Here is a 54,918-nt window from a genome sequence, read left to right on the forward strand (position 1 = left end):
GAATCACCCCGCAACTCGCCCCGGCCCTCCGGGTTGGGGCAGCAAAGGGCGCAGTCGTTGTTGCAACTGCTCGCGATGCCACCGGCATCGCTGCGCCTTGCGCCTAGACTGAGCCCTTTGCAGCCCCAACGCGGGCCTAACGCCAGGCCTGATGACCTCCCGCCATGAGCAAGTTGAGCGAATTCCGAAAGAGCTACGAACTAGGGGAGTTGGATGAGGTGCAGGCGGCCGACGGACCGCTGGCCCTCTTCAATCGCTGGATGGACGAAGCCATCGCCCATGACGTGTCCGAGCCGACGGCCATGACGGTGGCCACCGTCGGCGCCAACCAGCGGCCGTCGACGCGCGTCGTGCTGCTCAAGGGTTGCGACGCGCGCGGCATGGTCTGGTTCACCAACTACGAAAGCCGCAAAGGTGAGGAGTTAGCAGGCAACCCCTATGCGGCCCTGCAATTCCATTGGGTGGAGATGGAGCGCGTCGTGCGCATCGAAGGCCGTGTCGAGAAGACGTCCAGCCAGGAATCGGACGACTATTTCAAGAGCCGCCCCCTGGATTCGCGGCTGGGCGCCTGGGCCTCGCCACAGAGCCAGGTCATTTCCTCGCGCGCGGTGCTGGTCGCGAATGCCGCCAAGGCGGCCGTCAAGCATGGCTTGAACCCCGACCGGCCGCCGCATTGGGGCGGTTACCGCCTGGTACCGGACCGTTACGAGTTCTGGCAGGGACGGCGCTCGCGCCTGCACGACCGGTTGGTGTTCACGCTCGACGCCGACCGTTGGGTGCGTGAGCGGCTCGCGCCTTAATTGACGGCGTTGCCGTCTTCCACGCGGTAGTAGAGCCCGTAAGGGTCGTCGTTGAGCACCGCCAGCACGCCTTCGACGACGACCGGTTCCAGCGTGTAGCGCACCGGCTTCCTGGTGCGCACCTCGACCAGACCTTCAGGGCCGGCCGGTACGCAGAAGGAGCAGGTCGTCGGCACCGAGGACAGCAGGAAATGCTGCTGCTTGTCACCCGCCTCCAGCGGCATCATGAAGCCCTGTACCTTGACGGTCTTGCGATCCAGCGCCTGCACGGCAGCCGGAAAGGTCGGCACGATCTTCTTTTTCTCGGCCTTGGCGGTGACCTGGGACAGCAGCTGCCAGGACACGATGTCGGCACGCTCTTCCAGCGGCTTGAAGGGGCTGCGCGGGTCGTGATAGCCGGGGCCCTGGCCGATGGAAGGTGCGGTTTGCGCGAACACGGCCGAGGCGGCCAGGCAAAGGGCGAGCAGGAGCTTGGACTTCATAGGGTCAGATTGTCGGCGTTCAGCGCGGAGCTTGCAGCAGGGTTGTGACATCCAGCCGATAGGCCCGCCAGGCCGGCCAGGCGGCCGCCAGCAGCGCCAGGCCGCAAGCCAGCAGCGGCACCAGCCATTCGGCTTCACTCATGCCGAGCTGACCCAGGCGCAGCGACTGGCGCTCGGCCAGCAGACGCTCCAGCACGGCGACCAGGCCATGGCCCGCCGCCAGGCCCAGCGCGGCGGCGAGGCCCGCCAGCAGCAGGGCTTCCATCGCGATCAGCGCGGCGATGCGGCGCGCCGGTGCCCCCAGCATGCGCAGCATGGCCAGGTCGCCCTGGCGGGCACGCACCGCATGCAGCAGCGCCACCCACACGGACAGGCCCGCTGCCACCAGCAACACGATGCCGAAGCCGCGCAGCACTTCGGTGCCGGCGCCGACCAAGCGCATCAAGCGGGCCGTTTCCAGCGCCGGCGCGGCCGATTGCAGGCCGTTCTGGGCATTGACCCAGCGCGGCAGCATGACGGCCGCCAGCGGGCTGCGGTAGCGCACCAGGGCCAGCGTGATCTCCTTGGGCTTGTCCTCGTCATGGGCTGCGTGGTCTTCATGCACCTCCCAGACCGAGGCGAGGTCGGTCAGCACGAGACGGTCCAGCACGCTGCCCGACTCGGCCAGCAGGCCGACCACTTCGAACTGGTGATCGCCATGCGCGCCGCCACCTTCAGCCAGGCCATGGCTGCCGGCAAAGCGGTCACCGACCTTGAGCCCGCTCGTGCGCGCAACCTCGGCGCCGAGGACGGCCTGCATGGGCTTGGCCCACAGGGCGCCCTGCCCCAGCTTGGCGCCATAGAGATCGAGGTAGTCCGGCGTCGTGCCGGCGATGCGGTAGCCGCGGAAAGAGTCGCCCAGAGACAGCGGCACGGCCTGGGCGACCAGCGGCTGCTGCTTCAACAGCTCCAGCGTGGCCAGCGGGATGTTGCCGGTCGGCGCATCGAGGTGGAAGACACCGGCCAGCATGATCTGCATGGGGCTGCCCTTGGCGCCGACGACGAGGTCGATGCTGGCCAGGTCGCGCTTCAGCCCGGCCTCGACCTGGGCACTGGCGCGCAGCACGAAGGTGACGGCGGCAAGGCCCAACGTCAGCAGCAGCAGATTCAGTGCCGTCGTCAACGGGCTGGACCACAGATAGCGCCATGCGAGACGGATCACAACACCACCTCCGACACATCCTCTCGCTCGCTCAGCGCCTCGACGACGCGGGCGTCATGGCTGGCGATGACCAGCGTGCAGTCCTCGCGCTCGGCGGCGTCCAGCAGCAGGGCCAGCATGGTCAGCGTGTGCTCATCGTCGAGGTTGGCACTGGGCTCGTCGGCCAGCAGCAGGCGCGGCCGGCGCATCAATGCGCGGGCCAGCGCCACGCGCTGCGCCTGGCCGACGCTGAGCTGGTGGGGCCGACGCTGGGCCAGCTCGGCGATGTCCAGCGCCTCCAGCAGTTCGGCCGCACGCGCCGGGTCGGCGCCCTGCCCTGCGGCCAGCGCCGGCAGCGCGAGGTTCTCGGCCACCGTCAGGGCCGCGCTCAGATGCAGGCGCTGTGGCACCACGCCCAGGGTCGCACCGCGCCAGGCGTCCAGTTCTCGCGCCCCCATGTCCTGCAGCTCGACGCCCGCGACATTCAGCTCGCCCTGCTGCACGCGCAGCAGTCCGGCCAGCAGTGCCAGCAGCGTCGACTTGCCCGAGCCCGACGCGCCGCGCAGCAGCAGATGCCGGCCCGCGGCCAGCGCGAAATCGCCATAGGCGATCTCGGCGCCGCCGGCGTAGCGATGGCGCAGCCCGCCCCAGGCCAGCATCACTTGACCAGGCGCTTGAAGGTGGACAGGAATTTCTCCACCTTGCCGGCGACGACGAAGGCGCAATAGCCCTGCTCCGGGTTGCGGGCGTAGTAATGCTGGTGATAGGCCTCGGCCGGGTGGTAGTCGGTCTCGGGCAGCAACTCGGTGACGGCGCGGCCGGCGTGGTGGTCGTTGACTTCCTTCAGCACCTCGGCGGCCAGCTGGCGCTGCGCCTCGGTGTGCCAGTAAATGCCCGAGCGGTATTGCGTGCCGACATCGGCGCCCTGGCGGTTCAGCGTCGTCGGGTCGTGGATGGTGAAGAAGACCTCCAGCAGCTCGCGCAGCGAGACCTCGGCGGGGTCGAAGTCGACGCGCACGACCTCGGCATAGCCGGTGTTGCCGCCGCAGACGGCCTCGTAGGTGGGCTTGCCGCCCTGGCCGTTGCTGTAGCCGTTCTCGACATGGTGCACGCCGCGCACGCGCTCGTAGACGGCCTCCAGGCACCAGAAGCAGCCGCCAGCCAGGGTGATGCGTTCGAGATTCGGAGTGGACATGGGATGACCTTCAATGAGCGCCGAGGGACAACTCGACATGGGGGCGCCAGGTCTCATCGCAACCCTGGTCGCAGAGCTTGGGCGCGGCGAGGAAGACGCGGGCATTGGGGGCGCCGCGGGCCAGCAGGGCATCGCGCACGGCGATGGCGCGGGCCACGGCCAGCTGGCGCAAGGCCTCTTCGTCGATGGCATAGCTGCCCAGCAGCAGGCCACGCATCTGCGCGGGCGGCAGGTCCTTGGCCAGGCCGAGCAGGTTCTTGGGCTTGTTGGGCAGCTTGGTGGCTTCGTAGAGCCGCTTCAGGGCGGCGTCCGGCGTGGCGGCGTTCTCGGCCTTCAGCGCACTGGCCAGGCGCTGCTCGCGCAAGGCCTGGCCTTCAGCGGCGATGCCAGACCAACCCGTCAGCGTCAGCTGCACGCCGGGCTTGTCGATCAGCAGCTTGGCCACGCGGTCGAGCTTGGCCACGTCGCCCAGCTCGGTGCCGCCCGGCGCGAAGCTGATCTGGGCTTCCTCCGGCGCATCGCTGCCGCTGAAGAGGGCAAAGGGTGACGTCAGCGCCTTGCCGATGAGGTTGAGGAAGAGCTTCCAGACCAGGCCGCCGACGCTGAACTCGGGGTCGTTCAGCGAGCCGCTGACGGGCAGGTTGATGTCGATGACGCCATTGCCGTCCTTCAAGAGTGCGACGGCAAAGCGCACCGGCAGCGAGGTCGCGTCTGGGCTGTCGACGCGCTCGCCGAAGGTCAGCTGGTTCAGGATGATCTGGTTGCTGGCCACGAGCTGGCCGCCGGGCTCGACCTTGTAGCGCAGCCGGGTCGACAGCTTGCCGCGCTCGATGGCGTAGCCGGCGTATTTGGCCGCGTAGGGCGACAGCGGCGCCAGCTCGATGTCGGTCGCGTTGGCGGCGATGTCCATGGCCAGCGGCGCGCCGGGCTTGAGCTGCCCGTCGATCTCGAGCAGGCCGGTGCCGGCGACCTTGCCCTTCAAGGTCAGCGGCGCCATGGCGGTGCTGGTGGACGAGAAGGCGCCGAGCGAGCCCTGCAGTTCGGTCAGGCGGGCGCTGTAGTTGGGCCGCACGAAGCGGTCGTTGAAGTCGACGATGGCGCGGTTGACGCGGATGCGCTCGGCGGCGAACTCGGGCTGTGGCGCCGATGCCGCTGAAGCGGGTGCGGCGGCCGCTTCGGCCGGGCCGATGTCGCGCAGGTTGAAGCGGCCCTGGTCGTTGACGATGAGGCGGGCGTAGGCGTCTTCCAGCAGCGCGTCCTTGACGGCCAGCCGTGGCGGCGCGCCGGGCGCCAGGGCGAGCTTGAGGCCGTCGAGCTGCAGGGACTGCCAGCTCAGCAGGTCTTCGCCGACGACGCGCTGGCCGTCGACGACGCGCGTCTGCAGCAGCGCCAGCGGGCCGATGCGCACATCGCCGCCCACGCTGGCCGTCCAGGCGCTGTCCGCCTGCTGGGCGGTGACTTCGGCTTTCAGCCCCAGTTCGGCGCGCTGCAGCTGCAGGCCCCAGGCCGGGTCGAGATAGGCGTTGAGCAGATGCAGCGGCAGCGCCTTGGCCTGCAGCGTGCCAATGGCTGACAGCGGCGCCAGGCCGACGCGGCCGCTCCATTGCAGGCTGCCGGCACTGGCGGCAATGGGCTGGTCGTTGCTGCCCAGGGCCGCAAGCTGGGTGGTGATCTGCGCCTGCACGGGCGACGTGGCCGGCCAGCTCAACGCGCCGAGTTGCAGGCGCAGCGGCTCGGCGGTCAGCGCCACGGGCGCGACGCCGGCGGGCACGGCGGCGTCCTGCCAGCGCAGCGCGCCGCGCTCCACAGCCAGCCCGGCGAGTTGCAGTTTCCAGCCTGGGCCGGCCGCCGACGCCGCGCTGTCGGGCGGCAGCAGGCCGGCGATATTCAGAAGACCACCCGCCTCCCGGGCGAGCTGGGCGCGCGGCGCATCCAGCGTCAGCGTGCCGAGGGTGATGGTGCGCGCAGCCGGTTCGATGCTGGCCTTGTCGAGCTGGGCAGAGGCCAGCGTCATCAGCCGCGGGGCGCCGGCCAGGCCAAGGCGAGCGTCGCGGACCTGCAGTTCGGTGAGGGTCAGTTGGACCCGGTCGGTGGCGCCTTCGGCCAGCGGGTTCTTGACGCTGAGGCCGGCCTTGGCGGAGATGCCCGCGGCCAGCTTGGCGCCGCCCGGCAGCGGCAGCCAGGGCGCCAGCCGCTCGACGGCCAGGCCATTCAACTCGGCATCGGCCTGCAGCAGCTCGGGCGAGAGTTTGGCCTGGGCTGTCAGCGTGGCCTGGTCCAGGCGCAGGCTGGCGTCGAGCTGGGCGGGCAACTTCAAGGGCCAGGCCGCCGCGCCGAGCTTGAGCTGGATGGCCTCCAGCGCGAGGTCCTTGTTGACGGTGAAGCGGCCGTCCTTGACTTCCAACCTCGCCAGGCTGAATTGCCAGGGCGTCGCAGCCGCTGCGGAGGCTTCTCCGGAGACCGCCGGCAGTGGCCGCAGCCACGCGCTGGGCGACTCCAGCAGGATGGCGCCAAAGCCCAGCTGGCGGCGCAGCGGCTGTACGTCGGTCAGCGGCAGGCTCAGACGCTTGAAGTCCAGCAGCGCCTGCCCGTCGGGTTGCGTCAGGGCCAGCTCGTGCAGCCGGATCAGGCCGCTGAGCTTGACGCCGGGGACCTGCTTGGCCCGCTCGGCAAAGTCCAGCGCCACGTCGACATCCAGCCTGCCGCCGCCCAGGCGAAAGGGTGCGCTGGCAGGCACATAGGCCGCCAGCGGTGCGAGGTCCAGGCCGGAGAACTTGAACGACAGGCGTGCGCTGACGTCGTCGTCGAAGGGCAGCGCCTCCGCGCGGCTGTCGAAAGCGACGCCGTCGAGCTTGCCACTCAGATGCGGCTGCACCTTGACCTTGACGTCGGCCGGCAGCGTCGACATGAAGGGCAACGCCAGCTGCAAGCCGGCCAGCTCGTGCTTGCGCTGCACCGGGCGATCGTCGAACAAGACGCGGCCGTCAGTCAGTTCGATGTTGTAGACGGCGAACTCGGGGTCGGCCTCCTCGGGCGCGCCCGGCTTGGCGGCAAAGCGCTGGATCAGGTCGTCGATGTCATAGCGGCCCTCGGCCACGCGGGCGACGCGCAGCTCGGGCCGGGTCAGGGACAGCGATTCGATGACGGCACGGCCGCGCAGCAGGGAGCGCAGCGACAGGGCCGCGTCCATTTTCTGCAGCTTGAACAGCGGCGGCTGCTGGGGCGCAGCGCCCCCGATGCTCAGGCCTTCGACGATGAGGGCCAGGCGCCAGGGCTGGAAGCTGGCCTCTTCGATGCTGACGGGCCGGCCCAGGGCCTCGCTCGCCAGCGCCGCGCCGCGGCCGGTGACCCAGCCCGGCAGCGCCAGCGTCACGATCAGCAGCAGCAGGGTGGCCCCGGCCGACAGGGCGGCAACGGTCAGAAGGCCGATTCGGGCGATGCGGGCGGGCGAGCGGGGGGTGGGAAAGGTGGTCGTCACGGCAAAAGCATTATTGATGTCGGCGAAGATGCCTCGGGTGATCTCCCTCGACTATCCGGGTTTCAAGGCGCTGCTGCTGGCCGCCGCGCTGCCGCCTGCACCGATGCTGTTGCTGGCCGTCTGGGGCGGCTGGCGGCTCAGGCGTGGGCGGCGCTTCGGCGGGCTGCTGCTGGGCCTGGCGCTGGCGGGTGTCTGGCTGTCGGCCACCGAGGCGGTCGGCGAACTGCTGAGCCGGGCCGTCGGCCAGCCTGCGGCACTGGCACCGACCCAGGTCAACGCGCTGCGCGGCCACACCGACGGCGCCGTGCTCGTGCTGGGCGGCGGCGTGAGGCATCATGCCCCGGAGTTCGACGCCGGCATACCGACGCGGATCACCGCCGAACGCCTGGCCTATGGCGTCTGGGTCGCCCGGCGCAGCGGCTGGCCGCTGGCCTTCTCCGGCGGCATCGGCTGGACGGCAACGGAGCTGCGCCAGCCCGAGGCCGCGATCGTCGGCCGCGTCGCGGCACAGGACTATGGCCTGGCGCTGCGCTGGACGGAGGCCAGTTCACGTGACACACGAGAGAACGCCGCCCAGACCCTGCCCTTGCTGGCGAAGGCGGGCGTGAAGCAGATCGTGCTGGTCACGCATGACGCCCATATGCGTCGCGCCATGCGCGCCTTCGAGGCCGAGGCCGCGCCACTGGGCATCCAGCTGCTGCCGGCCCCCGTGGGCCTGCGCGACGATGCGCTGAGCAGCTTCGACGACTGGTGCCCGTCGGTAGAAGGCTTCGCCCGAGTGCGCTACGTCGCCTACGAAACGCTGGCCTGGTGGGCAGGACGTTAGAAATAGAAACCCCGCCGGGCTTTAAGGCCGGGCGGGGTGGGTGGCTATGCCACCTTGGGGCTCCACGGCGATTTGCCGAAGGGCTCCTGGCGCGCAAGGGATTGCGCCAGAGGTTGTGCCTGAAAAGGCATTCCAACAGTAGGCGAGCGCTGTCAGGGCTTCAAGAAGAGTTGCCCGAATAGCGCCTCGGCACGCTTTGTGACCTCGGGCGGCAGGCTGATGCCACGGCCCCATTCGCGGCTGGTTTCCCCAGGCCATTTGTTGGTGGCATCCAACCCCATCTTGCCGCCCAGGCCGCTGACGGGTGAGGCGAAGTCAAGGTAGTCGATGGGGGTGTTGTCCACCAGCGTGGTGTCGCGCACCGGGTCCATGCGGGTGGTGATGGCCCAGATCACCTCCTGCCAGTTGCGCGTGTCGATGTCGTCGTCCACGACGACGATGAACTTGGTGTACATGAACTGGCGCAAAAAGCTCCAGATGCCGAACATCAGCCGCTTGGCGTGTCCCGGGTAGGCCTTCTTGATCGAGACCACGGCCATGCGGTAGCTGCAACCCTCGGGCGGCAGGTAGAAGTCGACGATCTCCGGAAACTGCTTCTGCAGTATGGGCACGAAGACCTCGTTGAGGGCCACGCCGAGGATGGCCGGCTCGTCGGGTGGCTTGCCCGTATAGGTCGAGTGGTAGATCGGATTCTTGCGCTGGGTCTGGCGCGTGATCTCGAAGACGGGGAACCAGTCCTGCTCGTTGTAATAGCCGGTGTGGTCGCCGAACGGCCCCTCCAGCGCGTGCAGATAGCCGCCCTTCTCCTTCAGCGGCACGCCGTGCTCGCTGACGCCGGTGTAGCCGGGCGCGGCGATGGGGATGTGGCCTTCCAGCACGATCTCGGCCGAGGCCGGCGCCTGCAGCGGCTGGTTCTTGCCGACGCCGGTGTTGACGAGCTCCGTGCGCGAACCCCGCAGCAGGCCGGCGAACTGGTATTCGGACAGCGAATCCGGCACCGGCGTGACGGCACCGAGGATGGTGGCCGGGTCGGCGCCCAGGGCCACGGCGATCGGGAACGGCTCGCCGGGATGGGCTAGAGAGAAGTCTCTGAAATCCAGCGCACCACCACGGTGCGCCAGCCAGCGCATGATGACCTGGCGGGGCGAAATCAGCTGCTGGCGGTAGATGCCGAGGTTCTGGCGGGTCCGTGTCGGGCCCCGGGTGATGACCAGACCCCACGTGATCAGGGGGGCTGCGTCGTCCGGCCAGCAGGTCTGGATGGGCAGGCGACCGAGGTCGATGTCGCCGCCCTCGAAGATCTCTTCCTGGCAGGGCGCGCGGCGCTGCACGGCCGGCTTCATGTCCCACAGCGCCTTGGCCATCTGGAGCAGCTTGCCGGCGTCCTTCAAGCCCTTGGGCGGATCCGGCTCCTTGAGGCTGGCCAGCACCCGGCCGACATCCCTCAGATCGGCCAGAGACTCAGCGCCCATGCCGAGTGCGACGCGACGCGTTGTCCCGAAAAGATTGGTCAAGGCGGGGGTGGAATGGCCCGTCGGCGCCTCGAACAACAGGGCCGGCCCACCGGCCCGCAGCACGCGGTCGCTGAGGGCCGTCATCTCCAGTACCGGCGAGACTTTTTCGCGCACGCGCTTGAGCTCTCCGAGGCCTTCCAGGCCGGTCATGAAGTCCCTCAGATCGCTGTATTTCATAACCAAAAGTAGTTTTGAATAGTCCAAACAACCTTGACTGGTTATCTTCGACTCGTAAAATTCGCCGCTTCGGGTTTTTACTGAAACCCAACCGGCCGGGTCCTCCGGGCACACAGATGCCACAGACCAAAGCAATAGGCCGGGAAATTATCACCGTCGCCCCACCCAGACCGCCCCGCTAACTGAGGCAGCCTGAGGCGGGCCACGACACAAGGAGTCGCATGACGACACGTCAAGACCTGTTCAGCCTGGCTCGCCACACGCGGGATTCGGCGTCGCTGTTCGTTCAGGACATCGGCAACGGCCTGCTCGTGGTCAGCCACAACACGCTGGCCCTGCTGGGGCTGGCCGTGGTGTCGGTGCTGCTGGTGTTCACGAGCCAGGCAGGCCTGCGCGAGAAGCTGGAATCCGCCACGCTGGGCTGGCTGAACGCCCGCCAGGAAGCTCGCGCAGAAGCCGAGGGCAACACGCTGTTCGCGGCCGCTGAGCCGGATGCCATCGCCCGCGCCACCGCCACCGACCCGCGCGAACTGAGCCGCCAGCAAGCGGCCGTCGCCCATTGGCTGGCACGCCGCTACAGCGTGGCGCCGGAGCCCATCAGCCGCCTCGTGCAGGAAGCCTGGGCCGTGGGCCAGCGCGCCAAGGTCGAGCCGACGCTGATCCTGGCCATCATGGCCATCGAGTCGCGCTTCAACCCTTTTGCCCAGAGCGCCGTCGGCGCCCAAGGGCTCATGCAGGTCATGACCCGGGTGCATGACGACAAATACGAAGCCTTCGGTGGCACGCACGCCGCTTTCGACCCGGTGACGAATCTGCGCGTCGGCGTGCAGGTGCTGAAGGAATGCATCCAGCGGGCCGGCAGCCTGGAGGACGGCCTGCGCTTCTACGTCGGCGGCGCCAATCTCGCAGAAGACACGGGCTACACGGCCCGCGTGCTGGCGGAGCACGACCTGCTGAAGGCCGTCGCCGCCGGCCGTACCGTGCCGACCATGACGACGGTGCGCCCGCTGCGCGAAGCTGCATCGGCCCCTACGGGTGGCGATTCTGCTCAAGTAGCCCTGCTGCGCTAGAAACGCGGCCCCATGCTCGCTTTGCGAGCTGCCCCCCGAGCGGGTGCGTCAGCGGCTCCGGACGGCCGCGCGCCGCTGACATACACTGGGTGTTCACGCGACTGGCGATCAGGGTCACGAGCTGACCTGAGGTGGGCCACCACCGGGGAGCGTGAGGCGGTTTTCAACCGCTATCAGCCGTTCGCCTGGGCAGCCTTGGACATCACGCCTGCCGTGATCGCCTGGGATTGACCGCCTGACCTTCGGAACACCAGCCATGTTTGACCGCAACACCTCCACCCTCGCCCTGGTTGACCCCGAGATCTGGACCGCCGTCCAGAACGAGAACCGCCGCCAGGAAGACCATATCGAGCTGATCGCCAGCGAGAACTACACCTCGCCGGCCGTCATGCAGGCCCAGGGCAGCCAGCTCACGAACAAGTACGCCGAGGGCTACCCCGGCAAGCGCTACTACGGTGGCTGCGAGTACGTCGACGTCGTCGAGCAGCTCGCCATCGACCGCCTCAAAGCCTTGTTCGGCGCCGAATACGCCAACGTGCAGGCCAACTCGGGCTCGCAGGCCAACCAGGGCGCCTTCTTCGCGCTGCTGCAGCCCGGCGATACCATCATGGGCATGAGCCTGGCCGAAGGCGGCCACCTGACCCACGGCATGGCGCTGAACATGAGCGGCAAGTGGTTCAACGTCATCAGCTACGGCCTGGACGCCAATGAGGCGATCGACTACGACGCCATGGAAGCCCTGGCGCGCGAGAAGAAGCCCAAGCTCATCATCGCCGGTGCGTCCGCCTACTCCCTGCGCATCGACTTCGAGCGCTTCGGCAAGATCGCCAAGGAGATCGGCGCCTACTTCATGGTCGACATGGCCCACTACGCCGGCCTGATCGCCGCGGGCGTCTACCCGAACCCGCTGCCGCACGCCGACGTCGTCACGTCCACCACGCACAAGAGCCTGCGCGGTCCGCGCGGCGGCATCATCCTGACGAACGACGAGGCGATCGCCAAGAAGATCAACTCGGCCATCTTCCCCGGCATCCAGGGCGGCCCGCTGATGCACGTCATCGCCGGCAAGGCCGTGGCCTTCAAGGAAGCGCTGACGCCCGAGTTCAAGGCCTACCAGGAGCAGGTCGTCAAGAACGCCAAGGTGCTGGCCGACACGCTGATCGAGCGCGGCCTGCGCATCGTCTCCGGCGGCACCGAAAGCCACGTCATGCTGGTGGACCTGCGCCCCAAGAACCTGACCGGCAAGGAAGCCGAGGCCATCCTGGGCGCCGCCCACATGACCTGCAACAAGAACGGCATCCCCAACGACCCGCAAAAGCCCATGGTCACCAGCGGCATCCGCCTGGGCACGCCGGCCATGACGACGCGCGGCTTCAAGGAAGAACAGGTGCGCGCCACGGCCCACCTGATCGCCGACGTGCTGGACAAGCCCCACGACGAGGCCAACCTCGCCGCCGTGCGCGAGAAGGTCGCCAAGCTGACGGCCGCCTTCCCGGTGTATCGCGGTTAAGCAGGCCTGCCATGCGCTGCCCGTTCTGCTCTCACACCGAAACCCAGGTCGCCGAGACCCGGGAGTCGGATGAGGGCGACGTCGTCCGGCGCCGGCGCCGCTGCCTGTCCTGCGACAAGCGTTTCACGACCTATGAGCGGGCCGACATCGCCATGCCCTCGGTCGTCAAGAAGGATGGGCGGCGCGCCGATTTCGATGCGGCCAAGCTGCGCGCCTCCATGCAGCTGGCCCTGCGCAAGCGGCCGGTCAGCGTCGAGCAGATCGATGCGGCCATCACTCGCATCGAGGAAAAGCTGCTCGCCAGCGGCGCGCGCGAGATTGCATCCACGCGCCTGGGCGAGTTGCTGATGCGCGAGCTCAAGCGCATCGACAAGGTCGCCTATGTGCGCTTCGCTTCGGTCTACCGCAGCTTCGAGGACGTGGACGAGTTCCGCCAACTGATCCGCGAGATCTGACCCAGGGTTGACCCTATCCCCCTTTGGAGGGGCGCTGGGGGGATGGCACCGCCGCCCTCCCCCGTCGCTCCGCCCAAAGGAGGAAAGACGTCACGGTCCGCGCTTTCTAGAGTTCGTTCATTCGCAACGAACCCAGGGAGCCGACATGAACCGCACCGCCAACACCCGCCGTCAAAGCCGTGGTTTCACCCTCGTCGAGCTGTGCGCCAGCGTCGGCATCTGCGCCGCCCTGGTCGGCCAGGCGGTGCCCGCGATGGGCACGCTGCGCCAGCAGCAGCAACTGCGCGTCAGCGCCGACACCCTGGCCAGCGACCTGCGCCTGGCCCGCAGCGAATCTGCCCGCCTGAGCGAATCGGTCTTCTTCCGTATCAGCGGCAAGGGGGCCAATGCCTGCTACGTGGTCTACATCGGCGCCAAGGACGACTGCGATTGCACCGGCGGCAAGGCCGTCTGCAGGAAGACCAGCAGCGCCGTCATCAAGACCGAGTGGCTGCCGGCGAGCCAGCCGGTGCGCCTCTCCAGCAATGCCGAGACGCTGCAGTTCCAGCACCAGCAGGGTCTGGTCACCCAGACCGGCAGCATCGACCTCAGCCTGAACGGCGGCCAGGTCATCCGTCAGGTCGTGGCCATCACCGGCCGCGTGCGCAGCTGCTACGTGGGCGCTGAAAAAGTCAGCGGCATGCCCAGCTGCGCTTGAGCCCCCTTGTTCGTGGTGGCTGCCGACCAGCGGCACAACTCGGCAGACGAGCGGCAGAAATGTTACTGATCGTCGTGACGTACTGCCGAAAATCGGGCCATGCGCACCTGCCCCCGTTCGCGAAGCCAAGGCTTCACCCTGATCGAGCTGATGGTCGCGCTCGCCATCGCCGGCATCGTCGCGGCGATCGCCTACCCCGCCTACACCTCCCAGATGCAGCGTGGCCGCCGCGCCGACGCCATCTCGGCCCTCACGGCCGTCATGCAGGCGCAGGAGCGCTTCCGCGGCAATTCCGCCACCTATGCATCCACACTGGCCGCGCTGGGGGTGACTGTCTCGGACATCACGCCCCTGTACACCATCAGCTTGGCAGGCGTCGGCGCAGGTGGAACCTATGACACCGGCTATGCCGCAACGGCGACCCCCGTCGTCGGCAGCAAGCAGGCCAAGGACGTGACCTGCAAGACGCTGACGGTGACGCTGGTGGGCGCCACGCCCGTCTATTCGGCGACGGGCGATCCCAGCAACAGTGGCTCGGATCGCGTCACCACCAACGAATGCTGGCCTCGATAGCCATGAAGAAACACCTTCATGCCCTCAAGGCCCGCATCCTCGGCCTGACGCTGATCGAAATCATGGTCAGCCTCGGCATCCTGGGCGTCGTGCTGGCCATGGCCGTGCCGTCCATGGCCGACCTGCTGGAAAAGCGCCGCGTCACGGCCGCTGCCGAGGAAGTGGCGGGCATCCTGACGTACGCGAAGGCCGAAACGAACGCGACCAATTCGCTGCTCATCGTGCGATTCGACCCGGGTGCGAACGCGGGCATGAGCTGCGCCGCGGTCGTGACCACCGCGGGCCTGAACATCTGCGACTGCACCGCTGCGCCAGCCAATGTCTGCGACGGCACTTCCTCGAGGGTGTTGCGCCTGTTCCAGCTGCCCAGGAAGCATGTGCAGTTCGACGCCATTGCCACCTGGCCGCTGGGCGCGAGCAACTACATCAGATTCACACGCGACCAGAACACCGTGGGCATGAGCGATTTTCATGTCGACGTGGCGGGCCTGAAGAAGGGTTACACGCTGCGCGTCGAGGTCAACCCCGCGGGGCGCGTCAAGGTCTGCGCGCCGGCCGTGGCGGCGTCCGGCGCTGCGGCGTTCACCAAGATGAGTGGGTACGGCACATGCAGCTGATGACGACACATGCCAGGTCCGGCAAGGCTCAGCGAGGCGTGGGCCTGGTTGAGCTGATGGTCGGCATCACCGTCGGCCTGATCGTCACGGCCGGCGCGGCCGTGGTGGCCACGCGGCAGATCAACGAACACCGGCGCCTGATGCTTGAAGTGCAGATGCAGCAGGATCTGCGCATCGCCGGCGACTTGCTGCAGCAGGACCTGCGCCGCGCCGGTTACCGCGGCCTGCCCTCCAATGGCGTCTGGCAACCCGAACGCAATGCCGGCGCGACGCCTGCCAAGGAAGCGGCGTCCAGCCCGTACACCCAGTTGACGCAGAGCGCCGGCGGCCACGACCTCTACTACCGCTATGCCAGGACCAGCGGTGGCGTGCGCAACACGACCAACGTCGTGAAGGCCAACGAGCAGTTCGGCATCCGCTGGAACCAGGGCACCGAGTCGCTCTCCATCCAGCTCGGTTTCCTCGCCAATGGCCAGGCCAACTGGCAGCCCATCACCGATCCGGACGTCGTCCTGATCAAGGATTTCGTGCCGACCATCGTCACGCAGCAGATCCCGCTCGACGATCTCTGCGACCCCTCTTGCAAGGCCGCCGGCACCTGCCCGACCCAGACCGTCAGGCGCGTCGACTTCACGATCAAGGCGGTTGCCAAGTCCGACAGCAGCGTCGTGCGCACCTTGGTCGTCAGCGAGAAGCTGCGCGCCGACGACATCAGCGGGGCATGCCCGGCATGAAACATCAACATCCCATGCCGCAGGCCCGGCCCCAGCGCGGCGCCGCCACGCTGGTCGTGGTCATGGTGCTCTTCCTCGTCATGGCCCTGCTGGCTGCCTATGCCAACCGCAGCCTGATGTTCGAACAGCGCATCGCCGGCAGCTATTACCGCGCCAGCATGGCCCAGGAAATGGCTGAAGCGGGGGTGGAGTGGACGGTGGCCATGTTGAATGGCACGGCCATCGACGACAGCTGCACCGCCGTCGCCACGGGTGGCACCCGCTTCGTCGACAAATATTTCAATGTCTCGGCCGCGGACCGCACCACGACCCCCAAGATCACGACGGTTCCGACGCCTCTCGCCGTCGATTGCTCGTCCAACGGCAGCGGCCTGGTCTGCCGTTGCCCGGCTCCCAATACCCGCACGCCGCAGCCCACCACGGCGCTGAGCGGTGCGCTGATCCCGAGCTTCGGCGTGGCGCTGGGCACCGACCCCCCGCCCAGCCTGCGCTACGGCAATTTCCTGCTGGACGGCAATGGCTGTTCGGACAGCAGTGTCGACAACTGCACCGGCACCAACTCGGAAGCGCGCAGCCAGACGGCCGCGGCGCTGGCCCTGCAGCAGGTCTCCGTCGCCTTCGTCGCTGCGGTGCCTTCGTCACCGGCGGCGCCGTTGACCGTCAAGGGCAACCTGACCACTTCCGGCGCTGGCGGCCTCGGCCTGCACAACACCGATGCGCGCACGGCCGGCCTGCTCGTCGTGTCCAGCGGCGTGGCGCCGACCTTGAACGACGACCGCATGGACAGCGTGCCTGGCACGCCGCCGGACCAGGCGCGTGTCTTCATGGACAGCTATCTGCAGAGCCTGCCGAACACCACGGAAGGCAACATCAAGTTCTTCCGCAACTTCATGGGCATGGCGCCGGCCCGCTATCCCAACCACCCCGCTGCGCGCGCCGTCAGCTGCACGGCCGGCAATTGCGGCACGGATCTGGTGAACGCCGTCAATGCTGGCAAGCGCATCCTGACGGTCAATGGGCCGATGGCCATCAGCGGCAATGTGGCCATCGGCACGGCGGCCGCCCCGGTGGTGATCGTCGTGAACGGGCAGGTGGACATCACCGGTCCGATGGAGTTGAACGGCATGCTGGTGGTGCTGGGCAACCTGAACTGGACCAACAACAGCCCGGCGGCCTCGCAGGTCACGGGCATGGTGGTGGTGCAGGGCAATATGGACGCCATCGGACGCATGGACATCATCTACCAGCAGGCCATCGCGAACGAGCTGCGCAACCGCCTGGGCAGCTATGCGCGCGTCTCGGGTGGCTGGATCGACAGCGACACCAAGTGACCCAGTCCGCCATGCCTAAGCTCCTGCACCCCCACGCCCTGCGCCGCGCCTCGCGCCGCCAGCGCGGCGTCACGCTGATCGAGGCCCTGGTGGCCTTGCTGGTGATGTCCTTCGGCATGCTCGCCCTCGTCGGCCTGATGAGCAATCTGCGCCGCGGCGGCGACCTGGCCAAGCAACGCAGCGAGGCCATGCGCATTGCCCGCGCCGAGATCGCCGGCCTGAAGGATTTTTCGGAACTGACCCGCACCGCGGCGACACCGGCAACTGCCCGGACCTACAGCGACATCGCCACCCCGGCGGCGGCTGCGTCAGCGGTCACCCCCGTCGACTCGAACACCGCCTACAACGTCACGCGCCAGGTTACGACGCTGGCCGACGCCCAGGCCAAGCTGGTCCGCGTCGGCGTGACCTGGACCGATCGCGCCGGCGACAACCAGTTCCTCAATCTGGACACCGTCATCGCGGCCGTCGACCCGCTGTTCAGCGCGGCCGTGGGCTTCACGCCGCCCGCCGGGCCGGTGACGCAGGGGGGGGGGCGCAACCCGGCCATCCCGCCCGGGGCCAAGCAACTGGACGGCAAGATCAGTGCTTTCTATCCGGACCGGTCGAGCAACCGGGTCTGGGTCTTCAACAACATCACCGGCGTCATCACCGGCAGATGCACGGATGCGGGCGTCGTGCAGTCGGCGCTGACGGCCGCCAACGTCTACGCCTGCCAGACCCCCATCCTCGGCTATTTGCTCAGCGGCGTGGTCCGCTTCTCCAACAGCAATCCGGCCAACCCGAGCGCGCCCGGTGGCACCGCCATTCCGCTGGGCGTGGCCCTCGTCGGCGGCAGCTATTCGCTGCCTCGGCTCAACGCCCAAGGTGCACCGGTCATGAGCGGCGGCAACGTGGTGCTGGACAATTTTGTCGCCACACCGCCTGCACCGCCCGCGGCGCCGTTCGTGCCGGACTGCTTCCAGGATGCCCCCGCCAGCGCGCCCAGCGCCCAGCTTTTCGTCACCTACAACTGCCTCGTCTACCCGGAAAGCGCCACGAAACTCTGGTCCGGCAGGCTGGAGCTGACGGGCATCAACCTCGGCACGACCGCCGCCGAATACCGGGTCTGCCGCTACAGCGCCGACTACAACGGCAGCGGCGGCATGTTCACCGCCGACTGGAAGAACCTGGAGAACGAAGAGCATCCGGACGTCTATGGCCGGGTCGCGACCTCGTTGACGCGCCAGAACTTCCTGGTCATTCGCGGCGACCTGACCTGCCCCACGGCGCCCGCCGTCAGCCCCGCCACCGGCGTGTTCGCCGACTACTCGACCCTGCAGCTGCAACCTTGACCGCTGGCTAGACTGGCGGCATGAATTCGCCCGCAATCACGGCGGCGCTGCAGCGAGCGCTCTCCCTGGCCGAGCAGGCCATCGGCCTGACCGACCCGAATCCCCGCGTCGGCTGCGTCATCCTGGCGCCCGACGGCCGGGAGCTCGGCGCCGGCCACACCCAGCCGGCCGGCCAGGCGCACGCCGAAGTGATGGCCCTGCGCGATGCCGCTGCGCACGGCCACGACGTGCGCGGTGCCACGGCGGTGGTCACCCTCGAGCCCTGCTCCCATCACGGCCGCACGCCGCCCTGCTGCGACGCGCTGATCGCCGCCGGCATCGCGCGCGTCGTCGCGGCTGTCGAGGACCCGAATCCCCAGGTTGCCGGCCAAGGTCTGGCGCGCCTCAAGGCCGCCGGTCTCCGGGTCGAACTCGCCGACCCCGCCAGCGCCGAAGCGGCCAGCGAGCTCAATATCGGCTTCTTCTCGCGTATGCGGCGCGGCCGACCCTTCGTGCGCCTGAAGTCGGCCATCTCGCTCGATGGCCGCACCGCCCTGCCCGACGGGCGCAGCCAATGGATCACCGGCGAAGCGGCCCGCACCGATGGCCATGCCTGGCGCCGCCGTGCCGGCGCCGTGCTGACCGGCATAGGCACCGTGCTGGCCGACGATCCACGCCTGGACGTGCGGCTCGTGCCGACGGCCTGCCAGCCGCTGCGCATCGTGCTCGACCCCCAGGGCCGCATGCCGCCCGGTGCGCGCATCCTGCAGCCGCCCGGTGAGGTCCGCGTCCTCGGCCCCGGCCGGTCCGATCTCGCGGCGCTGATGGCCGAACTGGGCAGCCAGGGCATCAACGAACTGCATGTCGAAGCCGGCCCGACGCTGTCCGGCGCCTTTCTCGACGCCGGCCTCGTCGATGAGCTGTTGATCTACCAGGCGCCGATGCTGATCGGCGAAGGCCGCCCGCTTGCGGCACTGCGCCCGCTGCCCGGTTTGGCCGACGCCCGTCGCTGGCGCTTCATTGAGGCCACACAAGTCGGCCAGGATCTGCGCTTGCGGCTGCGTCTGACCTAGGGTCGCCACCTACAATCACCGGCTATGCCCATCTCCCCCATTCCCGAGCTGGTGGCCGAGCTGGCCGCCGGCCGCATGGTCATCCTCGTCGACGAGGAAGACCGCGAGAACGAAGGCGATCTCGTGCTGGCGGCCGACCTCGTCACGCCCGAAGCCATCAACTTCATGGCCCGCTACGGCCGCGGCCTGATCTGCCTGACCCTGCCGCGCGAGCATTGCGAGCGCCTGCAACTGCCGCCGATGACGCGCCGCAACGGCACCCAGCATGGCACCGCCTTCACGGTGTCCATCGAGGCCGCGACCGGCGTCACGACCGGCATCTCCGCCGCCGACCGGGCCCGCACCGTGCAGGCGGCCGTGGCACCTGAGGCCAAGGCCAGCGACCTCGTCCAACCCGGCCACATCTTCCCGTTGCAGGCCCAGGATGGCGGCGTGCTGATGCGCGCCGGCCATACCGAGGCCGGCTGCGACCTCTCCCGCATGGCCGGCCTGTCGGCCACCTCCGTGATCTGCGAGATCATGAAGGACGACGGCACCATGGCCCGCCTGCCCGACCTCGAGATCTTCGCGGCCGAGCATGGCCTGAAGATCGGCACCATCGCCGACCTCATCGAGTACCGCAGCCGCCACGAAAGCCTGATCCAGCGCGTGGCCGAGCGGCGCCTGAACACGGCCCAGGGCGAGTTCGATTGCCAGGTCTTCACCGACCGCACCGGCGGCACCCACCTGGCGCTCAGCCACGGCCAGTGGACGCCCGACAGCGAAGTCCTCGTGCGCGTTCACGAGCCGCTGTCGGTCATGGACCTGCTGGAAGCCGGCGCCTGCGGCCATTCCTGGGGCCTGCCCGCCGCGCTGGCCGCGGTCAAGGCCAGCGCCGGCGGTGTGGTCGTGTTGCTGAACTGCGGCGAGGACGCCGCCGGCGTGCTGGCCCGCGTGCAGGCCTGCGAACCTGCACCCGCCAGCAAGGGTGCGATGGACCTGCGCACCTATGGCGTCGGTGCCCAGATCCTGAAGGCCCTGGGCGTGCACCGCATGCGCCTGCTCGGCAGCCCGCGCCGCATGCCGAGCATGGCCGGCTATGGTCTCGAAGTGACCGGCTTCACCGCCCCTCCCAACTGCTGACCCCGAAAGGCCCGAGATGCAAGATTCCGAACCAGGCCTGCCCAGTTTCGAGGGCGCTCTCGATGGCAGCGAACTGACCATCGCCATCGTCCAGGCGCGCTTCAACGACGCCATCACCTCGTCGCTGGCCAGTGCCTGCCTGGCCGAGCTGTCGGTGCTGGGTGTGCCGACCGAGGCCATCCGCCACATCACCGTGCCCGGCGCACTCGAGGTGCCGCTGGCCCTGCAAGCCCTGGCCGAGAGCAATGACTTCGACGCGCTGATCGCGCTGGGCTGCATCATCCGCGGCGAGACCTACCACTTCGAGCTGGTCGCCAACGAGAGCGGCGCGGCCGTGACCCGCGTCGGCCTGGACCATGGCGTTCCGATCGCGAACGCCATCCTGACCGTCGAGAACGAAGCCCAGGCCTGGGCCCGCGCCGAACCCAAGGGCCGCGATGCCGCCCGCGTCGCCGTCGAGATGGCCAACCTGCTGAAAGAGATCGAGTGAACGCACCCCAGAAGACCGCCTCCAAGACGGCCACCAAGCCCGGTGCCAAGCGCGCCCCCGCCAAATCGGCGCGCCGCCGCTCGCGCGAAGCTGCGGTGCAGGGCCTCTACCAATGGCTGCTGACCGGCGAGGACCTCGGTGCCATCACGGCCCTGGGCCGCGAGCAGGACGGCTATGCCAAGCTCGACGTCAAGCACTACGACGCACTGCTGGCCGGTTGCGTCGCCGAGGCCGCCGACCTCGACGCCATCCTGTCGCGCCACGTCGACCGCAAGACCACCGAGCTCTCGCCCATCGAGCACGCCATCCTGATGATCGGCGCCTACGAGCTCAAGCACTGCATCGACATCCCCTACCGGGTGGCCATCAACGAGGCGGTCGAACTGGCCAAGTCCTTTGGCGGCACCGATGGCCACAAATACGTGAACGGCGTGCTGGACCGCGCGGCCGGCGACCTGCGCCCGACCGAGGTCGCTGCCAAGCGCTGATCAAACCGTGAAGTTGGCCGCCCGGCTCGACCGCATCGAGCCCTTCTATGTGAATGACGGACCAGCAAAACATAATAAGCTGGCCGGCTAGGGTCGTACATTCCACCGGTTGAAAGGGAGTTTCAGCCGGTGGACAAGCTACTGTCGAAGCGTGAGGCGGACGATGCGGGCGACTGGGTCGATGACCCGGAGCTTGGCGATTACTTGGAGAAGATCGCTCCGTACATCGGGTACGTGATCATTTTCTTCAACTCGCTGGAGGACTTGCTTGCCATGTTCATCCGCGAGTGCATCCTGCGTGACCCCATCCAAGACGAACGCCTCGACGTATTCTTGGCGGACATGCTGTTCGCCGGCAAGTGCACTGCACTCATGCACCTGTACGGGCAGGTGATTTCAACGACACCGCCTGGCAAGGTCACGATGGACGATCTGAACGCCCTTGAACGGACGCTGGTCGATTGCGCGAAGCGGCGGAACGAGTACGCGCACGCGCATTGGAGCGACCTGCGCAAGGACGCCTATGTGCGCGTGAAGGCGCAGTCCAAGAAGCTCGGCCTGTTTTTCAAATACAAGAAGTTCGACCTAGCTCAGATGGAGGCGGATGTTGAGTTCATCCGCGCGTCCACCTTGGAGCTAGAGGCCTTCCACGAGCAGGCTATGGATCAGATGTACGGTCGACAGTAGGCGCGTCGTCTAACCAGACGAAGTGCGTGCCTATGTCGCCTTGAACTCCACGGTTCGGTGGTGCGCCATATACGGCTGATGCTGCGGCTTCAACACGATCTTCATCGACGGCGTGATGCCGAGCTTTGCCGCATCAGAGAACAGCGGCGAGAGGCGAATTGACCCGTCTGTCTCGAACGTGATGAAGCCTTTGTCAAACGCCTTGTCCAGGTTCGGCGACAGCAGCAGGCCGTTCCATCCATCCAGTCGCTCAACATCAGTCGACTTTTTCCACGGCTTGATGTGCGACGCGACAAGGAGGCTCGCGTCGCTGAAGCCCGTGACGGCACAGCCATTCCAGTGCAGCAGCACCTTCTCTCGGAAGGTGCCCTGCCCGATCCTGGACTTGATCAGCGCGGCTTTCTCGGTCGGGGTCGTGCTGGGGTCATTGATGATTTCGTCGAGGTCATCTTGCACATCATCGCCACCGTTGCTCGCAAGGTAGTCAGCGAACTTCGCCAGCGTTGCGCTGTACATGTGGTGCCCACGCGCGTTTCGCTCTTTGAACACGGCCAGGGCGCGGATGCCTGGCAGCAGCGCGGCAAGGTCCGCTGAGCTGGTAAGCGCGGTCAGCGGCCCTGCAATGAGGCCCCCATCCATCGCCCACTCGGACAATGCACCGCGAAGTGCACCGTCGTAGCTCTTGGCTGAGGATTCTGAAAGCCCTTTGTGCCGCATCCAATCGTAGAAGTTCATACCTAATGCTGCCACGAAGCTGCGCCCAAACAAAAAGGCCACGGCGGATGCCGTGGCCCTCACTAGTCAGCGTTCAGTTAACGCTTCTTCGGCGCGACCTTCTGCGTCAACGCGGACGCGGCAACGGCCTTTACGTCCTTAGGGGTCTTGGGGTTGGACAGCAGCTTGGAAGCGGTGGTGGCGACGCGCGCCGACGTGGTCTCAGATTTCGGTTTGGTGGGCATATAGCCTCCTACGGTAAGGTACTTGAGGAGAACTCCGGGTGAACCCAGAGTCCTCGGCATACACTCGCCGCTCGGTAGAGACGCAATGCTCTGCCGAACGGGTCGGCTAGGTTCTCCTGATGGTCACTTGCATCACCAGTCCCTCCACTCGATCAAGCTCACGAGCTGAGCGGTCCTGCACGGACACCGTTGCACCGAGGGACTGGGCGTTCCACCGTCCAGTCCCTCACCTAAGTTCTTCATTCCTGCGCCAGCGTCTGGATGAACGCGCAGAGCCGTTGAGCCTCCGACTTCGTCATGTCCCGTGGGATGACGATTTGGGCCAGGTAATCCGGCCGCAGCGGGAACGGCATCACCAGATTCGCTTCTGTCGCCAAGTACATCGGCTTCGGCTGTGGCGACGGTGGCGTAGGCGCGGGCACTTCCTCCACGAGCGTAACGTCGGTGATTGCGCCGTTCACCGGAGGGCGAGGCGCCTTGTCGGCCTTCTTTGGAGATGACGCGGTCAGAGGACGGGCTGGAGCCTTGTACTTCGTTGGGTCGGCGACATAGCTCTTGTACTGCTCGATCGCCTGCTTCACCCGCTTCTCGTACTGCAGCAGCGATGCTGGTGCCAGCTCGCCGGGGTGCAAGTTGTTGTACCGGCGGATCGCAGTAGGCACGTCGATCTTGCGCACGTCTTCGCCAGGCTCAACGTCGCCGAGGATCTTGGTCACTGCGGCCTTCCAGCCACCGCCCGTGTTCGCGTTGATCCACCCCTTAGAGGTGATCATCTCGACGAACTGGATCAGGCCCGCCTTGTTCAAGTTTTCCATTTTCGCCTCCGCGTTCTGGATGAACGAATGGCCAGAATGGTACTGCGAAAATGGATGGATGAGAAAACCATGATCGCGCCATGGTTTAGCGACTAGCTACGGACGCCGACCAGAGCAACATGCCGATATGCTGTATATCCATACAGTCTTTGCTATGTTGGTCGACGTCGTTGAGCTGAACTACGAGGGCAAGCGCCTGCCGCGCGAGGTGTGGAAGAACGCGCCGCCGATACGCGGCGAACTGGCCATGCTCAAGTACTTCAGTTGGCACGGCCACGAGAACGCGCCCGTTTTTGCGACGCTGACGCCCTACCGGCTGGAGAGCCTGGACCGCGCCAAGGTGCTGCACATGGCGAAGCGCAGCATCGTCATCAAGGGCGAGCAGCGCTACAGAGGCGCCAAGTTTGAGCAGGTCTGGTGGTGCCGGTTCGTGCTGGACACAGGTGCCGTGACTGCATCGTTGCAGGTAACCTCTGGCAAGCAACACATGCAGCGCGAACATGCCTAAGACCATCCGTGTACCGATTCCGGACGAAGACACCGACCTGGTGTGGTACTTCGACGAGCAAGTCGAGAACGACCAATTCGGCTTGACGCTCGACTACAGCGTGCGTGAACACGACGAACGCGCGGAGATTGATGAAGTCCGCATTTCAGAAGTTGAGGTGTCCGCTGATGGCGTGCGCGTGCACTACGAAATCGACTGGTCAGCGCACTATGGGTGCAGTGACATGAACTGTGCGGATACCGCACGGCACTTTGGGGTTTCACACGTCCCCGAACCCCGTTTCCAGGATTTCGGCCCCAGCCGGTGCGCCAACGGCCCGCCGTGCCACCAGACGCCACCGGGTGCCCACCGGGCCGCAAAGGCATAGGCGCCTACACCGTTGGCCACCGCGTGCACCGTGCCTCAACCGTGTCGCCGAGGTCATACGGCAAAAACTGTACGAAGTTGCCGTAACCGTAGGGACCGTGCTGACCCAATGAGCCGTAGCAGCGTGCGCCGGACGGTTGCCAGGGCCACCGGTTGCACACCGGTTGATGACGCTGGCGAGGGTGTGGGGCGCCTCATTGTTTCGCCGGGGTGCAACCGGGGTGCGCCGGATGAGCGATTGTTAACGCCGGTAGGTATATGCGCGACCCCGTTGCGCGAGAAGTCCAGCGCCACAATGGCCGGCACCAACAGGGAGACACCATGACCAACGACGCTGAACTTGTGCTGGACTACTTCAAGCGCCAGTACTGGCCGCGGCAGAACCGCTGCAACCAGCAGATGGCCATCCAAAACCACGGACACCTGCCAACCACCGTTGTCGCGGACGGACTGACGGAACTGATGGGCCTGGGCCTAGTGGTACGAGGAGAACTTGGCGCCTTCTGCCTGACCGATGACGGCGTCCGCGCCATCGGCGGAACGCCGTGACCTGAGGCTGTTACGGTTCTCTGATGTACGCCGGTCGGCCGGTGGCTAACGATGCTCATACAGCAAGTTTTTGAGCACCGTATGGCCACCACCGAACCCCTGAAGAACCGCGAGCAGCTTGAGCAAGTCCGAGCTGTCCTGACCAGCACCCGCGACCGCTGCCTGTTCACCATGGGCGTCAACGCGGCGTTCCGTGGCGGCGACCTGCTGTCGCTGAACGTCGGTGACGTTGCTGCGCTGAAGGCCGGCGACGAGCTGGTGCGCAAAGAGCAGAAGACCGGCAAAAGCCGTCGCGTGACTCTGAACGCTGCTTGCGTCGCTGCGCTGCGGGAGCTGGTGCTTGAACGGCTGGACGCTGGAGCGACGAACAACAGCCCGCTGTTCGTGTCGGCCAAGCGAGGCAACCGGCTGGGCATCTGCGACCTGTCCCGGATGTGGAAGATGTGGTGTTCGCTGGCCGGCCTTGAAGGCAACTTCGCCAGCCACTCAGGCCGCAAGACGTTCGGCTACATCAACCGCGTGGAGCGCAAGGTGCCGCTGGAAGTCCTGCAGAAGGCGTACGGCCATGCGTCCGGGTCCACGACGTTGACCTACCTGTGCATCCAGGACGAGGAGCTGAAGGCGCTCTACGAAGGCGAGTTCTGAGGCAACGTCGGCAAGATCGCCCACGTCCTGATGAAGAACATCGACGGCAAGGCACATGCGCAAGGACAACGACATCCCTTTCTTGGACAACCTGATCGGCATCTTCCAGTAGCACCTAGTTAGGCAAGCAAGTCATTGATTCGTTTGAACTTTTCTGCGTAGGGCATCTGACCAGGTTGCGCCTTCTTCCTATGACGAATGGGCCCTATTGAGTCCCCACCCCTCATTTGAGGGGGTCCGGTAGTCAGACAATCTGGGCATCACTACATGTGAGCTCGTCATGACGTACTTCGCCGCCATCATTGCCTTCTGCAACGACCTGGTTCTGACGCTCCAGCAGAACCCGTTCGGCGCCGTGTTGTTGATCCTTTTGCTGGTTGCGCTGGGTTACTGCGCGCAGTCATTTAAAGGCATCGGGATCGGCCGTCAAAAGAATTAATAACCATAGAGCTACTCTTGCGCCTCGTGCCGCGCCTCGCTCTTCGGTTCTTATTCACTCGGCCGGCATCGCTATCATTGCTGCGACAAATTGAACGAATGGACATCTATGTCAGATGAGAGCAAAACGGTGAAATTCGATCTGACCTCCACGGTCGTGGAAAAGAGCATTGATCTTGCCAAGGGTTTTGTCGACAAGCTCGTGACGCCGTCAATTGAGGAATTGGGACTGCTGGTCAAGGATCAAATTTCGCTTTGGCGCTTCAAGAATCAGATTGGCATTCTGAACAGAGCGAAGGCGATTTGCGAAAAGAACAATATCAGCGTCAAGGCGATACCGCCCAAGCTGTTGTGCCCGTATCTTGAGTACGCCTCACTTGAGGACGATCCCGACCTCCAGGAGACTTGGGCGACCTTGCTCGTCAACATGGTTGACTCTGAACAGAATATACAGAATCACGTCTTCCCCTATATTCTGAGTCAACTTTCCAAGGACGAATTTCGCCTGCTTGAGTCCGTATTCATCGAGAAGCGCGACCGGGTGGCCAAGCTGCAGACCGAATTGTCCGAATTTCAAATCAATCGACCGAAGATTGAAGAGAAACTCCAAACGCAGCTCACTGTTCAAAAGCAGCAGCTAGATGCGGCCAACAAAGAAGGCAATAGATTTGGTCCTGATTACTTCAAAATTCTAGCGGCAAAGCAAGAAACCGAGAACGAGCTGAGCTCCCTCAAATGGCGTGAATCTTCGCTAAAGTGGAAAATCTCGGCCCCTCAAGACATTCCCGAGCAGGGCATCAAAGAATTCGAGTTGGCAAACATCATTCGACTCGGAATGGCAAAGGTTGTGTATGAGGCCAGTGCCGGCAAGCAAAGCATCGAAATTCCTAGAGGCGATCCAGAACGGAATAGATCAGTTAATTTCGACATAGAGATTGAGACTGAAACGAAAACTATCTTCACCGAGCTTGGTGAGTTGTTCATTGAGGCCTGCAGAGTGAAGCACGCTGCCGGGTCTAGCGCTTGATTCTGAACGCGCTGGTTGACAGCCGTGAATGCGGCAGTCGGTGTTGCCCGTCCGCGCACCTTGGCAGCCGTAGTACCGCTGGAACTTCTTCGTCTTGCGCTCGGTGTAGCCGCTGATGATCATGGCGGAGTTGCAGTACCCGCAGAACATCATCCCGCCGAACAGGTTGGTGACGTTCTTGCCCTTGCGGTTGCTGGCCTTCCGCTTGGCCTTGGCCGAGCGCTTCGCCTGCAGGAAAAGCCAGTCCTCCTTGCTGATGACTGCGGGGTAAACGTCCTCGATCAGGTCGCCGCCCTTCACGCGGACAGCGCCATAAAGCGCGGGGCTCGTGGTCAGCTTCTGGATGTACGAAGGCTCCCAACCAGGTTGCTTGGGCGGAATGCCTTGCTCGGCGCGCTTGGCGTTCTTCCGATCAACCTCAGCCTGCGAACGCACCCAGGGCGCGATGCCTGCGCTGTGGAGTTTCGTGACGATGGTGTGGTTGCCGATGCCGGCCAACGACCACTTGATGACCTGCTTGACCACCTCAACGCGCTCGGGGATCAGCTCGTAGGTGCAGTTGCGGCCGTCCTTGTGCTTCGCAATCCACATCGGCGGATTGGCCGAAACGCCGCTCTTCGATTCCGCGCCCGCAGCGCGCCGCCGCACCCAGGCATCCGCAACGCGCCGGGACTTGTGCTCGGACTCGCTGTGCGCGCGGTTCATTTCAATCAGCGCTTCGAACAACTGGAACGTGTTGTCTTTGACGGTAGCCCGGGAGAACTTCTTGGGCGGCTCGGTCAGCGTGACGACGTTCAGGCCGGCATTCAGCACCCGGACGAACACCGACAGCGCATCCAGCGGCTCCGCGCGGGAGAGGCGGTCGAAGCTCTCGACAATCAGCGTCGAGCCGCGAGGAACCCGGCCTTGCTCCACCGCCTGGATGAACAGGCCGAGGGCGCCCTTCTCGATGTTGCTCTGGTCCCAAGCGCTGACGCCCAGATCTTGGAAGCAAAGGCTGGGGTCGAGGACGAGGCTGTTCGCCTCCGCGTAATCCCGGGCTCGCTCGATCCGGCGGGCTAAACTGGCCCCTTGCGCCTGTGGCGCTGAGCTGAAGCGCGCATAAGAAATTGCAGTGTTAGACATGATGGAAATAAAGGTGGTTGGGTCGATGCCTGGGTGGCTGGCCCGTCATTCATGTCTATTCAATACAGTTCTCGGCGCTGTGCACACGAGTTTTGAGTTCACGGAGCAGGTCGCATGAAGCTAGCGAGCCGGCTACGTTTAATTGAACCGTTCTACGTGATGGAGCTGGCCAAGGCCGCGGCCCAGGTCGCGACCGGGCCGCTGTGCGATCCAGCCCAGGGCGGCAGGCGCATGATCCGCCTCAATATCGGCGAGCCCGACTTCGGCGCCGCGCCCGCGGTGCGTGAGGCCGTGGCCCGCGTCGCCCAAGGTCCGACGCCCTATACCGACGCCCTCGGCCTGCCCGCGCTGCGCGAGGCGATCTCGCGCTGGTACGGCCAGCGCTTTGGTCTCGACATTGCGCCGGCCCGCATTGCCGTCACCGCCGGTGCTTCGGCGGCCCTGCAACTCGCCTGCCTCGCTCTCTTCGAGCGCGGCGACGAGGTGCTGATGCCCGACCCCTGCTATCCCTGCAACCGCCACTTCGTGACGGCTGCCGACGCGACGCCGCGGATGCTGCGCACAGGCCCGGCCGAACGCTTTCAGCTCGATGCCGACCAAGTGCGCGAAGCATGGACACCGGCGACGCGCGGCGTGCTGCTGGCTTCGCCCAGCAACCCCACCGGCACCTCCATCGCGCCCGAGGTGCTCGCCGACATGGTGGGCTTCGTGCGCGAGCGCGGCGGGGTCACGGTCGTCGATGAGATCTACCTGCCGCTGAGCTACGAGGCGCATTTCGGCCACAGTGCACTGGCCCTGGGCGAGGACGTCATCTCGGTCAACAGCTTCTCCAAATACTTCGGCATGACGGGCTGGCGCCTGGGCTGGCTGGTGCTGCCCCCGGTCCTTGTTCCAGCCATCGAGCGCCTGGCGCAGAACCTCTACATCTGCCCGTCCACGCTGGCCCAGAAGGCGGCCCTGGCCTGCTTCGAGCCCGAGTCCATCGCCGAATTCGAACGCCGCCGCGCCCTGCTGCGCGAGCGCCGTGACTTCATCGTGCCGGCCCTCAACGACCTCGGCTTGACCGTGCCCGTGCCGCCCGACGGCGCCTTCTATGCCTGGATGGACATCAGCCGCTTCCACGCCGACAGCTGGGCCTTTGCCCACGAACTGCTGCAAAGCGCCCAGGTCGCGTTGACGCCCGGCCGCGACTTCGGCCTGGCCGACCCGCAGCGCTGGATGCGCCTGTCCTTCGCCTCGTCCATCGAAGACCTGCACGAGGCCGTCGCCCGCCTGCGCGAGGTGCTCGCATGAGCGACTTCCAGTTCCCCATCCGCGTCTACTGGGAAGACACCGACGCTGGCGGCATCGTCTTCTACGCCAACTACCTGAAGTTCTTTGAGCGCGCCCGCACCGAGTGGCTGCGCGCGGCCGGCGTCGAGCAGCACCAGCTGCGCGAGGACACCGGCGTCATCTTCGTCGTTGCCGCCACCAGCCTGCGTTATCTCGCGCCGGCCAGGCTCGACGACCTGTTGACCGTCACCGTCGAACCCGAACCGGCCGGCCGCGCCAGCCTTGTCGTGCGCCAACGCGCGCTGCGCGGCGACACGCTGCTGTGCGAAGGCGAGATCCGCATCGGCTGCGTGCGCGCCGACGACCTGAAACCCCAACGCCTGCCCGACTCGGTCGTCGCAGCGATCACCGCATGAACCAAGACCTCTCCATCGTCTCCCTGATCCTGCACGCCAGCTTCGCAGTGCAGCTCGTCATCGCGGGCTTGCTGCTGGTCTCGCTCGCGAGCTGGAGCGTCATCTTCGGCAAGCTGATCGGCCTGGGCCAGATCAAGCGCCGCAACGACGCCTTCGAAGCCGAGTTCTGGAGCGGCAAGAACTTGAACGACCTCTACCAGTCGGTCGGCAGCCGCACGGACGGCGCACCGCTGGAACGCATCTTCGCCTCCGGCATGCGCGAGTTCCTGAAACTGCGCGAGAAGCGCGTCACCGACTCGGGCGCCCTGCTCGACGCCGCCCGCCGCGCGATGCGCGCCAGCTTCCAGCGCGAGCTCGACGCGATGGAGCACAACCTGTCCTTCCTCGCCTCGGTCGGTTCTGTCTCACCCTATGTCGGCCTGTTCGGCACCATCTGGGGGATCATGCACGCCTTCGTCGGCCTGTCCAATCTGACGCAGGTGACGCTGGCCACCGTCGCGCCCGGCATCGCCGAAGCCCTGGTCGCCACGGCCATCGGCCTGTTCGCGGCCATCCCCGCCGTGCTGGCCTACAACCGCTTCGCACGCCAGATCGACCGCAGCGCGATCACGCTGGAGACCTTCATCGAGGAGTTCTCCAACATCCTGCAGCGCAACGCGACGCAACACTAAATGGCCGCCATCTCCTCCCGGGGCGGCCGCCGGCGCCGCACGATGAACGAGATCAACATGGTCCCGTTCATCGATGTGATGCTGGTGCTGCTCATCATCTTCATGGTCAGCGCGCCGCTGATCACGACGGGCCTGGTCGACCTGCCCAGCGTGGGGAAAAGCCGCCAGCAGCCTGAGCACGTCATCCAGATCATCGTCGGCACCGACGAGAAGCTGAAGATCAAGGTCGACCAGCTCGAGCCCGAATCGATCCCCAGCAACCGCCTGGCCGAGCGCGTCAAGAAGGCCCAGGGCAAGGACGCCACCAGCCCCGTCGTCATCTCGGCCGACAAGAACGTCAAGTACGAGGCCGTCGTGCAGGTCATGGACGCGCTGCAGCGCGCCGGCATCCAGCGCGTCGGTCTGGCCGTGAAGAGCGGTGCCTCGGCCAAGTGAAATGAACGCTGTCCTGCGTCCTCCTGAAGCCGCCGGCCTCGGCCGCGGCCTCACGCTGGCCCTGGTCGCCCACGGCCTGCTGATCCTCGCGCTCAGCTATGGGCTGAACTGGCACAGCGACGCCTCGCCCGCCTTCGAGGCCGAGCTGTGGTCGGCCGTGCCCCAGATCGCCGCGCCGCGCGAGGAGGCGCCGCCGGAACCGGAACCCGAAGCCCCCAAGCCCGACACCCGCGCCCAGCAGCGTGCCGCGGAAGAAGCGGCCGCCGAGCAGCGCGAGGCCGAGATCGCCATCGCGAAAGAGAAGAAGCGCAAGGAAGAAAAGGCCCGCGACGAGGCCGCCAGGCTCGAGCGCGAGAAGGCGGCCAAGGAGAAGGAAGCCAAGGACAAGGCCGCGAAAGACAAGGCTGCCAAGGAAGACCTGGAGCGCGTCAAGAAGGACAAGGCCGCCAAGGAAGCCAAAGAGGCGAAGGAAGCCAAGGACGCCGACGCCAAGCGCGAGGCGCTGCGCCAGGAGAACCTGCGGCGCATCCAGGGCATGGCCGGTGGCACGCCCGGTTCGACCGGCGCTGCGGCGCAGAACTCTGCGCCGTCCGCCGGCTATGCAGGCCGCATCAAGGGCAAGATCCGCCCGCTCATCATCTATGCCGACGACGGTGCCGCCAACCCGACGACCGAGGTGCAGGTGACGCTGGGGCCTGACGGCCGCATCCTGGGCAGCAAGGTGCTCAAGGCCAGCCCCGATGCGGACTGGGACCGCGCCGTGCTGCGCGCCATCGAGAAGGCCGAGACCCTGCCGCGCGACGTCGACGGCCGCGTGCCGCCGGTCCTGATCCTGACCTTCCGCCCGCGCGAATAGTCCCGCAGGCCCGAGGCCTCAAGCCTCCATCGAGATCGGCCGTCCCGGCAGCACCCGGCTCAGTTCGTCGGCCAGTGCCTGAAGGTCCATGGGCTTGCTGAGGAAGCCGTCCATGCCGGCTTTCAGGCAGGCATTGCGGCGCAGAGCCGTGTCGCCGGCAGTGGCGGCAACGATGGGGAAAGGCGGCAGGTTGCCAACGCGCTGCAGGGAGCGCAGATGCTCGCTGGCTTCCAGGCCGTCCATGACCGGCATGTCCACGTCCATCAGCACCATGTCGGGCGGCTCGTCACAGCAGGAATCGAGCGCCTCGATGCCGTCGCCGGCCACCACCACTTCATAGCCCAGGGCCTCGAGCTGACCCCGCGCGACGATCTGGTTCACGACGTTGTCGTCGACGACGAGCACGCGTCGATGCTCCTGCACGTACAGCGGCGTGGGCGATGTCAGCCGCGACAGGGCCGTCGACGTGCGGGTATCGACATGCGCAGTGAAGCGCTCCAGTTCCAGCGGGCTGAGCGGGAGCACCCGGATGTCGACCGGGCACTGGCGCCGAAGACGCAGGGTGTCCGAACCGGAGACCACGGCCAGCACCGTCCAAAGGCTGGGCAGGGCCTGGGCGATCTGTTCGAGCAAAGGCAGCTCCTGGCCGTCGTGCTCCGCCGCGATCATCAGCATCGGGGCTCGCGTCGCGGAGGTCGCCGCCACGGCCTCCTCGAGCCGCTCGAAGGTCACCACATGCCAGCCCAGCTGCCGCAACCTCGTCTCGACCGAGTCCAGCGCGCCGGGCAGAGGGCTGACCAGCCATGCCACCGAACCCGCGGCGTTCGGCAGGTGTTCGAAGGCCGCTTCCTCAGCGGCCACTTCACCGCCCAGTGAGATGACCAGTCCGTCAAGTCCGGCGTCGACGAACTGGACCGAACCGGCGGTGACCGGACAGGGCGCGTCTGCTCTTGCAACCAGCCCTTCAGCCTCCTCGGAAACAAGTTGCAGACGCTGCAACACGCCCACGACATCGGAGGGGCGATGCACCCCCGTGCCGGCCGCGTGGATGACGATGCTGCTGCGGCCATAGACCGGCGGCTCGACTTCCGCGCTGAACATGACGAAACCGGACTCGAAGCAGTCGACGATGCCGAGCAATATCCGGTGGATGCCGGCACGCAGATAGGGCCCAGGATCATGAAGCTCGAGGTGTGGTCCGCGATAGTCGAAGTAGGCAACCAGCCCCTTCCTTCTGGCGTACGGCAGCACGTCGCGCGCACTCTGGGTGAACAGCTCTGAAAACTCCATGGACGGACCGTTGCTAACTGTCCGTCAGACTAGGTCAAACCCAGTTGCCCTGTCGTTTCCAAATGTCGCCGCCGCTTACAGCAGCGGCCCGGTCTCAACGCCCGCGGCCAGCCGCCCGGTTCATGAGCACGCGATCGACGGACCAGCGTCCCGCGCCCCACAGCGCAATGGCCAGGGCCAGCACGCCCCACAGCGTGTGCTGAGCCAGGCCGGCGGGCGACAGGTCTTCTGCCGGCAGCGAAAGCGCCGCCATCAGGTTGACGACGAACAGGCCCACGCCGGCGAAGCGGCCCGCCAGGCCGAGCACCAGCAACACCGGGATCACCAGTTCGCCCGCCGTGCCCATGTAAGCGGCCAGCACCGGCGGCAGCAGCGGCACCTGGTAGTAGTCGTTGAACAGCGCCAGCGTCGCCGACCAGTCATGCAGCTTGACGAGGCCGGAAGCCCAGAAGACCTTCGCCACATAGAGCCGCGCCGCCAGCAGCGCGAGCGACTGCAGGTGGCTCACCAGCGTGTCCAGCGGCGCCGGCAGGCGGGTGGGCTGCAGGCCGGGGTCGGTGAAGGCGCGCAACGCGGTGGTGATCAGAGCTTTCATGGTGTCGTGGTCCGGTTCGAGGGTGTCGACCTGACCTCATGCAGCCAGGCATTCTGAAGCGCGGCTTGCAGCCAGGCGCCGAAATCGAAGTCGGTTTCAGCCCCGGAACCTTTCACTGCGGCGGCTTCGAGCGCGGCGGAAAGATTCACTTCGTCGAGCAGCGCCTGCACGAAGACGGCTTCTGCTTCCGGCAAGGCCTGCCATTGCCCGCGCCAGCCCTGGCGCCAGACCAGCACCGGCCCGCTCGATTGCTGCAGCAGCGCGACGCCCGGCCGCAACTTCAGCCAGAGCTGCTCGGGCGCCGTGCTGCCGAGCAGTGCCAGCGAATCGGCGTTCAGCGCCACGTCCTCGGCACGTTCGGCGCTGTGCAGCGCCCAGTCCAGCCGGGCGATGTCGGGCAGGCCGGACTCGGCGCCGGCGCGCTCGAGCAGAAAGCCTTCGAGCGCACCGCCCCATTGCCCGAGGTCGCCGCTCTCGGGCGGGTGGGCACGCCAGAAGGTCCAGGCCAGCGACGCGAACTCGTCTTCGCCGAGTTCCTCGTGCAGGCGCGCGAAGGGCACGGCCAGGGCCTGGGCCGACAGCGCCCTCAGGTTGTTGCGATAGGCGGCCAGGCCGCGCTCCGCGCCGATCAGGCCGGGCGGCGCCTGAGCGCGGCCCAGCAGCGCGTCGACGAAGGCCTGCTGATCGGCCTTCATGCCTGCAGCGCCCTCGCCCGCTGGGCCTCGGCCAGCAGCACATCGAGCTCGGGCACGGCGGTGTCCCATTCGATCAGCGTCGGCACCGGGCCAAGGCGCTGCAGGGTGTGTTCGTAGACGCGCCAGACCTCGTCACGCACGCGGCTGCCGTGGTCGTCGATGACGAGGCCGTCGTCCTGCTCGCAGTGGCCCGCCAGATGGATTTCACCGACGCTGCCGGGCCGGATCGCGTCGACCCAGCGCATGGCCTCGCGGGCGGCGGCGTCCGGCGCCAGGCCGGCGTTGCGCGCGTTGACGAAGAGGTTGTTGACGTCCAGCAGCAGGCCGCAGCCGCTGCGCCGCGCCAGTTCGTTGAAGAACTCGGGCTCGGCCAGGGTGTCGCCGGCCCAGCCGACATAGGCGCTGATGTTCTCGACCAGCATGGGCCGGGCGAGGCGCTCCTGCACCTGCTGCACATGGGCCACCATCAGCGCGAGGGACTCATCGGTGAAGGGGATGGGCAGCAGGTCTGCGGCATGCAGGCCCAAACCAGAACCCGCCACGCGCGCGAAGCAGGCATGGTCCGACACCCAGCGCGGCTGCACGCGCCCGACGAGGCGGGCGAGCCGCTCCAGGTGGGCCGCGTCCAGCCCCGCCGCCGAACCCAGCGCCAGGCCGACACCGTGCAGGCTGAGGTCATAGGCCTCACGGCCAGCCTCCAGCACCGCGAGCGTCACGCCGCCGTCGGCAAAGAAGTTCTCGGAGTGGACCTCGATGAAGCCGAGCGCCGGGCGCTCGGCCAGCAAGGCCTCGTAATGGGGCTGGCGCCAGCCTATGCCCACACAGGGCATGGCCGGCGCCGGAGGGATCGCGGTCAAGCGGTCACTTCTTGGGGGYGGTCAGCTTGCCGCCTTCCTTTTCGCAACTGCCCTTGGCGACGTACTTCCACTCGTTGGCGTCCTTGTCGGCCTTGGACTGGCCGGCGCAGGAATGGCTGCCGTTGGCGGTGGCGCAGTCGTTCTGGCCGGCCTTGGCAATGCCGTAGCACTTTTCCTTGGCGGCATCAGCAGCCTGGGCCTGGGCGACCACACCGAGGGACAGGGCGGCGGCCAGAGCGGAAGAAACGAGAGCTTGGGTTTTCATGGACAGGTCTCCAAAAGGTTGGGGGGTGGAAAGGCGACCGATGATGCGGCGGCGAGACTCAAGTCGCAAGACACTGCCAAGTCCTTACACTGCCCGCCGTCATGACCGCGTCCCCTGATTTCTGCCGCCAGATCGAGGCCCAGCGCCCCGCCCTGCTGAAGTACGCCCGGCTGCAGCTGCGCAACCCGGCCTGGGCCGAGGACGCGGTGTCCGAGACCCTGCTCGCCGCGCTGGAGAAGCCGCAGGCCTTCACCGGCGCCAGCCAGATCAAGACCTGGCTGGTCGGCATCCTCAAGCACAAGCTCATCGACCAGATCCGCAAGAACTGCCGCGAGCTGTCGACGACGGCCAGCAGCGACGACGGCGAGGACCTGGACGAGCTGCTGTTCGCCACTGACGGCCATTGGCGCGACGCCCAGCATGACTGGGGCAACCCGGAGGACTCGCTGCGCCAGGTCGACTTCATGCGGGTGCTGGAAGCCTGCGTCGAGAAGCTGCCCGGCCAGCAGGGGCGCCTCTTCATGATGCGGGAGTGGCTGGAGCTGGATTCCGACGAGATCTGTAAGGAACTGGCGATCACGCCGACGAATCTGTGGGTCATGCTGCACCGCGCCCGGCTGAGGCTGCGGGACTGCCTGCAAGCCGGATGGTTCAACGCAGCGCCCGCTGGAGGAGCGACTTGATCAAGTTGAAGATCACATGCCGGGAGGCCACGCAGATCACGCTGCAGGCCGAAGACCGCCGCGTGCCGCTGGCCGAGCGCCTGTCGCTGCGCCTGCACCACCGCATCTGCACCAACTGCCGGCGCTTCTTCCGCCAGGTCCACCTGATGCGCCACGCCAGCGCGCGCTGGCGCCAGTACACCGAAGAATGATCAAGCCACCGGCGCGCCTTCGTCGGGCGCCGCTGACGCCAGCTCTTCATCCCCCGACAAGGCAATCGCGATCGCCAACCTGATCGCGTCGATCTGGGCCGCCAGGCTCATGCTGGCCACCGTCGGCTGGCTGCGCGCCGCCTGCTCGGGCAAGGCCGGGATGTGGATGAAACCGCTCATCAGGCCGCGGCCGGCCAGCTGGTGCTGCAGCTCGAAGAACACCTGGTTGCAGACAAAGGCGCCGGCCGACAGCGACAGGCCGGCGGGGTGGCCGGCGGCGCGCAGGCCGTTGCGCATGGCCTTGATGGGCAGCGTCGAGAAGTAGGCCGCGGGCGCGCCCTCGCGCACGGCCACGTCCTGCGGCCGCTCGCCGGCGTTGTCGGCGATGCGGGCGTCGATGAGGTTGACGGCCACGCGTTCGATGGAGATCTCGGTACGGCCGCTGGCCTGGCCCAGCGCGATGGCCAGCTCGGGCCGCACCTCGGCCAGCACTTGGGCCAGCGCCGCGGGCGCCGTGCCGAAGCTCGTCGGCAGGCAGCGTGCCTGCACCGTGGCGCCCGCGATGACCTGACCCTGCAGGGCGCGTGCGACTTCCCAGGACGGATTGATGGCCTCGCCACCAAAGGGTTCGAAACCGGTGATCAGGATGTTCATGGCTGCATTGTCTCGAAGCCCGACCGTTACCGCCGACCCGTGTTTTTCGGGGGAACGGGCCGGCCACCGCCCTTCATAATCATCGGCACCCCCTGCTGCCCCCGCCCATGACCGACCCGTCCCAGCCCCTGTCCTGGCCCCACGGCGATGCCGATTCCCCTGCCGCAGGCGCGACGGGCCCGGCTTCCGGTTTCCTCTGGCCCAGCCCGCCGTATGCCGCCTACCCGCAGCCGCAGGTGCAGCGCGGCCCAGAGGCCTGCGAGATCCTCGGCCTGAACAACAGCCGCAGCATGGGCCAGTTGCTGCAGTTCGATGCCAGCGATCGCATCGTGCAGATCAATGTGCCGCCGGCGCGCAACAGCATGCCGCTGAAGTTCAGCCAGTTCCGCGCCGTCAAGCTGCTGCGCAACCTGGCGGTGCCGCCGCGTGACGCCAGCGACCTGAACTCGCCGCTCAGCGTGGACCAGCGCCCACGCAGCGACTTCCGCATCGTCTTCAACGGTGGCGACGAGCTCAAGGGCGTGACCATCGGCCACCACCACGACAACTTCGGCCTCTTCCTGTTCCCGCCGCTGGCCGACGATGACGACTCGGTCCGCCGTGTCTTCGTGCCGCGCGAGGTGCTGGCGCATTTCGAGATCGGCGAGCGCCTGGGCGACATGCTGCTGAAGGACGAACTCGTCACCCCCGAGCAGCTCAACGCCGCGGCCGTCGAGCAGAGCGACCTGCGCCAGCGCCGCGTCGGCGACATCCTCGTCAACCAGCAGATCGTCACTGCCGAGCAACTGCTGCAGGCCGTCGAGCAGCAGGCCCGCATGCCCATGGTGCGCATCGGCGAGGCCTTGCTGGCGCTGGAGCTGGTCACGCCGGAGCAGCTCGAAGTGGCCCTGGTGCAGCAGCGCGACGACCGCTCGGTGCCGCTGGGCGAGCTGCTGGTGCGCCGGGGCGTCATCAGCCGGGCCCAGTTGCAGTCGGCGCTGGCGCGCAAGATGGGCTATCCGGTCGTCGACGTCGAGAACTTCGCCGTCGAGCCCGACGCCGTGCGCAAGCTGCCGCATGCGGTGGCCAAGCGCCTGGAGGTGCTGCCGCTGGTGCTGCGCGACGGCCGCCTCGTCGTTGCGATGGAGGACCCGACGCGACGCGACGCCATCGACGAGGTCGAGTTCATTACCCAGCTCAAGGTCGTGCCGACGCTGACCAAGCTCGGCACGCTGCAGTTCGCGATTCCCTCGGCCTTCGATCGCTACGGCGCCGAGGCCCTGCCGCGTGGCAGTGGCGGCGTCGACCCTCTGCCCGACTTCCAGCCCGACTTCACGCTGGAAAGCTCCAACAAGCTCATCGAGAGCCTGGAGCGCGACAGCAGCGAGCGCACGGCCAAGGAAGAAGAGTCGCCCATCGAGCAGAGCGACAACTCGCTGGTGCGGCTCATCAACTCGATGATCATCGAGGCGCACAACCAGGGCGTGTCCGACATCCATATCGAGACCTACCCCGGCCGCGAAAAGCTCAAGATCCGCTTCCGCCGCGACGGCGTGCTGCAGCCCTATCTGGAGCTGCCCTACACCTACCGCAACGCGATGATCGCGCGCATCAAGATCATGTGCGACCTCGACATCTCCGAGCGCCGCAAGCCGCAGGACGGCAAGATCAACTTCGCCAAGTACTCGCCCCAGCACAAGCTGGAACTGCGCGTCGCCACCATCCCGACCAACAACGGCCTGGAAGACGTCGTCATGCGCCTGCTGGCCAGCAGCAAGCCCATGCCGCTGGAACGCATCGGCCTGAGCGCGGCCAACCTGGCCGCCCTGCAGGCGGCCGTGGCCCGGCCCTATGGCATGGTGCTGTGCGTCGGCCCGACGGGCTCGGGCAAGACGACGACGCTGCACTCGGCGCTGAGCCACATCAACACACCCGAGCGCAAGATCTGGACGGCCGAGGACCCGGTCGAAATCACCCAGGCCGGCCTGCGCCAGGTCCAGGTGAACCCCAAGATCGACTGGACCTTCGCCAAGGCCCTGCGCGCCTTCCTGCGTGCCGACCCCGACGTCATCATGGTCGGCGAAATCCGCGACCAGGAGACGGCCGAGATCGCCGTCGAGGCCTCGCTGACGGGCCACCTGGTGCTGTCGACGCTGCACACCAACAGCGCGCCCGAGACCATCACCCGCCTGCTCGACATGGGCATGGACCCCTTCAACTTCGCCGACTCCCTGCTGGCCGTGCTGGCCCAGCGCCTGGTGCGGCGCAGCTGCTCCGCCTGTCGCAGCAGCGAGCCCATGCAGGAGTCCGAGCTGCAGGAACTGCTGGACAACTATCTGCATGTCTTCCCCGCCGAGGGCAGGCCCAGCAAGCTCGCGCTGATGTCGGACTGGATCAAGTCCTATGGCCAGGGCGGCCGGCTGATGAAGTACCACAGCCCGGGCTGCACGGCCTGCGGCGGCAGTGGCTTCAAGGGACGTGCCGGCCTGCACGAACTGCTGACTGTGTCAAAGGACATACGCCGCATGATCCAGACCGGCGCCCGCGCCGAGGAACTACATCACGCTGGCCTCGCCGAAGGCATGCGTTCGCTGCGCCAGGACGGCATCATCAAGGTCTTGCAGGGCATCACCACCCTCGCCGAAGTCCAAGCCACCAGCAATGCCTGACCCGAAAGCCAGAGCCGATGAGTGAAGCGCCCGCAGAAGCCGCAGCCGCCCCACGCCCCAAACTGCGCCTGGGCGACGTTCTCGTCGAACAGCAGCTGATCTCGGCCGAACAGCTCGGCCAGGCGCTGGAGCTGCAGCGCGCCACCGGCAAGAAGCTGGGCCGCATCCTCATCGAGGCCAACCTCATTACCGAGGAGGCCCTGGCCCATGTGCTGGCCCGCCAGTTGCGCGCGCCCTTCGTCAACCTCAAGACCTTCCCGCTCAAGACCGACCTGGTGCGCCTGCTGCCCGAGACCCCGGCGCGGCGCTTCCGCGCCCTGGTGCTGGAAGAACGCGGCGACACCTTGCTGGTCGCCATGGCCGACCCGCTGGACCTGTTCGGCTTCGACGAGCTGGCCAAGATCCTGAAGCGCCGCCTGGCCATGGCCGTCGTCGCCGACAGCCAGCTGGCCGCCGTCTTCGACAAGCATTACCGCCGCAGCGACGAGATCTCCGGCCTGGCCAAGGCGCTGGAAAAGGACATCGGCGACGCCGTCGACTTCGGTGCGCTGCAGGCCAGCGTCGGCCAGGAAGGCGCGCCGGTCGTGCGCCTGCTGCAGTCGGTGTTCGAGGACGCGACGCGTGCCGGCGCCTCCGACGTGCACATCGAGCCCCAGGAGGGCGAGCTGCTGATCCGCAACCGCGTCGATGGCCTGATGCAGACGCTCACGCAAGCCGACAAGCGCATCGCGCCGGCCCTGGCCCAGCGCCTGAAGCTGATGGCCGGCCTGGACATCTCCGAGAAGCGCCTGCCGCAGGACGGCCGCTTCACGCTGCGCCTCTCCGACCGCACGCTGGACGTGCGCCTGTCCACCATGCCCAGCCAGTACGGCGAATCCGTCGTCATGCGCCTGTTGGGCCAGGGCTCGGCGCTGCGCCGCCTGGGCGACATCGGCATGCCCGACGACATGCTCAAGCGCTTCCGCGAATTGCTGGGGCGCGACTCCGGCATGCTGCTGGTGACCGGGCCGACCGGCTCCGGCAAGACGTCGACGCTTTACGCCGCCCTGGCCKAGCTGGACTCCGAGAAGCTGAAGATCATCACGGCCGAAGACCCGATCGAATACCGCCTGCCCGGCCTGACCCAGGTGCAGGTCAACGACAAGATCGAACTCGATTTTGCCAAGGTGCTGCGCGCCGCGCTGCGCCAGGATCCCGACGTCATCCTGGTGGGCGAAATGCGCGACGCCGAGACGGCCGAGATCGGCCTGCGCGCCGCCATCACCGGCCATCTGCTGCTGTCCACGCTGCACACCAAGGACACCGTCTCGACGCCCTTCCGCCTGCTGGACATGGGCGCGCCACCCTTCATGGTCGCCACCTCGCTGCAGGCTGTGCTGGCCCAGCGTCTGCTGCGCGGCGTCTGCAAGCACTGCGCCGAGCCGCATCTGGCCTCGCCGCAGGAGCAGGCCTGGATCAACGAGGTGCTGGCCATGAACGGCGAAGCACCGGGGCCCGTCAAGAGCGTGGCCGGCCGTGGCTGCGCCGAGTGCAACGGCACCGGCTACCAGGGCCGGCGCGGCATCTACGAGATGCTGGAGATGGACCCCGACATGGCCCTGGCCATCCAGAACAGCGACGCCGGCGCCTTCCTGACGGCCGCCCGCAAATCACTGCGAGGCAAAACCCTGGCCGACCGCAGCCTGGCCCTGGTGCGGGAAAACAAGACCTCGCTGGCCGAGGCGGTGCGCATCAGCGTGGACGCTGAATGACAGAGTTGGAGCCCCTCGTCCAATCTCGCCTCGTTGAACGCGGGCGAGCCGGGAGCGGCCCAGCGCTCGGCCCGGAATACGTGGTATGAACTTCGCATTCAAAGGGCGCAACGGCCGTGGTGAACTGGTCGAAGGCATCGTCGATGCCCTCAACAGCGACGCGGTGGCCGCCCAGCTGATGGCCGGCGGCGTCGTGCCCGTCAGCATCGAGGCGACGAACGAGGCCGTCAGCGTGGCCGGTGGCAGCAACTGGCTCGAGGCCCTGCTCGCCAAGCCCATCACCCAGGAAGACGCCCTGGTCCTGACGCGCCAGCTCTACACGCTGCAGAAGGCCGGCGTACCCATCCTGCGCGCGCTGGCCGGCCTGGAGGCCTCCACCAGCCATCCCGGCATCATCGCCCTGCTCCAGGACGTGCGCGCCAGCCTGGACCAGGGCCGCGAGCTGGGCACCGCCTTCGCCCGCCACCCGACCGTGTTCAGCACCTTCTACGTCGCCATGACCCGCGTCGGCGAGCTGACGGGCAAGCTGACCGAGGTCTTCCAGCGCCTGGCCGAGCACCTGGAGTTCGAGCTCGACATCCGCGCCCGCATCAAGCAGGCCCTGCGCTATCCCATCATGGTCATCATCGCGATGGCCATCGCGTTGATCGTCATCAACGTCTTCGTGCTGCCCAAGTTCGCCGACGTCTTCTCCCACTTCAAGACCGAGCTGCCGCTGATGACGCGCATCCTGCTCGGCTTCTCCGCCTGGACCTTGAAGTGGTGGCCGCTGGTCGTCGCCGCCGGCATCGGGGCCTTCCTGGCCTGGCGCAACTGGATTGCGACACCGAGCGGCCGCTACACCTGGGACCGCTTCAAGCTGCGCCTGCCCATCGCCGGCAACATCGTGCTGAAGGCCACGCTGGCCCGCTTCGCGCGCAGCTTTGCGCTGGCCAGCAGCTCGGGCGTGCCCATCAGCCAGGCGCTGACCGTCGTGGCCCAGACGGTGGACAACGCCTACATCGGCGCCCGCATCGAGCAGATGCGCGACGGTGTCGAGCGCGGCGAGAGCATCTCGCGCTGCGCGACCGGCACCGGCGTGTTCACGCCCATCGTGCTGCAAATGATTGCGGTGGGCGAGGAGACCGGCGAACTGGACACCCTGATGACCGAGATCGCGCAGATGTATGAGCGCGAGACCGACTTCGCCATCAAGGGCCTGTCCGCGGCCATCGAGCCCATCCTGCTGACCATCATCGGCGGCATGGTGCTGGTGCTGGCCCTGGGCGTCTTCCTGCCGCTGTGGAACCTGGGCCAGGCGGCCATGGGGCGTTGAAACGACGCCCGGGGTGTGAAGCTTGCAACGGATTGCAGGCTGATGTGGGCCCGTCATAAAACTCGTGCGCTATTCACTTCTCATCGCTGGCCCGCTGGCCGATAGTCCCGTCACTCCCCGGACCACAGCGCAGCAAGCGCAGGAAGGCACCCATGAACAAGTCTATGCAAGCTGGCTTCACCCTGATCGAGCTGGTGATGGTCATCGTCATCCTCGGCGTGCTGTCTGCCGTCGCCCTGCCCAAGTTCGTCGCCGTCGACGACGACGCCAAGCAGGCGGCCGTCAACGGCGTTGCCGGCGCCCTGAGCTCCGCCTCCGCCATCAACTACGCGGCCAAGAAGGCCAACAGCAGCAATGGCGTGACCGTGGCCAAGTGCTCCGACGTCGTCGGCGCGCTGCAAAGCGCGCTGCCCACCGGCTTCTCGGTGACGACGGACAGCACCGTGACCGCCAACGTCACCGTCAGCACCTGCGTGCTGACCGGCCACACGAACAAGACGGCCACGTTCACCGTCACCGGTACCTGATGACCCCCATCCCGCGCTCCGCCGCGGGTTTTACGCTGATCGAGCTCATCCTCGTTCTCGTGATCACAGCCGCCCTGGCGGTGTTCGCCCTCCCCAAGGTGGTGGACACGACGCTCTGGCGGCTGCGTACTTTTGGCGACGACCTGCAGGCGCGCCACCAAGCCATGCTGAGGCTGGCGCTGCAGCAGCGCCGCCCCATCGTCGCCACCATCACGGCCACCGGCGTCAGCTGGGCCTACGGCAGCGGCGCTGCCATCAACGCCCTGCCCTGCCCGGCCACCGAGAGCCCCTGCATCTCCGGAGGCGGCACCGTGACCTTCAACAGCGGCAACAGCGGCGCGACCGCCACCAGCAGCGGGGGCGCCATGACCGTCACCGTCGCCTACGGCAGCTACAACCAGGCCTACCGCATCGAGGCGGATACGGGCCTGATCTACCCGACACCTTGAGGCTTGGATGATGGGTTGCTCGGCTAGCATTTCCCGCATGCCGGCCATGCACCGCAGGCGGCTCACGCGCGGCCTGACCCTGATCGAACTGCTGCTCTTCGTCGTCGTCGTCGGCATCGCGCTGGCCGCGATCCTGAAGGTCTTCGTCACCGCGACGACGGCGAGCACCGACCCCATGGTCCGCCGCCAGCAGCTGGCCATCGCCGAATCGCTGCTGCGCGAGGTCGAGCTGATGCCCTTCACGTGGTGCGATCCGGCCCAGGACCCCAACGTCGACACGGTCGCCAACGCCGCGGCCTGCACGTCGCCGGAGAACAGCGGCCCCGAAGCCGGCCAGACCCGCTACGGCCCGGCCAACTTCTTCAACAACGTCAACGACTACGCCGGTTTCTCCATGGCCGGCATCCGCGACGTGACGAATACGGCCATCACCGGGCTGTCGGGCTACTCCGCCTCGGTGGCCGTCGCCGCTGCGGCCCTGGACACCGTCCCTGCGGCCGGCGACGCGCTGAAAATCACCGTCACCGTCACCGCCCCCGACGGCAGCGTCATCAGCCTGCAAGGCTGGCGCACGCGCTACGCCCCCAACAGCGCGGACTGACCATGCGAACCGAGCGCGGCTTCACGTTGATCGAGTCGGTGATGGTCATCGCCATCACCGGCATCGTCATCGCCATCGTGGCCGTGTTCATCGTGCCGGCGACGAAGGCCTATTTCTCCAGCAGCGCCCGTGCCCAGCTCGGCGACCAGGCCGACACCGCCCTGCGCCGTATCGCGCGCGACCTGAGCCTGGCCCTGCCCAACAGCGCCCGCGTCTCCGCCAGCGGCATGAGCCTGGAGCTCATCCCCGTCAGCGGCGCGGCACGCTATGCCGTCGAGCCACCGCTGGACGCCCTGCTGTTCGGCGTCGCAGACGCCAGCTTCGCCATCGTCGGACCGGCCCTCAAGCTCAGTCACGCCAGCCAGCAACTCGCTTGGTACAACCTCGGCGCCGGCATTCCCGATGCCGACGCCTACACGCTCAGCAATGTGCGCACCTCCAGCAGCGGCGCCGGCAACGCGACCAATGTCGGCCTGACCGGCGCCGCCCTGCCCACCTCGCTGCTCGCGCCGCCCTACCGCGTCTACGCCATCGAGCCGCCCGTCACCTACCGCTGCGACTTGAACGCAAGGACGCTGACGCGCCATACCGGCTACGGCTTCAACGCCGTGCAGCCCGACCCGCCGTCCGGCGGCACGAGCGCTGTGCTGGCTCGCAACGTTTCGGCCTGCACCTTCAACTTCAACCCCGGCGCCGTCGCGGCCCGCTTTGCCCTCGTCACGCTGCAGATCACGCTGCAGGACCGCACCCCTCAGACCCCCGCCGAGGCCGCCCTGGTGGAGTCGGTGTCCCTCTACCACGCCGTCCATGTGGACAACCTGCCATGAGGACAGCGATGCGATCCCAGCGCGGCTTTGCGAACCGGAGTACCGGTTTGGCGTACCGGGGTACCGGTTTCACGATGATGTCCATGCTCTTCATCCTGGTGGCGCTGGCGGCCATGGGTGTGGCCCTGGCCTCGCTGAGCCAGCGCCAGCAGCTCGGCTCCGCCGGTGAGCTGGCGGCGGCCAAGGCCTACCAGTCGGCGCTGGCCGGCCTGGAATGGGGCAGCTTCCAGGTCCTGCGCGGCGGTGCTGCCCAGCCGGCCTGCTTCGCCGCCAAGAGCATCGCCCTGCCCGATCAGCTCTCCGACTTCACCGTCACGGTCACCTGCGTACGCACCCCCGCCGCCGGGACCGTCGTGGACGGCGACCTGACCCTGGCCTTCTACGAAGTGCAGGCCACCGCCTGCAACATCACGAGCGGCGGCGCCTGCCCCAACGCCGGCACCACCGAACCTGCATACGCCGAGCGCCAGCTCAGCCGCACCTTGTCGTACAAGACATGCACGCTGCCCGCCACCTCCTGCTGATCGCGCTCGCGCTGCTGTGCGGCCTGGCCCAGGCCGCGTCCAGCTACACCTTCCGCAGCGACAGCTATGCCTGGGAGACATCGGCCAACACCATCACCTGGGACCGCACCTGCACCAGCTACCCCGGTGACGACGACAAGGCGACGATCACCTTCACCGGCGGCTTCAAGTTCACCTTCGCCGGCACCGCCTACACCTCGGTGCGCGTGCTGACCAACGGCGGCCTGCAGTTCGGCACCGACACCGGCTTCTTTCGCACCTACACCAACACCACCCTGCCCGCCGGGGCGTCCGGGGCGCAGAGCGGCTGCACGAACGCGGCCACCACCAACGTCATCCTGGCCTACTGGACCGACCTCGACCCCAGCCGCGCCGGCAGCGGCGGCGTGACCTGGGAGCAGAAGGGCACGGCGCCCAACCGCTATGTCGTCGTGTCCTGGAACGGCGTCTACCAATACAACACCAGCACGCCCTACACCTTCCAGATCATCCTGTTCGAAAACGGCGAGTTCAAATACCAGTACGGCAACGCCAATGCCAGCGGCTCCAACGCCACCATCGGCGTGCAGGTCAGCAGCACCGACACCACCCAGTACTCCTACAACAGCGGCTACAACGCCAACGGCAGTGCCATCCGGTGGTTCGTGCCCAACGGCACGCCGACCCGCCGCGCCGAGTACCGCTTTGACGAGTACAGCTACAGCGGCCGCGTCGGCGAGGTCGCCGACAGCACCGCCAACAGCAACAACGGCGTGCGTGCCGGCACGGCCACCACCGTGGCGGGCGGCTATGTCTGCCGCGGCCTCAGCATCCCGAGCAACACGACGAGCACGAGCAGCGCCGTCGACACGCTGCTGGACGTCAACTCCGCCATCGGCGACAGCGGCGCCGTGACCTTCTGGTATGCCGCCAACACGACCTGGAGCAGCGGCGCCGCCATGCTGCTGGACGCCACGACGTCGACGAGCCGGCCCTTCTTCCTGGTGCGCCAGAGCGACGGCTCGCTGCGCGCGACGCTCTCCGACGGCAATGGCACGCTGCTGTCTGCCACCACCGCCGCGCAGGTCGTCACCGCCGGCACCTGGAAGCACATCGCCATCAGCTGGCGCCTGGCGGCCGGCGCCGGCCAGAGCAGCCTGCGCATCTACATCAACGGCCTGCAGGTCGGCGCCGCCAGCGCCACGACGACGGGCAGCCTGGACAACAGCATCGGCACCCTCTTCGTCGGCGACAACCGCAGCACGACGGCGCCCACCAACGGCACGCTCAACTCGGCCAACGGCACCATCGACGAGATGCGGGTCTACAACTACGACATCAGCGCCGTCGAGCTGACAGCCGACATGGCGCCGACCCACAGCTGCCCGCCGCCGCTGGATCACATCGAGGCCTTGCCCAGCGCCGCCATCGCCAGCACCTGCGCGCCCACCACCGTCACCGTGCGGGCCTGCAGCGACGCCGCCTGCAACACCGTCATGACGGGCTACACGGGCACCGTCAACCTCAGCACCTCCAGCAACCGTGGCGACTGGGCGCTGGGCTCGGGGCCCATTCCCCTCGGTGTGCTGACGCCCGGCACGCCGGGCAGCGGCAACGCCAGCTACCGCTTCGTCGCCACCGACTTCGGCGTCGCCAGGTTGCAGCTCTCGCACAGCCTGGCCCAGTCGGTCCGGGTCACGGCGGTGGACAGCCTCACGCCGAGCACGACGACGACGTCGACCGCCATTCAGTTCAACAACAACGCCTTTGTGTGGGCCGAGGACCTGAGCAGCAAGATAGCCGGCAGCAACATCGCCGTGGCCGGCCGTCCGCACGACCTGCAGGTCTCGCTGATCAAGAAGGACCCGAGCACCGGCAGCTGCGGCGTCGCCACCGACTTCAGCGGCACGCGCAACATGAAGCTGTGGCGCACCGACAGCAGCGGCAGCTGGACGGCGCCGACCATCGTCACGCCCGCACTCACGGTGCCCGCCACGCGGCCATCCAGCAACAACCTCGCCCTCGCCTTCACGGCGGGGGTGGCCACACTGAATCTCGGCACGACCGACGTCGGCCAGTACACCCTCAACCTGGACGACGACTCCCTCGCCTATGCCAGCGCCACCATCAGCGGCAGCCTCGGCCCGCTGACCGTGCGACCCTTCGCCATCGGCGTCAGCGGCCTGACGCTGGCCGGCACCGCCAACCCCGGCGGCAGCAATGCGAACGACACCGTCTTCGGCAGGGCCGGCGCCAGCTTCTCGGCGACCGTGGCCGCCTACCGCTGGAGCGCCAGTGCCGACAGCGGCGGCGACGGCGTGCCCGATGCCGCCTCCACCCTGGCCCAGGTCAGCGCCAGCGGCCTGACCGCGAGCTTCAACAGCAGCGTCAACCTGACCCCCGTGGCCGCCTCGCAGACGCCCGCGGGCGGCGTGCTCGGCAGCCTCAGCAACAACGTCGTCAGCGGCTTCTCCGGGGGCACGGTCACCGTCGCCAACCTGGCCTACAGCGAGGTCGGCAGCTTCCAGCTCAACACCAGCGCCGTGGTTGGCAACTTCCTGGCCAGCGGCCTGGCACTGGATGCCGTGGTGTTCAATGCCAGCGGCAGCGCCCAGCAGACCCGTGTCGGCCGCTTCATCCCGGCGGGCTTCGCCGTCAGCGGCGCGGCCTTCACCCACCGCAGCGCCATGGCCTGCGTGCCGGCCTCCGCCTTCAGCTACCTGGGCGAGGACATCGGCGTCGCCTTCACGCTGACGGCCCAGAACGCCGCCGGCGCGACGACACAGAACTACACCGGCGCCTTTGCCAAGCTCGTCCCCGCGACGCCAGCGACCCACAACTTCGCTGGCATTTCCGGCACGACGATGTTCAGGGCGGCCCAGTACACCCTGTCCAACGGCGCCGGCGTCTGGAACAACGGCGTCGCGAACGTCAGCTTCACCGTCAACATGACGCGCGGCGCCGCGCCGGTCGGGCCTTTCAATGCCGCGCAGTTCGGCATTGCGTCGACGGAGCCCACGACGGGCGACGGCGTCGGCATGCTGGCCTTCAACCTCGACACTGACCATCCCGCGAACGTTGCTGACAGCACATTGCTCGGGCAAATCCCCCTGCGCTATGGTCGGCTGCGCCTACAAAATGGCATGAGCGCCGCTGACCGCACGCTGAGCCTGCCGCTGACCGCCCAATACTGGGACAGCGTCACCAACACCTACAAGATCAACGAATTGGATTCCTGCACCCGCGTCACCGCTGCCAATCTCAGCTTCGGCAACTTCCGCAGGACGCTCGCGGCCGCCGACGCCGTCATGAATCCGAATTCGGTCACCGTGAACCCGGTGGGCAATACCTTCATCACGTTCAACCGACCCAGCGCCGGCCATGTAGGCAGCATGGACGTCGCCATCGCACTGGGTGTCGGCGCCAATCCGAGCGACAGCTCCTGCATGCCGGCCGGCTGGCGCACGACTGCCGCCACGACCGGTGCCAACCTGGCCGCCCTGCGCGGCGCCTGGTGCGCCGGCAACAGTGACCCCAGCGCCCGCGCCACCTGGGGCCTTTACCGCGGCAGCAACGGCGTCGTCTACCAAAGGGAAAACTACTGATGCGTTGGCCCTGGTCCCCCAGCCGAAGCGGCCAGCGCCTGCTGCTGCGCCGTGTTGGCGAGCAGCACGCCTTCGTGCTGACCGACGGCCCGCCCGGTGATGATCCCGCCCGGCTGCTGCGCTGGGGCCTGCTGCCCGAGGCAAGACCCGTCCCCGCCGGCGACGCCATCGCGCTGCTGGACCCGGCGGACTACCAGATCCTCAAGGTCGACACGCCCAGCGTGCCGCCGGAGGAGCTGAAGGCCGCGGCGCGCTGGCAGATCAAGGAGATGGTCGACGTCGACGTGGCGGAACTGACGCTGGACGTCATGCACGTCGGCGGCGACGTCGAGCGGGCCCAGCGCCAGCTCTTCGTCATCGCCGCCCGCAACAGCGCCATCAAGGCGCTGACCGACGGCGCCGCGCCCATCAGCGACAACATCGCCATCGTCGACGTCTGGGAAACGGCCCTGCGCAATCTGCTGGCCGTGCAGACCCGCGCCGACGACCTGGCCGCACGCGCCTGCGCCGCCGTCCACATCGACGAGCGCCACTGCCTGCTCGTCGTCTGCGCCGGTGACGAGCTTTTCTACACGCGCCGCCTCGAAGGCGATGCCGGCCTGCTGGCCCGGGCGCGCGGCGAGCAGCCCGACGCTGGCGTCGCCGAGCTGCCGCTGGGCTTCGAATACCAGCCCGGCGGCACCTTCGACGCCAGCACCACCCAGGAGTCGCCGCTGGTCGTCGAGCTGCAACGCTCCATCGACGTCTGGGAGCGCAGCTGGCCGGAGCTGCCGCTGGCGCGCCTGTACGTCATCACGGCCGAACATGGCGCCGAAGTCGCGACGCTGATCCAGCGCGAACTCGGCCAGCGCACCGTGGCCCTGGACCCGCTGAAAGCCTTCGCGCCGCAGGCCCCGGCTCCCGAGGGCGACGCCGCCAAGGCCCTCGGCGCCTGCCTGCCGCTGCTGGGCGCCGCCCTGCGCACGGAGACAAGAAAACTGTGATGCCCCCACGCTCACTTCATTCGCTGCCCCCCGAGGGGGCGCCAGTGCCGTTCGGGCGGCCGGGCGGGCACTGCTGATGGCCCAGCAAATCAATCTGCTCACGCCCATCCTGCTGGCACCCAAGCGCTATTTCTCGGCGCTGACGCTGGTGCAGGCGACCGGCCTGCTGTGCCTGGCCGGCCTGGCGACGACGTTGTGGCTGCAGCAGCGCGACCGCAGCGCCGAGCTGGAACACCAAGCCGTCCTGGCCCAGTACGCCACTGAACGCCAGCAACTGATGGTGGCCAGGGCCAACCTGCCCGCCCCGCTGGACGCAGCCACCGTGCAGCAGCAATTGCTGCCGCTGGAGGCGGGCAATGCCGACCGCCGCGCCCTGCTGCAGGTGCTGGGCCACGATGCGGCCGGGCAGCGCCATTCCGATCTGCTGGCGCTGATTGCCCGCACCCTGCCCGAGCCGGCCTGGCTCAGCGAGCTGCGCTACACACCGGGCCGCGTCGAACTCGTCGGCGGCACGCTGGACACGGCCGTGCTGCGGCCCTGGCTGGCCAAGCTCTCGGCCCACCCGCTGCTGGCCGGCCAGGAACTGTCGGCCCTGCGCGTCGAGCGCCTGGGGGCGCCGGGCACCGAGACCAGCAACAACCCGCTGCTGACACGTGGCAGCCCGCTGGCCGGCAGCAGCCTGCCGGTCTGGGCCTTCCGCGTCGTCAGCGCGCCGGCCCAGGCGGCGGCCGCTGCATCCGGAGCGACGCGATGAAGGCTCAGACCCCCATCGATCTCGCGCTGCTGCGCCGGCGCCTGGCGCCCCTGCTGCAGCGCTGGGAGCGCCAGGCCAAGCGCATCGACGCCCTCAGCCTGCGCGAGCGCGCCATCCTCTTCCTCAGCATCGTGGCCGTGCTGGTCCTGCTGTTCGACAACTACGTGCTGTCGCCGCAGTCCGCCCGCGCCAAGCTGCGCAGCGACGCCCAGGCCCAGCAGGCCACCGAGATCCGCAAGCTGCGCGAAGAGTTCATCGCCGCCAGCGGCAGCAGCGCCGCCAGCCCCGCCGCGCAATTGCAGGCCCAGCTCGAAGCCGCCCRCAACGAACGCCACCGCCTGGACAGCGTGCTGCGCCAGGCCAGCGCCGTCAACCCGGCCGAGGGCCTGTCGGCCCTGCTGCAGCGCGTGCTGGCCCAGCAGCCCGGCCTGGTGCTGGAGCGGCTGACGCTGCTGGAAGACACGCCTGTCACCCTGCCGTCGGCCTCGGTGTCGGTCGTGGCCATGGTGACCGGCGCTTCCGCGCCTGCTGCACCGGTCGCTCCGCAACGCCCCGTGCTGCCCGCCATGCCGGGCATGGCCTGGCAGGGTGTCGAGTTGCAGCTGCAAGGCAGCTATCGCGACACGCAGCGCTATCTGCAGGCCCTGGAGCACGAACTGCCGGCCCTGCGCTGGGGCGAGATGCGCCTGGGCAGCAACGGCCCCAACGAAGCGCCGCGCCTGCTGGCCCAGATCTATCTGCTGAAGGTGCAGCCATGAAAGCGGCATTTCTCGCCCTGCTGCTGGCCGCCGCCCAGGCCCAGGCCGCCGACGAGCCCACGCGCGACCCGACGGCCTGGCCGCCCGCCTTGCGCAGCGCCATGGCGGCCGCCTCGGCCGCGTCGGCGGCGTCCGGCGTCGAGCCCGTCGAGAACGCCATCCGCCATGTCGTTTTCGCCGGCGGCCGGGCCTATGTGGTGCAACGCGGCCGCCGCTATGGCGTCGGCGAACAGATCGAAGGCGCGCGCATCGAGCGCATCACCGAACAGGCCGTCTGGCTGCGCGAGGCCGGCCAGGTCCGGCGCGAGCCGCTGTACGGTGGCGTCGAGAAGCGCCCGCCCCCGGAAGCCGCAGCCGCGGCCTCCGGTGTCAAGAAATCCAAGGAGAAGCCATGAAGGCCCCCGTCCAACGACTCCTGCTGACGAGCATCGCCGCGGCGCTGCTGGCAGGACTGTCTGGTTGTGCCGACAAGCCGCTGCGCGTGGCCCAGCCCAGCCAGGCCCTGCGCGAGGAACTGCAGGCCCAGCGCGCCGCGCCACCGGCCTCGGCCGCATCCAGCGCGCCCGCGCCGGCCGTCGTGGCCACACCGGTGCCGGCCCCCTACCCGGCACTGCCGCCGGAACCGCGCTTTGACCTCATCGTCAATGGCGCACCGGCCCGCGACGTCTTCCTGTCCCTGGTGAGCGACACGCGCTACAGCATGCTCGTGCACCCCAGCGTGTCGGGCCAGCTGTCGGTCACGCTCAAGGGCGTCACGCTGCGCGAATCGCTGGACGCCATCCGCGACGTCTACGGCTTCGACTATTCCATCGACGGCCGCCGCATCACCGTCTTCCCGCCCGCGCTGCAGACGCGCGTCTTCACGATCAACGCCCTGGCCCTGCAGCGCAGCGGCCGCAGCGACGTGCGCGTCAGCTCCGGCGCCGCACCGGCCAGCACGCCCAACAACACCGGCAGCGGCGGCAACACGCCCACCGGCAGCAATGGCAGCAACGGCAGCAGCAACACCGTGCTGCAGCAGGACAGCACCCAGCTCAGCACCAAGGTCAGCAGCGACTTCTGGGCCGAGACGACGAATGCCTTGAAGGCCCTGGTCGGCAACGGCGATGGCCGCACCGTCATCGTCAGCCCGCAGACCGGCACGGTCGCCGTGCGCGCCATGCCCGACGAACTGCGCCATGTCGAGGCCTGGCTGAAGGCGACGCGCATCGCCGTCGAGCGCCAGGTCATGCTGGAGGCCAAGATCGTCGAGGTCGAACTGCGCGAGGGCTACCAGAGCGGCATCGACTGGTCGCGCATCGGCGAACGAACCAGCATCGGCCAGACCAGCGTCAACCCGTCCATCCCGACCGGCGTCAGCACCATCATCAACCCGCTGGTCAGCAACTCGCGCGGCTTCCCCGTGCTGTCCACCGGCACGCAGAGCCCGGCCTGGCCCGACCTCATCCCGCTGCCCTCGGCGGGCGGCGGCACCCTCGGGCTGGCGCTCGCCCGCGGCGGCTTCCAGGCGCTGCTGGCCTTCGTCGAGAGCCATGGCGACACGCAGATCCTGTCCAGCCCGCGCATCGCGACGCTGAACAACCAGAAGGCCGTGCTGAAGGTCGGCACCGACGACTACTTCATCACCGGCATCAGCGGCAGCAACAGCGGCAGCAACAACGGCACGACCGGCACCAACGGCACGACCAACCAGATCCCGACGCTGACGCTGACGCCCTTCTTCAGCGGCATCGCGCTGGACGTGACGCCGCAGATCGACGCGGCCGACATGATCACGCTGCACATCCACCCCTCGGTGTCCAACGTGACCGAGAAGATCAAGCAGGTCGACCTCGGTTCGGTGGGCAACTTCCGCCTGCCGCTGGCCAGTGCCAGCGTCAACGAGAGCGACACCGTCGTGCGCATCCCCGACGGCCATATCGTCGCCATCGGCGGCCTGATGCAGATGGAAGCGACCCGCCGCGGCTCCGGCGTGCCGGGCGCCGACAGCAACCCGCTGACGTCGATGCTGTTTGGCAACCGCGCCAACAACGGCCGCAAGCGCGAGCTCGTCGTCCTCATCAAGCCCAGCATCATCCGCAGCGCGGAGGACTGGGAGCAGCACAACCGCCTCGTCAGCCAGTCCCTGGACGACACGGAAGGCCGCTCGCGGCGCGTGATCAGGCTGGACGGGTCGGCGGCAGACTCGCCGAAGTGAGACCTCTGCCGACGCGGTTCAACCCAGCGTCGGCGCCTTCCTAGGCGTCCTCAGGATCGGGATCGCAGACGCGCCGGTTCGGGTCGGCGCCGATGGCCGCGCGCTTGCGAGCCTGCGCCTGCTGCTGCTCCGCGTCCTCCTCTTTCGGGAACTGCTTGGTCTGGATGATCTCGGTCTGCAGGACCTTGGTGTCAATGAAGGACGTCGGATATGCATGCTCGGCATCCCCGTCTGCCGCCTTGGTCTGGCTCAGCAGCGTGGCGAAGTTGCAGGCAAGGATCTTCATCGAATGGCCGCTGGCAGCATTGCGCTTGCCGAACTGCACGCCGATGTCGTGCCGCCCATAGCGCGCCGAGGTCGTCGATGTCGAGACGAAGCGCGGCGCCTCCAGGAACTCCCCGCCGTGATAGATCCTGTGGATGATGGGATAGGCCTGCCTGACGAGGCCTTCATGCCTCAGCCTCGTCCAATTCGTCACCGGGCTGGTGTTGAAGGTGAAAACCTCCTTGACGTCCTTCGACAGATAGCCCGCCTGCTGGGCAAGCCCGCCGCCCAGGGAGTGGCCCACCGCATAGATCTCGATCGCCTTGTTTTCGTCCTGCAGGCGCGCGATGAGCTGTGGAATATGGTCACGCGCCTCCCGGTACTGGCTGGACTCAAGGCCAAACGCCGCGGCAAAGCTGGTGCTCCAATCGGAGAGCCATTGGCCTGATCGGTTCTCCGTACCTCTGAAGGCAATCACGGCCTTGGTGATGCGGCCCGGCTTGTCTTCCTGCTCCGGCTTCTCGCGGTAGACATAGGTCTCGTAGAACAGGCCGTTCTCGCTGTTGCGGCACGGCGGCTCGGCATCGCCCGCAGGCGCCCAGCGCTCCCAAC

At 67.5% G+C, this 54,918-nt stretch carries 60 protein-coding genes and 1 riboswitch (1 of these 61 only partly in view); of the genes, 43 read left to right on the plus strand and 17 right to left on the minus strand.

All coding sequences use genetic code 11. From position 1 onward, the window contains the following. Positions 1-164: 164 nt before the first annotated feature. Entirely contained in the window at positions 165-800 is a 636-nt protein-coding gene (pdxH, locus tag AC1DW3_RS06080; protein ID WP_477929572.1) for a pyridoxamine 5'-phosphate oxidase, read from the plus strand. Here pdxH and AC1DW3_RS06085 read toward each other — a convergent pair. The 5 genes from AC1DW3_RS06085 to AC1DW3_RS06105 are packed head-to-tail and all read right to left on the minus strand — an operon-like array spanning position 797 to position 7,135. Next, a complete protein-coding gene (locus AC1DW3_RS06085; protein ID WP_477929574.1) occupies positions 797-1,282 on the minus strand; it encodes a DUF3299 domain-containing protein in 486 nt (161 codons plus the stop codon). The two genes, pdxH and AC1DW3_RS06085, sit on opposite strands and share 4 nt — an antisense overlap. A gap of 19 nt (positions 1,283-1,301) precedes the next feature. Beyond that, positions 1,302-2,483, minus strand: a complete 1,182-nt coding sequence (locus AC1DW3_RS06090) for an ABC transporter permease (protein ID WP_477929576.1) — start codon at positions 2,481-2,483, stop codon at positions 1,302-1,304. Continuing rightward, entirely contained in the window at positions 2,480-3,121 is a 642-nt protein-coding gene (locus AC1DW3_RS06095; protein ID WP_477929578.1) for an ABC transporter ATP-binding protein, read from the minus strand. The genes AC1DW3_RS06090 and AC1DW3_RS06095 overlap by 4 nt, the downstream gene beginning before the upstream one ends. Further along, positions 3,121-3,657, minus strand: coding sequence for a peptide-methionine (S)-S-oxide reductase MsrA (gene msrA / locus AC1DW3_RS06100; RefSeq protein WP_477929580.1), 537 nt, complete (start codon positions 3,655-3,657; stop codon positions 3,121-3,123). The genes AC1DW3_RS06095 and msrA overlap by 1 nt, the downstream gene beginning before the upstream one ends. A gap of 10 nt (positions 3,658-3,667) precedes the next feature. Next, entirely contained in the window at positions 3,668-7,135 is a 3,468-nt protein-coding gene (locus AC1DW3_RS06105) for a DUF748 domain-containing protein (protein ID WP_477929582.1), read from the minus strand. A gap of 37 nt (positions 7,136-7,172) precedes the next feature. Between AC1DW3_RS06105 and AC1DW3_RS06110 the strand changes: the two genes are divergently transcribed. Further along, a complete protein-coding gene (locus tag AC1DW3_RS06110) occupies positions 7,173-7,961 on the plus strand; it encodes a YdcF family protein (RefSeq protein WP_477929584.1) in 789 nt (262 codons plus the stop codon). A 152-nt stretch (positions 7,962-8,113) separates the two neighbouring features. Here the strand turns inward: AC1DW3_RS06110 and ubiD are convergent, their stop codons facing one another. Then, positions 8,114-9,652, minus strand: a complete 1,539-nt coding sequence (gene ubiD, locus AC1DW3_RS06115) for a 4-hydroxy-3-polyprenylbenzoate decarboxylase (RefSeq protein WP_477929586.1) — start codon at positions 9,650-9,652, stop codon at positions 8,114-8,116. A 221-nt stretch (positions 9,653-9,873) separates the two neighbouring features. On the opposite strand from ubiD, the gene AC1DW3_RS06120 reads away from it, so the two are divergent. The 14 genes from AC1DW3_RS06120 to AC1DW3_RS06185 all read left to right on the plus strand — a co-directional run bounded on the left by AC1DW3_RS06120 (position 9,874) and on the right by AC1DW3_RS06185 (position 21,812). Further along, entirely contained in the window at positions 9,874-10,722 is an 849-nt protein-coding gene (locus AC1DW3_RS06120) for a lytic transglycosylase domain-containing protein (RefSeq protein ID WP_477929588.1), read from the plus strand. An 87-nt stretch (positions 10,723-10,809) separates the two neighbouring features. Next, positions 10,810-10,920, plus strand: a riboswitch (ZMP/ZTP riboswitch). A gap of 58 nt (positions 10,921-10,978) precedes the next feature. Then, positions 10,979-12,232, plus strand: coding sequence for a serine hydroxymethyltransferase (glyA, locus tag AC1DW3_RS06125; protein WP_477929590.1), 1,254 nt, complete (start codon positions 10,979-10,981; stop codon positions 12,230-12,232). Positions 12,233-12,243: 11 nt separating this feature from the next. Beyond that, on the plus strand, positions 12,244-12,687 hold the full coding sequence (nrdR, locus tag AC1DW3_RS06130) for a transcriptional regulator NrdR (protein ID WP_477929592.1): 444 nt from the start codon (positions 12,244-12,246) through the stop codon (positions 12,685-12,687). A 145-nt stretch (positions 12,688-12,832) separates the two neighbouring features. Next, entirely contained in the window at positions 12,833-13,384 is a 552-nt protein-coding gene (locus tag AC1DW3_RS06135) for a GspH/FimT family pseudopilin (RefSeq protein WP_477929594.1), read from the plus strand. Between the two features lie 99 nt (positions 13,385-13,483). After that, on the plus strand, positions 13,484-13,957 hold the full coding sequence (locus AC1DW3_RS06140) for a type IV pilin protein (RefSeq protein WP_477929596.1): 474 nt from the start codon (positions 13,484-13,486) through the stop codon (positions 13,955-13,957). 2 nt (positions 13,958-13,959) lie between these two features. Beyond that, positions 13,960-14,574: a pilus assembly FimT family protein gene (locus AC1DW3_RS06145; protein WP_477929598.1), complete on the plus strand. Its 615-nt coding sequence runs from the start codon at positions 13,960-13,962 to the stop codon at positions 14,572-14,574. Then, positions 14,574-15,308 (plus strand): PilW family protein, encoded by a 735-nt coding sequence (locus AC1DW3_RS06150; RefSeq protein ID WP_477929600.1) that lies wholly within the window; start codon positions 14,574-14,576, stop codon positions 15,306-15,308. Before AC1DW3_RS06145 ends, AC1DW3_RS06150 begins: the two co-directional genes overlap by 1 nt. Further along, positions 15,305-16,639 (plus strand): PilX N-terminal domain-containing pilus assembly protein, encoded by a 1,335-nt coding sequence (locus AC1DW3_RS06155; RefSeq protein ID WP_477929602.1) that lies wholly within the window; start codon positions 15,305-15,307, stop codon positions 16,637-16,639. Before AC1DW3_RS06150 ends, AC1DW3_RS06155 begins: the two co-directional genes overlap by 4 nt. Positions 16,640-16,650: 11 nt before the next feature. Next, complete coding sequence (locus AC1DW3_RS06160; RefSeq protein ID WP_477929604.1) at positions 16,651-17,973, plus strand: type IV pilus modification PilV family protein; 1,323 nt, start codon at positions 16,651-16,653, stop codon at positions 17,971-17,973. Between the two features lie 20 nt (positions 17,974-17,993). Continuing rightward, a complete protein-coding gene (gene ribD / locus AC1DW3_RS06165) occupies positions 17,994-19,025 on the plus strand; it encodes a bifunctional diaminohydroxyphosphoribosylaminopyrimidine deaminase/5-amino-6-(5-phosphoribosylamino)uracil reductase RibD (RefSeq protein WP_477929605.1) in 1,032 nt (343 codons plus the stop codon). Positions 19,026-19,049: 24 nt separating this feature from the next. Beyond that, positions 19,050-20,147: a bifunctional 3,4-dihydroxy-2-butanone-4-phosphate synthase/GTP cyclohydrolase II gene (gene ribBA / locus AC1DW3_RS06170; RefSeq protein WP_477929607.1), complete on the plus strand. Its 1,098-nt coding sequence runs from the start codon at positions 19,050-19,052 to the stop codon at positions 20,145-20,147. A 16-nt stretch (positions 20,148-20,163) separates the two neighbouring features. Further along, positions 20,164-20,637 (plus strand): 6,7-dimethyl-8-ribityllumazine synthase, encoded by a 474-nt coding sequence (ribH, locus tag AC1DW3_RS06175; RefSeq protein ID WP_477929609.1) that lies wholly within the window; start codon positions 20,164-20,166, stop codon positions 20,635-20,637. Continuing rightward, positions 20,634-21,125 (plus strand): transcription antitermination factor NusB, encoded by a 492-nt coding sequence (gene nusB / locus AC1DW3_RS06180; protein WP_477929611.1) that lies wholly within the window; start codon positions 20,634-20,636, stop codon positions 21,123-21,125. The genes ribH and nusB overlap by 4 nt, the downstream gene beginning before the upstream one ends. A 129-nt stretch (positions 21,126-21,254) precedes the next feature. Further along, positions 21,255-21,812 carry a hypothetical protein gene (locus tag AC1DW3_RS06185; RefSeq protein ID WP_477929613.1) on the plus strand — a complete coding sequence of 186 codons (558 nt, stop codon included), beginning with the start codon at positions 21,255-21,257 and terminating at the stop codon, positions 21,810-21,812. A gap of 30 nt (positions 21,813-21,842) precedes the next feature. Here AC1DW3_RS06185 and AC1DW3_RS06190 read toward each other — a convergent pair whose 3' ends face one another. From AC1DW3_RS06190 to AC1DW3_RS06200, 3 genes are all read right to left on the minus strand, one after another. Then, complete coding sequence (locus AC1DW3_RS06190; protein WP_477929615.1) at positions 21,843-22,547, minus strand: HNH endonuclease; 705 nt, start codon at positions 22,545-22,547, stop codon at positions 21,843-21,845. A 77-nt stretch (positions 22,548-22,624) separates the two neighbouring features. After that, complete coding sequence (locus tag AC1DW3_RS06195) at positions 22,625-22,771, minus strand: hypothetical protein (protein ID WP_477929617.1); 147 nt, start codon at positions 22,769-22,771, stop codon at positions 22,625-22,627. Between the two features lie 239 nt (positions 22,772-23,010). Then, on the minus strand, positions 23,011-23,586 hold the full coding sequence (locus tag AC1DW3_RS06200) for a hypothetical protein (protein WP_477929618.1): 576 nt from the start codon (positions 23,584-23,586) through the stop codon (positions 23,011-23,013). A 154-nt stretch (positions 23,587-23,740) separates the two neighbouring features. On the opposite strand from AC1DW3_RS06200, the gene AC1DW3_RS06205 reads away from it, so the two are divergent. From AC1DW3_RS06205 to AC1DW3_RS06230, 6 genes are all read left to right on the plus strand, one after another. After that, positions 23,741-24,094 (plus strand): hypothetical protein, encoded by a 354-nt coding sequence (locus AC1DW3_RS06205; protein ID WP_477929619.1) that lies wholly within the window; start codon positions 23,741-23,743, stop codon positions 24,092-24,094. Next, positions 24,087-24,461, plus strand: a complete 375-nt coding sequence (locus AC1DW3_RS06210; protein ID WP_477929621.1) for a hypothetical protein — start codon at positions 24,087-24,089, stop codon at positions 24,459-24,461. Before AC1DW3_RS06205 ends, AC1DW3_RS06210 begins: the two co-directional genes overlap by 8 nt. Positions 24,462-24,781: 320 nt before the next feature. After that, entirely contained in the window at positions 24,782-25,009 is a 228-nt protein-coding gene (locus AC1DW3_RS06215) for a hypothetical protein (RefSeq protein WP_477929623.1), read from the plus strand. A gap of 81 nt (positions 25,010-25,090) precedes the next feature. Further along, a complete protein-coding gene (locus AC1DW3_RS06220; RefSeq protein ID WP_477929625.1) occupies positions 25,091-25,654 on the plus strand; it encodes a tyrosine-type recombinase/integrase in 564 nt (187 codons plus the stop codon). Positions 25,655-25,934: 280 nt separating this feature from the next. Next, the gene (locus tag AC1DW3_RS06225) at positions 25,935-26,093 is read left to right on the plus strand and encodes a hypothetical protein (protein WP_477929627.1); all 159 of its coding nucleotides are present in this window, start codon (positions 25,935-25,937) and stop codon (positions 26,091-26,093) included. A 129-nt stretch (positions 26,094-26,222) separates the two neighbouring features. Further along, complete coding sequence (locus tag AC1DW3_RS06230) at positions 26,223-27,119, plus strand: Abi-alpha family protein (protein WP_477929629.1); 897 nt, start codon at positions 26,223-26,225, stop codon at positions 27,117-27,119. Here the strand turns inward: AC1DW3_RS06230 and AC1DW3_RS06235 are convergent. Beyond that, a complete protein-coding gene (locus AC1DW3_RS06235) occupies positions 27,006-28,244 on the minus strand; it encodes a recombinase family protein (RefSeq protein WP_477929631.1) in 1,239 nt (412 codons plus the stop codon). The genes AC1DW3_RS06230 and AC1DW3_RS06235 overlap by 114 nt on opposite strands. A gap of 114 nt (positions 28,245-28,358) precedes the next feature. Here AC1DW3_RS06235 and AC1DW3_RS06240 point away from each other — a divergent pair, with 114 nt between their 5' ends. The 5 genes from AC1DW3_RS06240 to tolA are packed head-to-tail and all read left to right on the plus strand — an operon-like array spanning position 28,359 to position 31,894. Continuing rightward, positions 28,359-29,537 carry a pyridoxal phosphate-dependent aminotransferase gene (locus tag AC1DW3_RS06240; RefSeq protein ID WP_477929633.1) on the plus strand — a complete coding sequence of 393 codons (1,179 nt, stop codon included), beginning with the start codon at positions 28,359-28,361 and terminating at the stop codon, positions 29,535-29,537. Continuing rightward, positions 29,534-29,932 carry a tol-pal system-associated acyl-CoA thioesterase gene (gene ybgC / locus AC1DW3_RS06245; protein ID WP_477929635.1) on the plus strand — a complete coding sequence of 133 codons (399 nt, stop codon included), beginning with the start codon at positions 29,534-29,536 and terminating at the stop codon, positions 29,930-29,932. Before AC1DW3_RS06240 ends, ybgC begins: the two co-directional genes overlap by 4 nt. After that, on the plus strand, positions 29,929-30,603 hold the full coding sequence (gene tolQ, locus AC1DW3_RS06250; RefSeq protein WP_477929637.1) for a protein TolQ: 675 nt from the start codon (positions 29,929-29,931) through the stop codon (positions 30,601-30,603). Before ybgC ends, tolQ begins: the two co-directional genes overlap by 4 nt. Then, a complete protein-coding gene (gene tolR / locus AC1DW3_RS06255) occupies positions 30,604-31,038 on the plus strand; it encodes a protein TolR (protein ID WP_477929639.1) in 435 nt (144 codons plus the stop codon). A gap of 1 nt (position 31,039) precedes the next feature. Further along, entirely contained in the window at positions 31,040-31,894 is an 855-nt protein-coding gene (gene tolA / locus AC1DW3_RS06260; protein ID WP_477929641.1) for a cell envelope integrity protein TolA, read from the plus strand. Between the two features lie 18 nt (positions 31,895-31,912). On the opposite strand, the gene AC1DW3_RS06265 is transcribed toward tolA, so the two are convergent. The 5 genes from AC1DW3_RS06265 to AC1DW3_RS06285 all read right to left on the minus strand — a co-directional run bounded on the left by AC1DW3_RS06265 (position 31,913) and on the right by AC1DW3_RS06285 (position 35,596). Beyond that, a complete protein-coding gene (locus AC1DW3_RS06265; RefSeq protein ID WP_477929643.1) occupies positions 31,913-33,184 on the minus strand; it encodes a response regulator in 1,272 nt (423 codons plus the stop codon). 94 nt (positions 33,185-33,278) lie between these two features. Then, positions 33,279-33,779 (minus strand): DoxX family protein, encoded by a 501-nt coding sequence (locus AC1DW3_RS06270; RefSeq protein ID WP_477929645.1) that lies wholly within the window; start codon positions 33,777-33,779, stop codon positions 33,279-33,281. Beyond that, positions 33,776-34,474 carry an HvfC/BufC family peptide modification chaperone gene (locus AC1DW3_RS06275; RefSeq protein ID WP_477929647.1) on the minus strand — a complete coding sequence of 233 codons (699 nt, stop codon included), beginning with the start codon at positions 34,472-34,474 and terminating at the stop codon, positions 33,776-33,778. The genes AC1DW3_RS06270 and AC1DW3_RS06275 overlap by 4 nt, the downstream gene beginning before the upstream one ends. Beyond that, positions 34,471-35,331 (minus strand): MNIO family bufferin maturase, encoded by an 861-nt coding sequence (gene bufB / locus AC1DW3_RS06280; protein ID WP_477929649.1) that lies wholly within the window; start codon positions 35,329-35,331, stop codon positions 34,471-34,473. Before bufB ends, AC1DW3_RS06275 begins: the two co-directional genes overlap by 4 nt. Before the next feature lie 4 nt (positions 35,332-35,335). Then, positions 35,336-35,596 carry a BufA1 family periplasmic bufferin-type metallophore gene (locus AC1DW3_RS06285; protein ID WP_477929651.1) on the minus strand — a complete coding sequence of 87 codons (261 nt, stop codon included), beginning with the start codon at positions 35,594-35,596 and terminating at the stop codon, positions 35,336-35,338. 101 nt (positions 35,597-35,697) lie between these two features. Here AC1DW3_RS06285 and AC1DW3_RS06290 point away from each other — a divergent pair, with 101 nt between their 5' ends. Together AC1DW3_RS06290 and AC1DW3_RS06295 are read left to right on the plus strand one after the other, a co-directional pair. Then, positions 35,698-36,279, plus strand: coding sequence for a sigma-70 family RNA polymerase sigma factor (locus AC1DW3_RS06290; RefSeq protein WP_477929653.1), 582 nt, complete (start codon positions 35,698-35,700; stop codon positions 36,277-36,279). A gap of 5 nt (positions 36,280-36,284) precedes the next feature. Further along, positions 36,285-36,470, plus strand: coding sequence for an anti-sigma factor family protein (locus AC1DW3_RS06295; protein ID WP_477929655.1), 186 nt, complete (start codon positions 36,285-36,287; stop codon positions 36,468-36,470). On the opposite strand, the gene pcp is transcribed toward AC1DW3_RS06295, so the two are convergent. Next, complete coding sequence (pcp, locus tag AC1DW3_RS06300) at positions 36,471-37,124, minus strand: pyroglutamyl-peptidase I (protein ID WP_477929657.1); 654 nt, start codon at positions 37,122-37,124, stop codon at positions 36,471-36,473. 107 nt (positions 37,125-37,231) lie between these two features. On the opposite strand from pcp, the gene AC1DW3_RS06305 reads away from it, so the two are divergent. The 14 genes from AC1DW3_RS06305 to AC1DW3_RS06370 all read left to right on the plus strand — a co-directional run bounded on the left by AC1DW3_RS06305 (position 37,232) and on the right by AC1DW3_RS06370 (position 54,042). Then, positions 37,232-39,772, plus strand: a complete 2,541-nt coding sequence (locus AC1DW3_RS06305) for a GspE/PulE family protein (protein ID WP_477929659.1) — start codon at positions 37,232-37,234, stop codon at positions 39,770-39,772. Between the two features lie 17 nt (positions 39,773-39,789). Further along, positions 39,790-41,523, plus strand: coding sequence for a GspE/PulE family protein (locus AC1DW3_RS06310; RefSeq protein ID WP_477929661.1), 1,734 nt, complete (start codon positions 39,790-39,792; stop codon positions 41,521-41,523). An 85-nt stretch (positions 41,524-41,608) separates the two neighbouring features. Beyond that, positions 41,609-42,838 (plus strand): type II secretion system F family protein, encoded by a 1,230-nt coding sequence (locus tag AC1DW3_RS06315; protein WP_477929662.1) that lies wholly within the window; start codon positions 41,609-41,611, stop codon positions 42,836-42,838. A gap of 152 nt (positions 42,839-42,990) precedes the next feature. Next, positions 42,991-43,365 (plus strand): prepilin-type N-terminal cleavage/methylation domain-containing protein, encoded by a 375-nt coding sequence (locus AC1DW3_RS06320; RefSeq protein WP_477929664.1) that lies wholly within the window; start codon positions 42,991-42,993, stop codon positions 43,363-43,365. Next, positions 43,365-43,814, plus strand: a complete 450-nt coding sequence (locus AC1DW3_RS06325; protein WP_477929666.1) for a prepilin-type N-terminal cleavage/methylation domain-containing protein — start codon at positions 43,365-43,367, stop codon at positions 43,812-43,814. Before AC1DW3_RS06320 ends, AC1DW3_RS06325 begins: the two co-directional genes overlap by 1 nt. A 37-nt stretch (positions 43,815-43,851) precedes the next feature. After that, positions 43,852-44,415 (plus strand): type IV pilus modification PilV family protein, encoded by a 564-nt coding sequence (locus AC1DW3_RS06330; RefSeq protein WP_477929668.1) that lies wholly within the window; start codon positions 43,852-43,854, stop codon positions 44,413-44,415. A 2-nt stretch (positions 44,416-44,417) separates the two neighbouring features. Beyond that, positions 44,418-45,242, plus strand: a complete 825-nt coding sequence (locus AC1DW3_RS06335) for a type II secretion system protein (protein WP_477929670.1) — start codon at positions 44,418-44,420, stop codon at positions 45,240-45,242. Between the two features lie 83 nt (positions 45,243-45,325). Then, complete coding sequence (locus AC1DW3_RS06340) at positions 45,326-45,766, plus strand: agglutinin biogenesis protein MshP (RefSeq protein WP_477929672.1); 441 nt, start codon at positions 45,326-45,328, stop codon at positions 45,764-45,766. Then, entirely contained in the window at positions 45,739-49,350 is a 3,612-nt protein-coding gene (locus AC1DW3_RS06345) for a DUF6701 domain-containing protein (RefSeq protein WP_477929674.1), read from the plus strand. Before AC1DW3_RS06340 ends, AC1DW3_RS06345 begins: the two co-directional genes overlap by 28 nt. Beyond that, positions 49,350-50,333, plus strand: coding sequence for a hypothetical protein (locus AC1DW3_RS06350; RefSeq protein WP_477929675.1), 984 nt, complete (start codon positions 49,350-49,352; stop codon positions 50,331-50,333). The genes AC1DW3_RS06345 and AC1DW3_RS06350 overlap by 1 nt, the downstream gene beginning before the upstream one ends. 76 nt (positions 50,334-50,409) lie before the next feature. After that, a complete protein-coding gene (locus AC1DW3_RS06355) occupies positions 50,410-51,087 on the plus strand; it encodes a PilN domain-containing protein (protein WP_477929677.1) in 678 nt (225 codons plus the stop codon). Further along, on the plus strand, positions 51,084-51,845 hold the full coding sequence (locus tag AC1DW3_RS06360) for a hypothetical protein (RefSeq protein ID WP_477929679.1): 762 nt from the start codon (positions 51,084-51,086) through the stop codon (positions 51,843-51,845). Before AC1DW3_RS06355 ends, AC1DW3_RS06360 begins: the two co-directional genes overlap by 4 nt. Beyond that, a complete protein-coding gene (locus tag AC1DW3_RS06365) occupies positions 51,842-52,240 on the plus strand; it encodes a hypothetical protein (RefSeq protein WP_477929681.1) in 399 nt (132 codons plus the stop codon). Before AC1DW3_RS06360 ends, AC1DW3_RS06365 begins: the two co-directional genes overlap by 4 nt. Next, positions 52,237-54,042: a secretin N-terminal domain-containing protein gene (locus tag AC1DW3_RS06370; RefSeq protein ID WP_477929683.1), complete on the plus strand. Its 1,806-nt coding sequence runs from the start codon at positions 52,237-52,239 to the stop codon at positions 54,040-54,042. Before AC1DW3_RS06365 ends, AC1DW3_RS06370 begins: the two co-directional genes overlap by 4 nt. 40 nt (positions 54,043-54,082) lie before the next feature. Here AC1DW3_RS06370 and AC1DW3_RS06375 read toward each other — a convergent pair whose 3' ends face one another. Beyond that, on the minus strand, positions 54,083-54,918 hold the 3' portion of the coding sequence (locus AC1DW3_RS06375) for a Tle-like phospholipase domain-containing protein (protein ID WP_477929685.1). It continues 340 nt past the right edge of the window; 836 of the gene's 1,176 nt are visible here — the last part of the coding sequence; its start codon lies off the right edge, out of view; its stop codon occupies positions 54,083-54,085.

The sequence above is a fragment of the Roseateles sp. P2_H4 genome, from assembly GCF_056403315.1.

Coding starts and splice junctions, on each gene's coding strand:
- pdxH (WP_477929572.1), top strand. CDS start 165: ATGAGCAAGTTGAGCGAATTCCGAAAGAGCTACGAACTAGGGGAGTTG.
- AC1DW3_RS06085 (WP_477929574.1), bottom strand. CDS start 1,282: ATGAAGTCCAAGCTCCTGCTCGCCCTTTGCCTGGCCGCCTCGGCCGTG.
- AC1DW3_RS06095 (WP_477929578.1), bottom strand. CDS start 3,121: ATGCTGGCCTGGGGCGGGCTGCGCCATCGCTACGCCGGCGGCGCCGAG.
- msrA (WP_477929580.1), bottom strand. CDS start 3,657: ATGTCCACTCCGAATCTCGAACGCATCACCCTGGCTGGCGGCTGCTTC.
- ubiD (WP_477929586.1), bottom strand. CDS start 9,652: ATGAAATACAGCGATCTGAGGGACTTCATGACCGGCCTGGAAGGCCTC.
- AC1DW3_RS06120 (WP_477929588.1), top strand. CDS start 9,874: ATGACGACACGTCAAGACCTGTTCAGCCTGGCTCGCCACACGCGGGAT.
- glyA (WP_477929590.1), top strand. CDS start 10,979: ATGTTTGACCGCAACACCTCCACCCTCGCCCTGGTTGACCCCGAGATC.
- nrdR (WP_477929592.1), top strand. CDS start 12,244: ATGCGCTGCCCGTTCTGCTCTCACACCGAAACCCAGGTCGCCGAGACC.
- AC1DW3_RS06135 (WP_477929594.1), top strand. CDS start 12,833: ATGAACCGCACCGCCAACACCCGCCGTCAAAGCCGTGGTTTCACCCTC.
- AC1DW3_RS06140 (WP_477929596.1), top strand. CDS start 13,484: ATGCGCACCTGCCCCCGTTCGCGAAGCCAAGGCTTCACCCTGATCGAG.
- AC1DW3_RS06145 (WP_477929598.1), top strand. CDS start 13,960: ATGAAGAAACACCTTCATGCCCTCAAGGCCCGCATCCTCGGCCTGACG.
- AC1DW3_RS06150 (WP_477929600.1), top strand. CDS start 14,574: ATGACGACACATGCCAGGTCCGGCAAGGCTCAGCGAGGCGTGGGCCTG.
- AC1DW3_RS06155 (WP_477929602.1), top strand. CDS start 15,305: ATGAAACATCAACATCCCATGCCGCAGGCCCGGCCCCAGCGCGGCGCC.
- AC1DW3_RS06160 (WP_477929604.1), top strand. CDS start 16,651: ATGCCTAAGCTCCTGCACCCCCACGCCCTGCGCCGCGCCTCGCGCCGC.
- ribD (WP_477929605.1), top strand. CDS start 17,994: ATGAATTCGCCCGCAATCACGGCGGCGCTGCAGCGAGCGCTCTCCCTG.
- ribBA (WP_477929607.1), top strand. CDS start 19,050: ATGCCCATCTCCCCCATTCCCGAGCTGGTGGCCGAGCTGGCCGCCGGC.
- ribH (WP_477929609.1), top strand. CDS start 20,164: ATGCAAGATTCCGAACCAGGCCTGCCCAGTTTCGAGGGCGCTCTCGAT.
- AC1DW3_RS06190 (WP_477929615.1), bottom strand. CDS start 22,547: ATGAACTTCTACGATTGGATGCGGCACAAAGGGCTTTCAGAATCCTCA.
- AC1DW3_RS06195 (WP_477929617.1), bottom strand. CDS start 22,771: ATGCCCACCAAACCGAAATCTGAGACCACGTCGGCGCGCGTCGCCACC.
- AC1DW3_RS06200 (WP_477929618.1), bottom strand. CDS start 23,586: ATGGAAAACTTGAACAAGGCGGGCCTGATCCAGTTCGTCGAGATGATC.
- AC1DW3_RS06205 (WP_477929619.1), top strand. CDS start 23,741: ATGTTGGTCGACGTCGTTGAGCTGAACTACGAGGGCAAGCGCCTGCCG.
- AC1DW3_RS06210 (WP_477929621.1), top strand. CDS start 24,087: ATGCCTAAGACCATCCGTGTACCGATTCCGGACGAAGACACCGACCTG.
- AC1DW3_RS06215 (WP_477929623.1), top strand. CDS start 24,782: ATGACCAACGACGCTGAACTTGTGCTGGACTACTTCAAGCGCCAGTAC.
- AC1DW3_RS06220 (WP_477929625.1), top strand. CDS start 25,091: ATGGCCACCACCGAACCCCTGAAGAACCGCGAGCAGCTTGAGCAAGTC.
- AC1DW3_RS06225 (WP_477929627.1), top strand. CDS start 25,935: ATGACGTACTTCGCCGCCATCATTGCCTTCTGCAACGACCTGGTTCTG.
- AC1DW3_RS06235 (WP_477929631.1), bottom strand. CDS start 28,244: ATGTCTAACACTGCAATTTCTTATGCGCGCTTCAGCTCAGCGCCACAG.
- AC1DW3_RS06240 (WP_477929633.1), top strand. CDS start 28,359: ATGAAGCTAGCGAGCCGGCTACGTTTAATTGAACCGTTCTACGTGATG.
- ybgC (WP_477929635.1), top strand. CDS start 29,534: ATGAGCGACTTCCAGTTCCCCATCCGCGTCTACTGGGAAGACACCGAC.
- tolQ (WP_477929637.1), top strand. CDS start 29,929: ATGAACCAAGACCTCTCCATCGTCTCCCTGATCCTGCACGCCAGCTTC.
- tolR (WP_477929639.1), top strand. CDS start 30,604: ATGGCCGCCATCTCCTCCCGGGGCGGCCGCCGGCGCCGCACGATGAAC.
- tolA (WP_477929641.1), top strand. CDS start 31,040: ATGAACGCTGTCCTGCGTCCTCCTGAAGCCGCCGGCCTCGGCCGCGGC.
- AC1DW3_RS06265 (WP_477929643.1), bottom strand. CDS start 33,184: ATGGAGTTTTCAGAGCTGTTCACCCAGAGTGCGCGCGACGTGCTGCCG.
- AC1DW3_RS06270 (WP_477929645.1), bottom strand. CDS start 33,779: ATGAAAGCTCTGATCACCACCGCGTTGCGCGCCTTCACCGACCCCGGC.
- AC1DW3_RS06275 (WP_477929647.1), bottom strand. CDS start 34,474: ATGAAGGCCGATCAGCAGGCCTTCGTCGACGCGCTGCTGGGCCGCGCT.
- AC1DW3_RS06290 (WP_477929653.1), top strand. CDS start 35,698: ATGACCGCGTCCCCTGATTTCTGCCGCCAGATCGAGGCCCAGCGCCCC.
- pcp (WP_477929657.1), bottom strand. CDS start 37,124: ATGAACATCCTGATCACCGGTTTCGAACCCTTTGGTGGCGAGGCCATC.
- AC1DW3_RS06305 (WP_477929659.1), top strand. CDS start 37,232: ATGACCGACCCGTCCCAGCCCCTGTCCTGGCCCCACGGCGATGCCGAT.
- AC1DW3_RS06315 (WP_477929662.1), top strand. CDS start 41,609: ATGAACTTCGCATTCAAAGGGCGCAACGGCCGTGGTGAACTGGTCGAA.
- AC1DW3_RS06320 (WP_477929664.1), top strand. CDS start 42,991: ATGAACAAGTCTATGCAAGCTGGCTTCACCCTGATCGAGCTGGTGATG.
- AC1DW3_RS06325 (WP_477929666.1), top strand. CDS start 43,365: ATGACCCCCATCCCGCGCTCCGCCGCGGGTTTTACGCTGATCGAGCTC.
- AC1DW3_RS06330 (WP_477929668.1), top strand. CDS start 43,852: ATGCCGGCCATGCACCGCAGGCGGCTCACGCGCGGCCTGACCCTGATC.
- AC1DW3_RS06335 (WP_477929670.1), top strand. CDS start 44,418: ATGCGAACCGAGCGCGGCTTCACGTTGATCGAGTCGGTGATGGTCATC.
- AC1DW3_RS06340 (WP_477929672.1), top strand. CDS start 45,326: ATGCTCTTCATCCTGGTGGCGCTGGCGGCCATGGGTGTGGCCCTGGCC.
- AC1DW3_RS06345 (WP_477929674.1), top strand. CDS start 45,739: ATGCACGCTGCCCGCCACCTCCTGCTGATCGCGCTCGCGCTGCTGTGC.
- AC1DW3_RS06350 (WP_477929675.1), top strand. CDS start 49,350: ATGCGTTGGCCCTGGTCCCCCAGCCGAAGCGGCCAGCGCCTGCTGCTG.
- AC1DW3_RS06355 (WP_477929677.1), top strand. CDS start 50,410: ATGGCCCAGCAAATCAATCTGCTCACGCCCATCCTGCTGGCACCCAAG.
- AC1DW3_RS06365 (WP_477929681.1), top strand. CDS start 51,842: ATGAAAGCGGCATTTCTCGCCCTGCTGCTGGCCGCCGCCCAGGCCCAG.
- AC1DW3_RS06370 (WP_477929683.1), top strand. CDS start 52,237: ATGAAGGCCCCCGTCCAACGACTCCTGCTGACGAGCATCGCCGCGGCG.